Origin of the sequence: Panacibacter ginsenosidivorans (assembly GCF_007971225.1) — a bacterium.
Taxonomy (GTDB): Bacteria; Bacteroidota; Bacteroidia; order Chitinophagales; family Chitinophagaceae; genus Panacibacter; species Panacibacter ginsenosidivorans.
This window is the reverse complement of the sequence record NZ_CP042435.1, coordinates 4,734,090-4,791,760: the sequence shown is the minus strand read 5'-3', so window position 1 is coordinate 4,791,760 and position 57,671 is coordinate 4,734,090. Positions and strand designations below refer to the sequence as shown.

Below are 57,671 nucleotides of genomic sequence, written 5' to 3'. Positions count from 1 at the left end.
CAAGTACATACTCATGCCGATGGCATCTGCCTCGGGGTGAAATTGAGAGCCAATAAAATATTCATTGAAACGCATGGCCATGATTGCCCTTTCGTAAGGAACATGAGGCCTTTCTTTTTCGATGGCAAGAATATGCGCACCAATTGATTTTATATGATTGTGGTTGGGTTCTACAACCTGGTAATCGCGGCTATCAACGGCATAGAAGGGATCGCGGAGGCCATCAAAAACAGGTTCATTTTTTCCTTCATGCAGCATGTGAACAGGAAACACACCAAAAGAAGTTGATTTACGTTTGCCTAAATTGGCTACTTTATAATAGCGGCATGCCAACTGGAAGCTATGGCAAATAAAGAAAGCATGTTTCTTTGGATAGTTGGCAATGTCATTGTTCCAGTGCTCAAGTCTTTCTATCCAGTTGCAAAAAGCATTGTCCCACTCCATGCCTTCGCTTTCCATTGGAGAGCCGGGACCACCACTTGAGATATAAATATCATAAGAAAGATCAGGAATCTCCTTTTTGAGTCTAACTTCAAATTCATCATATTCCACGTCGTATTGATTGCTTTCGCTCCATTGATTAATGATCTCACGTATGCAGCGCATCCCCTGGTTGGGATGACCCTCATTCATATCAAGTATGGCAATACGTACTTTCATAGCTGTTCTCATGCCCGGCAAAAATAAATTATTTTCAAAAGCCTGCGTACACACATTATCAACAACTTAAGCCTGTTGTTGTTTGTTTTCAGGCGATTTTAATAGTAATGTTAACATTAATGCGCTTATCTCGAAATAAGGTATGCGCATTACAAGCCAATCCATCAACAGGAATATCAGAAATAATAATGCCAGTAACCTGTCGTATTTTTTTGTAAAGAACCCAATAATGAAGCAGGCTTCGAGTAGAGTAGCCGACAAATAGAAAGAATAAGATAAATACTGGTGTTGTATAAGATAGAGGTAAAAACTGGTTAACCAGTAGCCTGGTGAATTAGTAAGCAACTGGTTGTGCTGGTACAATAAAATACCGCTCATTTCAGAAACGTCAAAGATGCCACCTTGTACAAATTTCCATATTGCGGCAGACGCAAAAAAGAATAAAAGAAAATAACGTAGTCCATCAAATAGCAGTATGAAGGTTTTTTCTTTTTTTGGAATAAATACTATAGGAAATAACAGCCAGCCAATATAACTCTCAATCGAATTTATTGGATACAGTGTATAGCATTGTATATAACACCAGTTTATCAGCAGCATAATAATTGCAACAACGCTTGCTGCATTATTTTTATACCGGTAAATAATTAAATAGATTAGCGGCATGCTGTAAAAAAGAAGGTCTGCCAATATCCAGCCTGGTGGATTATTGATCAACCATTGATGCAAGCCTGTTTGCATAAACAACCAGGTAAATACATCCTGCCTGGTGTAGAAAAAAGAAGGTTCTGACTGGTAAAGAAAAAGATCATTGCTCCATTTATACAACATCAGTACATAAAAGATGATGCAGTAATATAGAATAACCTTGTATTTAAAATTATTTCGCAATAAGTTTAGTTGTTTGCTTTTTGAAATGTGTCATCAATAAAATTGTAATCACTGATAATAACTTCCACTTTATTTATTTTTTTGTCCAGTAAGTTTTGCAGGTGCAGCTGGTACCATTGATCAAATTCTTCTTTTGTAATGCTATTGTTGAATTTTGTAGCATCTGCAAAAGGTAAAAAACGTTGAATTTCGTTTTGATAGATTGCATTATTCCATCCCTGTTGAAAACGGAATTGTATAACAGGCTGCATAATATTGTCCCACTCCTGTGGCGAAAAATCTTTTGCAGCAAGTCTTTCACCATCCACAAACACTTCTGGAATATTGTAATGCGCTTCAGGTTTTATTACCGATGAGTACATGCCATAATGATAGAAAGGCGAGAACACCACACCTCTTTTATAATTAATAAATAATTGCCCTGCGATAAAGACTATTATCACAATGAACCAAAATTTATTATGCTGATATAATTTTTTGAGGTACATAAAAAATGTCACGCCTTGCGGCGTGACATAGATACGATTTTTTATTTTACCGCAGAGGCGCTAAGACGCAGAGAAATAAAAACGAATCTTTTCGTCTCTTTGTGTTTGCGGTTAGAGATAACTCAGGTTTGTTTTTGGCGAAAGCTCCTGCAACGTTTCGTACATTAACAGTATAGTATTTTCAATATCACTTTTATGAAGCATTTCCACCGGTGTATGCATATAACGCAAAGGAATTGAAATTAATACAGAAGGGCAACCATCATTTGCATAAGCAAAACTGTCTGTGTCTGTTCCGGTGCTGCGACTTACCGTACGCATCTGCACATTTATTTTTTTCTTCTCTGCCACACCTTCTACCAGCTTTAATAATTTATTGTGCACCGCCGGGCCATAAGCCAGTGAAGGGCCTTTACCACATGCAATATCACCTTCCACCACTTTGTTGATCATCGGTGTTTGTGTATCGTGTGTAACATCTGTAATAATAGCCACATCTGGTTTTATACGACGTGCGATCATTTCAGCGCCACGCAAACCAATTTCTTCCTGCACAGCATTAACTATATACAAACCAAAAGGTAATTTCTTTTTGTGCTCTTTTAAAAGCCTTGCTACTTCAGCTATCATAAAACCGCCGATACGGTTATCAAATGCACGACCGATATAATAATCATGTGCCAGTTCTTCAAAACCTTCTTCATTAGTAACGACTGCCCCAACATGAATACCCAATGCTTCCACTTCTTTTTTGTTTCGGGCACCGCAATCAAGAAAAAGGTTATCAACCCTTGGTTGCGGTTCTTTTTGATCCGGGTTGCCATGACGCGTATGAATAGCAGGCCATCCAAATACTGCTTTAACGGGCCCCTTTTTTCCATGTATCCATACACGTTTTGCAGGTGCCACCTGGTGATCTACGCCACCATTGCGTTTCAGGTAGATCAATCCCTGATCATTGATGTAATTTACAAACCAGCTTATTTCATCCGCATGCGCTTCTATTACTACTTTAAAAGATTCGGTTGGGTTTATTACACCAACCGCCGTTCCATACGGATCTGTAAAATGTGTATCAACAAATGGTTTTATGTATTCGAGCCAAACTTTTTGTCCGCCGCTTTCAAAACCAACCGGTGATGCAGTGTTAATATAATTCTTCAAAAATGCGAATGATGTATCTGTAATAACAGATTTATGTTTTGCTTTCTTTTCTTTTGCCTTTGCCATGATCTCAATGTTATAAGTGAATATTTATTTTTTGTTAGCCGGCTTTTGTAATACTATTGATCGCCTGTTGTGTCACTCACTTGTACGTTTAGCTCAATAGTGAGCTAAGTAAAAAATATTTTGACTTTTGCCTTTTTAGTTTTGAATTATATTCTTCAGTATAAGTGTGCGACGCAAGAGGCGATGCCACCTGCATTACAGCCGGGAACAAAAGTATCTATTTCAAACTATTTAAGCATCAAAGATGCAGTAATGCCACATAATGCTTTTACGAGCATCAATCCATCAATCACTACAAGATAATACAGTATTGATTTGCGGCGTTGCATGCTCCATGCTACCAGTACCAGTAATATAAACGGAACACTGTTTATAATAATACGCAACAAAGGAAACTGCAGCAGCGTAGCAAAGATGATAAGCGATATCAATCCCAGAATAGTAAGTGGTATAATGACATAAAAAATAGTTTTACGTAAACCAAAACGTACTACAAAAGTCTTTAGCCGTTTGTTGTGGTCAGTTGCATAATCTTTGATATCAAAAAGAATTGCCAGCAGGCTTATAAACATAAAATTTTTTATAAGGAACCATGCATTAAATGCACTGAAATAATATATGGTATCCTGCTCTACTTCATGCCACAACACCGGCATATAAGTTACCGCAGTTGCCCACACAAAACCAATGGCAAAAGGCTTGAACCATCCTGTTTTCCGGAGATTAAATGTTGATTGAATACCAACCGGTATACCATAATATGCCAATGCCGCAAAGCCAGATACTGCAGGCAATAACATTTGAGTAACGCCTATATTTTGCAGCCCATGAAAATGGTAGATCAATAAATAAACGGCCAAAGCTGCGCAGCAGACCAGCCATAACAGTTGTGTGCGCCTTACAAGAAAATAATTTGCAGCATACCATTTACTGCGTTTATTGTTTATGGCCGTAGTGCCCTCCTGTATATACGCGTAAGTATAAAACAGTACTGTTCCAAAATAAAGTAAGAGATAAAAATATATTGAGTTGAATGGAAGTTCCTGTTGCAGGCTGGCCTCTGCTGCAAGTGCTACTGTGCAGCAGCCATAAAAATAATTACCATAGAAAATAAAATTAGCAAGGCGTTTCAGCAACAGTTATCTTTTAATTATTATAAGAGGCGGCGAAGATATAGTATCACTTGTATTACCGGCTTTATCAGAAAGCGCAAACCTGTAAATACATGTATCAGCAGCAGTACCACAGGTGGGCTCGCCAATATCCGGAAAGGTAAAATCAGGTGCATGTGAATAACTGATCACGATCTTTCCTTCTGCATTTTTAACTTCAGGAACGTTTGAAGGCAATGGATAAAACGCTCTTAGTGTATCGGTGTTACAATTAACAGATCGCCTTTCTACATAAATGGTATCCTGTATATCACCTTCTTTGTCTGTATATTTCAGCGTTATTTCAAGCTGCCCTGGTGCAGGAACAATATCTGTACTAAAACTTTCAAAAGTTAATTGTGGTTTTGTTGTAAACTGATCTTTATTACAGGCCGCCATTAAAATGGTTAGTATGCTTACTATCAATATTTTTGCTCTCATTATTTTTCTTTCTAATCAAATTTAGAGAATTAAGGTCAACACATGATGCAGCGCAGTGCAATTGTTAACAATATTTTTGATGAAAGCATCTCTTTTGAACAAAAAGCGCGGCAGGTTTTACAATACCAGTTTGAAACTAATAATGTATATCAGGAATGGTGCAGACTAATGCATGCTGATATTTCAAACATACAGTCTTCTGCTGCAATTCCATTCTTGCCCATATCATTTTTTAAAACGCATCAGGTAACAAGTACAGCATTTGAACCACAGTATATTTTTGAAAGCAGTGGCACTACCACTACGATCAACAGCAGGCATTATGTAAAAGATGCTGATTTATATAGAAAGAGTTTTATGCATTGTTTCGAAATGTTTTATGGAGATATAAAAGAATGGTGCATTATTGGATTATTGCCTGCTTACCTGGAAAGGAAAAATTCTTCTCTTGTTGTAATGGTTGATGCATTAATAAAAGAAAGTAACCATGCACAAAGCGGTTTTTATTTATACGAATTTGAGCAGGTAAAATCATTACTTACTTCGCTTGAGCAACGGCAACAAAAAACATTACTGATAGGCGTAACCTTTGCCCTGCTTGATTTCGCCGAACAATTTGCTTTACCATTACAGCATACAGTCATCATGGAAACCGGTGGCATGAAAGGCAGAAGAAAAGAACTTACACGGCAGGAAGTACATGTTAAATTGATGAAAAGTTTTGGTGTGAATGCAGTACATTCAGAATACGGAATGACTGAACTGTTAAGTCAGGCTTATTCAAAAAGTAATGGGCGTTTTTATTGCCCGCCCTGGATGAAAGTATTGGCAAGAGACGAGGAAGATCCATTGATTGTTAAAGAACCGGGCAGAGGTGTACTCAACATCATTGATCTTGCCAATATAGATAGCTGCAGTTTCATTGCTACTGACGATGCAGGCATTGTATATGAAGATGGCAGTTTTGAAGTGCTGGGCCGTATAGACAACAGCGATATACGGGGCTGCAGTTTACTAGTGGTACCCTAAATTGGTTTTTGTACAATCGTTCTATAATTTATATTTGCAGCCCTGAATGCCCGGGTGGCGAAATTGGTAGACGCACTGTGTTCAGGTCGCAGCGTTCGCAAGGATGTGCTGGTTCGAATCCAGTCCCGGGCACAGATAATTTTTTAAAAGCCTTGATAGTATTGACTTTCAGGGCTTTTTTGTTTTTTTGGGACAGTACAGGGGACAGTTTGTTCTGAAGTTTGCAGATAATTGATTTCTTATTAGATGGGCCTGCTAAGACGCGAGTAAGAGTATCTCTTGTATTAATTTCCTTTTAGAATTTATTGCACATAAACATATTTGCATATATTCTTTTATCTTTATTTCAACTAACTCTTAATCCATATGAAAACAATTGTACTTAACCGCTTATCAGTACTATATTTTCTGTTACTTTCTCAATATTGTTTTTCACAAGCCGGCGCACTTGATAGTAGCTTTGGTGTAAATGGTAAAGTAAGCACCGATTTTGCTGAAACATCTGGTTTTGTATATGGTACAAGTGCAGGGTTACAAAGTGATGGCAAAATAGTAATGGCAGGATACCTTTATCACAATTCTTTCAGTGTAGACTTTATGGTTAGTCGTTTTTTGACTAATGGTCATCCCGATTCAACATTCGGTCTAAATGGAAAAGTCAATACTCTCTTTGGATTTGGCATAACGCGGGCATTTGCTACAAAAGTTGCTGTGCAGCCAGATGGAAAAATACTCGCTGGAGGATATTACAGTACCGTTACGCCACCCTTCGCATCATTGACAGCAGTAGCATTGGGTCAAGTACAGGTAGTTTACATTGCCCTGGCAAGATATTTAAGTAACGGAACCATTGATTCAACATTTGGTGTAAGTGGCAAAGTTGTTACTGTGTTGTATAATGAGTTCATTCCTTTTGGAGGAACAAATGCAATGTCCTTACAATCTGATGGCAGTATTTTGGTGGGTGGAAACATTAATGGTTTTTATCTCGTGAAATACAAACCAAACGGGATAATAGATTCAACATTTGCTGTCAATGGCAAGTTGCTTCGTACCGGTGATTCATTAAACGTAAGAGATATAAAAATTTTGTCTGACGGAAAAATATTACTGGCTCAAAGTGGTGCGCCTTCTTATTCTTCACAGGACTTTAGTGTAGCAAAGCTAAACACAAACGGGAGCTATGACAGTAGCTTCGGTAATAACGGCCAAACGATTATTGATTTCTACGGCGGTTCTGATACAATTTATTCAATTGCTCTTACACCAAATGGAGGTATAATAGCCGCAGGCACAGCAACAAACCCACTTACAAATAAAGGTGAAATTGCGGTAGCAAAATTTACTGCAAATGGTTCTCCAGACTTATCCTTTGGAACAAATGGTAAAGTTACCTTGTTGCCATTTGGCACTGCTGCATCAGTAAGAAAGGTGTTGCTGCAAAGTGATGGTAAAATTATATTGTCAGGTATGGCTAATGATACTTTAGTACAGGTGGTTCGGCTTAATGCTAATGGTTCACTCGATAATTCTTTTGGCAACAATGGCAGCAACAGATTAAGCTTTGGGACTAATACAGTTGTTTATGATGCTGTCTTGCAGCAAGATGAAAAATTAATTACTGCGGGTCAACCCAATTTTAGTCTTGCCCGTTTTAAAAAGGACGAATTAGTAACTGTTGCGCTTAAAAAATCAATCTCCGTATTAGAGGGTAATACTGGCACTACATCACCTGCGCAATTCAAAGTAATCTTAAATAAGCTATCTCCAGTAGATGTATTTGTAAATTATACGACAAAGAACCTCAACGCTCTTGCCGGTTCAGATTACACTGCTACTGCAGGAACCCTTAGAATAAAGGCTGGAAAGCCTGCCGGGAATATCATTGTATCAATTATTGGCGACAATACAAGAGAAGCCAATGAAAGATTTGCTTTAGTACTAAGCAACCCTGTTAATGCTGTCCTTGGTACACTTGACAGCGCAGTGTGTGTAATAAAAAATGATGATCCATCCTTTGCATTTACTAACTCCACAACACAGGAAGATATTAGCGTTGATAACATGTCTGTAAAGATTTATCCAAACCCTGTAAAAGATGTATTGAATATACAGGGACTAAGCACACTTGATAAAACACAAATTTCTATTCTTGATATAAATGGTCATGTATTAGCTGCGAAGAGCATTAATACTTCTTCCTTTGTTTGGAATATAAAATCTCTTGCACCAGGTACTTATTATTTGCATATTGAAAATAGAATGAAACAAACAGCACTCAAATTTGTCAAGCAATAAAGCATTTTATATGAAGAAATACTTTTTAGCAATGGTGTCGTTTATGTTTGTAGTTGTTTCGGGCATAGCGCAACCCGGAACGTTAGACGTGACATTTGGTAACGCCGGAAAAGTAATCACAAACCTGAACGGCGATGATTACGGTTCTGCCGTAACAGTTCAGCCAGATAGCAAAATTTTGATAGGAGGCACTTCTAATTCTAATTTTGCTTTGATAAGATATAATTCTGATGGCTCTCTGGATGCCCATTTTGGAATTAATGGTACGGTCTTCACAAGCTTCGATACGGCCAATAGTACCAGCGGTGCCAGAGTTATCTCATTGCAGGAAGATGGTAAAATCTTATTGGTAGGTGCTACCACTGGAAACTCAGGTCGTCAGTTGGCCATAGCAAGGTATAAAACAAATGGGTCTTTGGACAGCAGCTTTGGAGTTAACGGCAAAGTAGTATCTAATTTTAGTAGCGGTTGGACTGGAACAGGTATAGCAATTCAATCAGACCAAAAAATATTAATTACGGCATATGTGACACATTTGGGGGCCTATATAAACTCATTCGCATTGCTTCGCTATAATTCCACTGGCATTTTAGATAGCACATTTGGCATAAATGGAATCGGTGAAATGATACTTGATCATGATATTCCGGTTTACGATGTTGGCATACAGTCTGATGGAAAAATAGTAGTTGCAGGCTTTAACCAATTCGAAAGTTCACAGCATCAAGTACGGGATTCTATAATGCTAATTCGTTATAAAGACAATGGACTTCGTGATAGTTCTTTTGGTGATAATGGAATAGCATTAGCTTATGCCAACTCACCTTACCCGGCTGGCTTACAATTACGAGTTTTGGAAGACGACAAAATTGTTGTATCAGGTTTTTCAAAAGATGGTATAAATAACAGTTTCGCAATATTACGATTCAATGCCGCTGGTAGCCTTGATTCGACTTTTGGAGTAGATGGAATCAGAATCACTAAACTTAACACTTCTCAAGACAACAGTACGGATTTTGATAATGCCTATTGCTTAGCCATTCAAGATGATGGAAAAATTGTACAGGGTGGAACAACGAAAGGGTCTTCAAATATAGACTTTGCTCTCATCAGGTATCATGCAAATGGTAATATTGACAGCTCCTTTGGAACAAATGGTTTTGTCGTAACACCTGTAGGAACCAACGATGATTTTGCTTTCGCTACTGCTATACAGCCAGACAATAAGATTGTGCTTGGCGGATACTCTTATAACGGAACTGATAATGATTATTCTGTAGTACGATATAATTATGAAGCTATCGTTCCCATCAAGCTCTTATCGTTTAACGCTATAGTTAATGGTAAATCTGTTTTACTCAACTGGCAGACCGCATCAGAAATAAACAATGATCATTTTATTATTGAAAGAAGCGGTAGCGTTAATAACAACTTTAAAGAAATAGCAAAAGTTACCAGTAAAGGAAACTCTAATCAGGTTCAACAATATACCTTTGAAGATACCCATTCATTTGTAGGCAAGAATTACTATCGCTTGAAGCAGGTAGATAAAGATGGACATATAGATTATTCAAAAATAGTATTGGTGAACTTCGGCGACATCAATGTTAAAGTATATCCTAACCCTGCATCTGCAATTCTCAGTATAGAGGGATTAAAACAGGGAGAAAAAACAACTCTTACTATCCATAACGGCAATGGATTAATCGTTGCAAAAACAATCACGGATAGCTATAGCTATTCATGGAATATACGATCATTGCCAGCGGGTACATATTTCCTGAAAATCAAAAATGGTGAGAATGAAACGGTGCAACAATTTGTTAAACAATAGCTATGTTTTTATATTCAGCTTTTAGAACTAAGAAAGAGACAAAAGAATTATTTTATTTAAATTGTTACTATAACAACCAAAGCCGATTGCTATGCACATCATTAAAACTTGCACCGTCTTTACGATAGTTTTATTATCTATTTCAGCAAATGCGCAGTTTAAACAAATTGCGGAAAGTCCTGTATTTAAAGAACCCGAAGATGGGTACTGCAAACTAATCCAGATGAAAAACGGGAATGCGGCATACCTGCGCATTACTATCAAAGATGGAATAGATGTAAAAATCTATGATGAATCGCACAAACTAAAGGCGGAGCAGCATGTAAACCCGAAATATGGAAAATTAAAAGTTGGTTCAATAACAGCTGTTTTACCAATTGGAGATAATGTTGATTTATTTATAAGTGAAACAGATGATAAAGCACGCCTTCTTTACAGACTTGTTTTTGATGGTAACACCGGTGCTCTTAAAGAAGAAACTACAATAGCCAAAAATACTGACAAGTTGAGTTTAGCAATAAGTTATGCAAACGCATTAGGCGGTGTACCATCCCCTGACTTTAATATTCTAAAGGATCCAAATAGTGAAAACTATGTGCTTGCAATGATGAATTTTCCTGAAAAAGATGAGGATAGACGTCTGACAATTGTTTTTTATGATAGTAATAATAAAGAAATAAACAACATTGTTTATTCACCTAACGAAAAAGGCGACTTTTATTATGCTGGTATGACTTTTACAGAAAACAAAAAATTAAGTATAGTTGGCTATTTGAATGGTCAATTAGTAGTCGCGAGTTTTGAAGCTGATTCAAAAAATCCCAAAATTGACAACATAGATTTCACAAAAGATTTAAACCTATCTTCTTCATTGGTAAAGTATAATTCCGTAACAAAGAAATTAATTCTTCTTGGTACGGTAGAAATTGACCATAAGCACAATACGTACAGCACATTTATAGCTTTTATAGATCCTCTGCAACACAGCGTAATAAAGGAAGATGACCAATATCCCTCAAAAGTAAATGACAAAAGCACTGAACTTTTTGGCAAAAAAAATGGTTTTACAGGGATGCCTCAAAACTTCTATATTAATAATGATGGAAGTTTCTCTATAGTCTATGAGGAAGTAACAAACATATGGTCATCAGGTTCAAGCGGTGGGGGTTACAATACTGCTGTTTTAGGGAATATTGCAGTCGTTACGTATGACAAGGATGGTAAAGAAGTAAATCAATATTTTGTTCCCAAGAATCAAAAACTTACGAATATGGTTATTCCCTCTTTCTACTTGTCAAATAGGGAAGGCACAGGTCAAAAACTTTACGAAGGCAATCAGTATAAATCTTTCGCTTATTTAAGTGGTACAAATAGAAACTATATTTTGTTTAACGATGTCGATGAAAATGGAGAGTCTGTAAAGAAAGGCAAGCTTACTACAATTATAGGTGTTGGAGATTGTGATGCTTATTATTTTAATGCATCGGGCACAGATATAATGCCGGAACGCCAATATGTGTTTGGCCAACCAGAAAAAAGAGATCACAATCTTGCTTTGTTTTCTATTTCAGACTACAATAAAGAAACAAATACGTATGCAACCTTAAGACTTGCAAAAGGAAAAGATAAAGGTGTATCAATAGTTTGGCTGCAACCACAATAATGATTTCAATATTTTCGGCCACCGCAAAGTTACCCGCAGAATACCTAAGCTTGCGTATGAACAGTACTGCCGAAGGTGGGGAAGTTGAGAGAAAAAAGATTGTGTTTACTTTTCACAGCTTGGTTCTTGCTGCAGATACAAAACAATTCATTAGCTAAATTCTTATTCTGTTGCTTTTACGGCTCCCTAGCCCGCGGCAACGAAAAACACCTTGCCTTTTGTTTCTTTTGGGCAATGCCAAAAGAAAGCCTTGCCGGCGAGACTTAAACAAAACACTTAATACTCGCTGGCAGTTGCGTTAGGGATTGCAGTGGAAATCTTTTTTTGTGCGAAAAGACGCTGCAACAGTTTCAGGATCCTCCCGAGGTACGAGGGAAATCCTCAAACTGAATGAAGCAAAACCAGTCCCGGGCACCTGGAAACCATTGAAAATAATTTCAATGGTTTTTTTTATTTTATGAATCAGGGGTTCTGTAACTCCGATTATACTTTTCTTGCGTCGCACTCTTGTACGGCCGTATTGTATTTCGAGCAATACAACATGCCTTAATGAATATAAACCTGTATTGGCCAATAAGAGTGCCACCCAAAATCTGTAGCAATAAAAGCTTCTCCCGGAAACACTATTGCAGAAGCCGTATAAAATTTCTTCAGCACAAGTGTGCGACGCAACGAAAGATTAAAGTAGATTTAAAGCCCGTTACAAAATCTAATAAAAAGTAGCACAGGAAAATATTTGAATCATGGAAACTCTACAATTAAGAAGCCGCAACTGGTTTGGCCGTACAGGTAAAGATGGTTTTATTTATCGTGCATGGATGAAGAACCAGGGCATACCGGCAGATATGTTTGAAGGCAAACCTGTAATTGGCATCTGCAATACCTGGAGTGAGCTTACACCCTGTAATGCGCATTTCCGGGAACTTGCCGAAGCAGTAAAGAAAGGTGTGCTGGAAGCCGGTGGCTTTCCTGTTGAGTTTCCCGTAATGTCATTGGGTGAAACATTGGTTAAGCCTACTGCAATGCTTTACAGAAATTTGGTAAGCATGGATGTGGAAGAATCAATAAGAGCCAATCCTGTTGATGGTGTAGTGCTGTTATGTGGTTGCGATAAAACAACACCATCGCTGGTAATGGGTGCATGCAGTGTAAATATTCCAACACTTGTTATCTCCGGCGGACCAATGTTAAAAGGCCATTGGAAAGGAAAAGACATTGGCACATCGGATGTTTGGCGTTTTGATGTAGCCCATAAATTAGGGCAAATAACCCCACAGGAATTTGTGGAAGCCGAAGCTTGTATGGCACGCACACAAGGCCATTGCGCGGTAATGGGCACGGCATCAACAATGGCTACAATGGTAGAAGCATTAGGGCTTTCTTTGCCCAATAATGCATCTATACCGGCAGCGGATGCAAGACGTAAAGTGCTCTCTCAATTATCGGGAAGACGTATTGTGGAAATGGTAAAAGAAGATCTTACGCTGAGTAAAATTCTTACACGCAAAGCTTTTGAAAATGCCATTATGGTAAATGCAGCAATTGGCGGCTCTACCAATTTCGTCATTCATTTATTGGCCATCGCAGGCCGTATTGGTATCGAATTAAACATCGATGATTTTGATAAATATTCGCAAAACATTCCATTGCTTGCCAACATACAACCTTCCGGCGAAAATTATATGGAAGATCTGTATTACTCCGGTGGCTTGCCTGCTGTGATAAAAGAAATGAAAGCCATCATTCACAATGATGCCATTACAGCAAATGGAAAAACAATGGGTGAAAATTGTGCTGCCGCAGAAGTGTATGACCGTAATGTTATCAGCACAATGCAACAACCTTTTAAACCAGAATCAGGCATCGTTGTAGTAAAAGGAAATCTTGCGCCGAATGGTGCCGTTATAAAACCTTCCGCTGCAAGCCCTACGTTGTTGAAGCATTCAGGCAAAGCAGTTGTTTTCGAAAACATAGAAGATTATCATGCACGCATTGATGATCCTGCCCTGGACATTGAGGCAACCAGTATAATGGTACTAAAAAATGTCGGACCCAAAGGCTATCCGGGCATGGCTGAAGTTGGCAATATGGCGCTGCCTAAAAAATTACTGGAACAAGGTGTTACAGATATGGTACGCATATCTGATGGCAGAATGAGCGGCACAGGTTTCGGCACAGTGGTACTGCACGTATCGCCGGAAGCCGCTGTGGGAGGGCCTTTGGGACTTGTGCAGAATGGAGATGTCATCAGTCTTGACGCACACAACAGAACGCTTCAGTTAGAAGTTTCAGAAGAAGAACTTGCCGTACGCAGGGCCGCATGGAAACAAACCGAAAAGATGCATACGCGTGGTTATGTACACTTATATCAAACGCATGTGGAGCAGGCGCACCTTGGTGCTGATATGGATTTTCTAAAAGGTGGTTCAGGCAGTGAAGTTGCAAGGGATTCGCATTAAGAAGATGTGCAGATGAGTAAATGTGCGGATGTGAGAATTGATGAAATGAAAATTATTTTGAGAACTTTTTTGAGCCGGACTGTAGCACCATTATTTAGCTTTACTTGCGTCGCACTCTTGTACAAAGGAAATATTATTCAGCTTTTAGCAGCCGAAAATTTTAATCAGCACGGGACTAAAAAATGATAGAAGCATTAAAAAAAATATTACCTGAACATCGAATCAGAACAAGATATATTGATCTCATTTCTTTTGCTTCTGATGCAGGCTTTTATCATTTAATTCCTAAAGCAGTTGTACAACCTGTTAATGAAGAAGAGATCATTTTATTATTTAAATTTTCGAAAGAATATAATATTCCATTGGTGTTCCGCACAGGTGGCACAAGCCTTTCGGGTCAATCTATAACAGATGGCATTTTAGTTGACTTAAGCCAGCACTGGAATAAGATACAAATTGAAAACAATGGCAATTTAGTGCGTGTGCAGCCAGGCATAACCGGTGCAATGGTAAATGCTTATCTAAAAAAGTATAAAAGAAAAATTGGCCCTGATCCCTCCAGTATCAGCGCTGCAATGATGGGCGGTATTTTATCAAATAACTCAAGTGGTATGTGTTGCGGCGTAAAACTGAATTCATATCACACTACAAAATATATTCGTTTTATTTTACCTGATGGCAAAACATTCAGCACAGAAAATAAAGCAGACTATACCCGCTTTGAAAAAGAATGTAATGAATTATACAGGAGCCTTACAGCTATAAAAAAAGAAATAGCAGCTAACGAAATATTGTATGATAAGATTCGAAGAAAATATCAAACCAAAAATACTGTTGGTTATTCGTTAAATGCCTTTATTGATCATGAGCATGCTTTGGATATATTGGCTCATTTATTAATTGGTGCAGAAGGTACAATTGCTTTTATTGCAGAAGCAGTATTACAAACAGTTCCTGATTACCCACAGAAGTCAACAACGCTTTTGTACTTTCCCGATATTTATGCTGCATGCCAGGCTATTGTTCCGCTTACTAATGCAGGTGCGGCAATGGTTGAGTTAATGGATCGTGCTTCATTGCATGCTGTAGAACATTTACCTGGTATGCCGGCCATCGTAAAAACGCTGCCTGAAACAGCAGCAGCATTATTAATCGAATTCCAGGAAAATAATCCAGAAGAACTGGAAGAAAGGGTGAACAGCTTCTTATCTACTACGTCTTCACTTTCATTATTGAATACACCTGTATTTACCAATGATCCTGCAGCGCAGGATTTTTTATGGAAGGTTCGCAAAGGTCTATTTCCTGCTGTAGGAGCAGTGCGTGCAAACGGTACCACAGTGATACTGGAAGATGTAGCTTTCCCTGTTGAAAAATTAGGTGATGCTATTTTAGACTTGCAGGAACTATTCAAAAAATATCATTATTACAATGCCATCATTTTCGGCCATGCAAAAGATGGCAACATTCACTTTGTGGTTACACAATCTTTTATCACAACAGGTGAGATTGAAAGGTATGATCGATTTATGCGTGAAGTGATCACCTTAGTTGTAGAAAAATACGATGGCAGTTTAAAAGCAGAGCATGGAACAGGCCGCAATATGGCCCCTTTCGTAGAAACAGAGTGGGGCGGTGCTGCTTATGCAATCATGCAAAAGATAAAATTGGCAGTTGATCCGCAATTGTTATTGAATCCTGGTGTAATCATCAATGAGGATAAGAACACGCATATAAAAAATCTAAAGGAACTTCCTTCTGTTGAAGAAGAAGTAGATAAATGTATTGAATGTGGCTACTGCGAACACAAATGCCCAAGCCGTGATATTACTGCCACACCAAGAAGAAGGATTGTAATACGCAGGGCATTGAAGCAATTGCAGAATGCAGGAAATGATTCAAATTACAAATTGCTGTTAGCCCAATATCAATATGATGTTTTGGATACATGCGCTGTTGATGGCTTATGTGCTACGGCTTGCCCGGTTGATATTAATACCGGTGACCTGGTTAAACGATTAAGGAGAGAAAATCATTCCACCATTCAAAATAAGATTGCCTTATCGGTTGCAAGGCATTTTAAAACTATCGAATGGTCTGCACGTGCTGCATTTAAAACAGGCATTGGAATTAATAAACTGTTTGGTAAAAATGCAATGACCGGCATTACAAATGGAATAAAAAAAGTTTTTCCTGCTATGCCACTATGGTCAGGCCAAATTAGTTACCCTCCAGATCTTTCTGTTATCAAATCAAATAAGCAAATTGCTAATAAAGACTACAAAAATACAATAGTCTATTTCCCAAGTTGCATATCCAGAATGTTGGGTACTTATAAAAGAAAAGAAAAAAATATCTTGGAAACTTTTGTGAGTATTTGTAACAAAGCAAGTATTGATATGAAAGTTTTAGAATATGTTAGTGGCAGTTGTTGCAGCCAGATATTTTCTTCAAAGGGATTTAAAGATGCTTATTATTTTACAGCAAACAATATCATTGAAAAACTATGGAAAAGCAGCAATGAGGGTGCATTGCCAGTCGTAATTGATGTAAGCTCCTGTGCTTATACATTGCATAATATTCGACCTGTATTGACTGAAAAGAACAAAGTCAAATTTGACCGGATAACTATCCTTGACAGTGTTGATTTTCTACATGATATGGTATTACCAGCAGTTACAATAAAACAAAGGAAAAAAAATATTGTACTGCACCCCGTATGTTCTTTGGAGAAAATGAAAACAACGCAAAAATTTATTAAACTGGCGCAGTATTTTGCAACTGAAGTTACTGTTCCGAAGTACGCAGGCTGTTGTGGCATGGCAGGCGACCGTGGTTTTTTATTTCCTGAACTTACTGCTGCTGCAACAAACCTGGAAGCATTAGAAGTAAAGCAGGAAAAATATAATGGATATTATTCTTCTACCAAAACATGCGAGATGGCAATGTCTGAAGCGGTAAAAGAAAATTATGAATCTATTTTGTACCTCGTGGATGAAGCTTTGTAACTGAAAGAAATGATCAGGACACTAACTGGTGAAATTATTTTAAATGGTTTATCTATGAACCAGGGGTTTTGTAACTCCGTTTATGCTTTTGTTGCGTCGCACTCTTGTACGCTTTGTTCTTCGGCCGACATTGTTGCTGAACCCTGAAGTGAGTGACACAACGAAGCTTAATAGCAGTTCAATTGCCTGCACCGAAAAATACTAATTTCCTGCAATGATTAATTTACTGCGAGCGAAAGAAAGTTAATATGAAACAATTGATATTACCATTAATAACTTTATAGGTTACCTGGCAACTGTGCAGTTCTGTAATTCTTTTTACTATGGAGAGGCCAAGGCCAAAGCCTTTTTTTTGTTGCGCATTTTCGCCTCTGAAGAAAGGAAAGAACATTCTTTCCACTTCATCGGGCTGCATTACCGGGCCCCGATTTTCAAAATGAATAATTACTTTACCCGCTTCGGGCTGCATCGTTATATCTACCTTGCTGTCATCTGAATATTTAATCCCATTTTTCAACAGGTTTACGAATGCGGAGCGCAGCAATACTTCATTACCTTTAAGATACAGGTATGATTCATTAACATCGTCAGCGGAAAAATCAAAATTGATAGTTATCCCGGGAAACATTTTCTGCATAGAGGCGATTGAATCATACATCACTTCATCCAGTCTTACTTCGGGCCATCCTGCAGTGTAATTAATATTTTCATATTGTGATAACAACAGCAATGCGTTAGTAAGTTCTATCATGCCCTGCTGATCTTCTTTTAAAGATTCCAGTACTTTTTTTGCCTCCTGGGGAGCGAGTTCTCTCCGTAATGCAGACTCCGTTTGAGAAAGCATGGTAGCAAGTGGCGTGCGAAGATCATGAGATGCATGGTGGACAAAATTCTTTTGCATGGTAAATGCCCGCTCCAGCCTGTCGAGCATTCCGTTGAAATTTTTAGCTATGCGTACAATCTCGTTGTGTCTTGCATCTCCTTTTCCAACGCTTACACGTTGTTTTAGATTGTTCTCACTTACTTTACGCATTTGTATGCTAAGTGTTATTAGCGGCCTTGTAACGATCATAACGTACAGAAATGTAAAAATGCACAGAAGGATGATGCTGCCAATGGAAACATAGATCATGGTTAGCTTTAAAGAATGTAAACGGGCAAGACCAAACTTGTCGTAACCTGTAGCAATTACAAAACACTCATGATCGTATTGGTTAAAATAAAGACCTACACTTTGCGAGTCTCCATTCAGAAAGTACAACTCTTTTGAATCCTTTATATTAAAAAGGAGGTTTGTGTCAATGGTATATTTAAAATCACGGGGATTTGACGCTACTAAATGATAAGAACTATCGATAATAACAGAAGAAAATTCAGTAGGAGAACCAGGCAAATAATAAGTAAGTTTTGACATTACTTCTTTGTCGGTATCATTTATTCTATACTGATTTCTGTAGGTGTTATATGCGTGTGCCCAAAGACGGTTATCAAAATCTTTTTTTCTGTTTTGTGCGTAAAGCGTATAAATAATAAAGAAGGAGATAGCCAGGATTGCTGAAACAACCAGGGTAAGTGTAACAACAAACCTTAGCCGAACTCTCATGACAGCGGCGCCTCCCTAACATAATATCCAAAGCCCGGCTTGGTATGAATAAGTTTTGTTTCAAAAGGCTTATCGATCTTATTTCGTAGAAAACTAATGTAAACTTCAATTGTATTGGTACCAGTATCAAAACTTAGCTCCCATACTTTTTCCATAATCTCGGCCTTCGAAATTACTTTGCCTTTGTTTCTTGAGAGCAGCACCAGCAGAGAAAATTCCTTGGCTGTAAGATTTATATTTTTTTCTGCACGGGTAACCGTTTTTTTATTCATGTCTATTTCAAGATCCCCAACATTTATTTTATCGCTGAATTGAGCTGTATTTTCAGCTCTTTTCAGGAAAACTTTTATTCTTGCAAAGAGCTCGTCAAAGTGGAAGGGTTTTACGATATAATCATCAGCACCAAGGCTAAAAGCATCTACTTTATCCTGAATCTCACCCAATGCAGTAAGCATAATAATGGGCACTTTATTGTTTTGCTGTCTGAATTCTTTACATAAAGCCAGTCCGTTCTTATAGGGCAGGTTTATGTCAAGCAGTATCAAAGAATAGCTGTGCTGGTTAAAGAGTTTTTCAGCTATTGCCCCATCATAGGCCATGTCTGCCTGGTAGCCCTGGCGTGCCAGTTCCTCCTGGATCACCAATCCAAGTTTAGGTTCGTCTTCGGCAATGAGTATCCTGTACGTGTTTTCCATTATCTTCAAGTAAAATTCTGGTTACAAATTATGAAAAAATTAATTATTAGTATTTTTCTTCTGAATAATATAGCTGGCTTGGCACAACAATTTACTACAACTTTTGAAAAAACCAAAGGTTTACAAACTGTCACTTATTTCGGGTGCACTGATTACTATAACGCTCTTAAAGCCAAATTTAATACTATAGATATAAAAAAATTTGATACCACCGATGCAGGATACCCGTTGCAACTGGTTATTTTTAGTAACGACAGGAACTTTAATCCCGCAGAATGGCACCGCAAAAACAAAGTAGTTATACTGGTAAATAATGGCATTCATCCCGGTGAGCCAGACGGTGTCGATGCGAGCATGATGCTTATGCGTGACCTTGCTACAGGTAAGTTAAAAATTCCTGTAAACGTAGTGATAGCAGCCATTCCCATATACAACATTGGAGGCAGTCTTAATCGTAACAACTTCTCCAGGGTTAATCAAAATGGCCCGGAAAGCTATGGCTTTAGGGGCAACTCGCAGAACCTTGATCTTAACAGGGATTTCATAAAAGCCGACTCAAAAGATGCGCATGCATTTGAAGAAATATTTCAATGGCTTGACCCTGATATTTTTATAGATAATCATGTAAGTGACGGCGCCGATTACCAGCATACAATGACCATGCTTACCACACAGCACAATAAATTAGGTGGGGAAATTGGTTCTTTTTTGCATGAAACATTTGAACCAGCCTTGTTTAAAAGTATGGAAGCCAAGCAATGGCCCATGTGCCCGTATGTAAATTTTGAAGAGGGAAATGTTGAAACTGGCTGGGAAGCCTTCTACGATCCTCCAAGATATAGCAGCGGTTATGCTGCTCTTTTTCAAACAATAGCTTTTGTACCGGAAACGCATATGCTCAAGCCTTTTAAAGACCGTGTTATAAGTACGTATGCTTTTATGCAAACAGTAATAGAGCAGGCTGGTACATATGCTGCAGAGATTATCGCTAAGAGAAAAGCATCCATAGAAGCCGTTGAACAGCAAAAAAATTTTACCATAAGCTGGCAGGTTGATTCTTCAAAATATGATTTGATACCTTTTAAAGGTTATGAAGCAGCTTACAAGACAAGCGTTGTAACAGATATGCAACGATTGTATTATGACCATAATAAACCTTTTGAAAAGCAGGTTAAATTTTATAATACTTATAAACCAATGTTAACCATACAAAAGCCAAAAGCATATATTATTCCGCAGGGCTGGCAAAATGCTATTGATCTTTTAAAACTGAATGGCGTACGGTTTGATCGTATAAAAAAAGACACAGTAATTAATGTGTCTTATTATCACATTGATGATTATAAATCAGCTGCAAGGCCTTATGAAAAACATCATTTTAATTATAATGTAAAGGTTACGGAAATGCCCGGCAGCATTCGTTTTCTTAAAGGTGATTATATTATTTATACAGGCCAGCGTGCAGACAGGTACATTGTAGAAACTTTAGAACCACAGGCAGATGACAGTTATTTTCACTGGAATTTTTTTGATGCCATACTGCAACAAAAAGAAGGCTACAGTGATTACCGATGGGAAGATGTTGCAGCTGATTTTTTACAACAACATCCTGAATTGCGTACACAACTTGAAGAAAAGAAAAGAACAGATACTGCTTTTGCTGCATCATCAGCAGCGCAACTAAATTTCGTATATAAAAATTCTCCTTATTACGAACCTGAGCATTTACGTTATCCTGTGTACAGACTTATGCAGTAACGTTCATAATACATCACTGGTTGTATTGCAGTTCTATTTTTATGAACTAAGCTGCAAAGCTTTGTGCATCTATAGTTGCGTCGCACACTTGTACTGTTTAACATTATTGAACAGGTTTACACATTTAAATGTTTCAAAGTTCAAAGGCTTTTTGTTGCTTATCAAACTTGTAAACATGCAAACCTGCATACTGCTGAAACTATTTCTTTAGTACAAGAGTGCGACGCAACGAAAGCTTAATAATTATTCTTTGGACCGGCTCAAAAAAATTACTGTGCAGAAAAAAACTGCAACTCTTTATTAAAATCAAGAAAAGGATATTGTTGCTGCAATTGTGTTGTTTTCTCTAGATGAGTCAAAAGAAACTGTTTATGCTGATGCGATTGTGCATTAAACGGTTTATGATTAGATGCAATGACGATCTTTTTTATTTCTTCTGAAAGTTTTTTTGCGTTGTCATCAAAACAATATTCTGAAAATTTTTCCAGCACAAATTGCGTGGCCGCATAGTTAGGGTGTGCAAGGTCTATATCATAAAAACGATAATCACGCAATACATCTATTAACAACTCGTACGACGGGAAATAATAAAGTTTATCAAATTTATTTACAAGATGATGCACAGCTTCTATCAATCTTGCCTTGCTGCGGTTATTCTCCACAACTCCATCACGCAAATGACGAACAGGACTAATAGTGAAAATAATTTTCAGTGCCTTATTAAAATGAAAAAGCTGATGAATAGTGCCATCAAGGGCCGTAACAGTTTCTTCAATTGTACAAAGATGTTTGATGAACATCTGTGAAGGGGCTTTGTGACAGTTAGCCACATGCATTGATGTGTTCACAAGTTTATAACTGAACGAAGATCCTAATGTAATTATTAGCCAGTTGGCTTCCTTTATAAAATCATGTGCTGAAGTCTGTGATGCATTTATCAATCGCAGACATTCCGGTTTATCCGGGTTAGAAAATCTGCTGTGATGGTGCCAGCTATGCCAACTTTCATTAAGGTAAAAAAGATCATTTTCCGTATACTGTTTATTGTGTATGTACGAAACAAGACTGTTACAAACACTTAACGGATCAAACAAAATACCATTTGGATTTTGCAGCACATTAAATTTTACATCCATAAGATAATTACCGATATGCTCGGTAAAACAGGAGCCTGTGAGCAATAATTTATCTGTATAAGTTATTGGTGGTTGTAATTGTTTAATATTTATATCAGCTAATAACTTCATTATACAAATATTTTATTGGCAAGTTGTAAACAATACTGTAAGGCATCATTATTTAAACCGGCAAGTAAATGTTGCTGTTCAAAAAAAGAAATCATTAATTCTGTAGGCATATTACCTACAAGATCGTCCTGCGCCATAGGGCAACCACCAATGCCTTTTAAGGCTCCGTCAAATCTTTTGCAACCTGCATCAACTGCTGCCTGTAATTTATTGCAAATATTTAAGGGAGCAGAATGCAGGTGTACGCCAAATTCTATGTCTTTGTAAAGCGGGATCAAAACATTTAATGCTGCGCTTATTTGTTGTGGCGTGGCAACACCCACTGTATCTGCAAGAGAGATGATCTTTACATCAAGCTTTGCGATTTCAGCAGCCCAATGCGTTAAAATACTTTCGTTGTAAACATCACCGTATGGGTTTCCAAAGCCCATACTTAAATAAATAACCAGCTGCTTTTTATTTTTAATACAGAGGTTTTGTATCTCTTCTACCCTGCTGAAGCTTTCTTCAATAGTACTATTCGTATTGCGGAGTTGGAATGTTGGTGAAATAGAAAAAGGAAAGCCCAGATAATCAATTGCATCAAATAAAACAGCTTCTTCCGCACCACGCATATTAGCAACAATAGCGAGAAGCTTTGTTTTGCTGCTTCTCAATTGCAAACCGTTCAATACTTCTTTTGTGTCTGCCATTTGAGGAATAGCTTTTGGAGAAACAAAACTGCCAAAATCAATGGTATCAAAGCCAACATTGAGTAATGCATTTATATAAGCGACCTTTTGTTGCGTTGGAATAAAATGCAGCCAGCCTTGCATGGCATCCCGTGGACACTCAACCAGTTTTATATACTTTACATCCTGCATAGGGTTGTAAAAATAACATGCTTTGATGTGTTTAGATAAAATAGCACAGGAAAGTTTGAAATCCTTGAATTTAATAATGGTAAGATTTGCGTTTGCAACAATTACTAAGCTTATTCAATTTGCATTTTACCATATAAAAGGCTAAAAAAATTCTTTAATAATTGTTTTTCGCAAAACACATGGCTATACATGCAGTATTCAATTAGCTATCAGCTTTGCACGGTTCTACTTTTATACCATCAATCAATTCTGTCAGCTTAAAACTTACAATTATGAAGAAGATATTCAATTCCCGCACTATTATAGCATGCATCTTATTAATATTAGCCAGCTCAAAAGTAAACGCACAAAAAAATTACGCAAGTATAGAAACCGGTTATTTCTTCGGTGGACCCTCAAAACAAATTGCAAATGAGTTTAAAAAAAATGGTTTTGGAGATTTGAGTATTTTCAACCTGGAATTCTATGGTATTGTAATTGACAGCAAAACTTACTATCCAATGATTTCCAGCGGCAGCAATATAAAAGGTCGTATCAGGTATGGGCGGGAATTAACAAAAAATACAACACTTGAAATAAATGTAAGTCTTCTTCATAAAGGTGAAGTTAAAGGTTACGATAATGCGAATATTGAAGAAGACCATTACATAAACTTCAGCAGTCGGGTAACTGCCCTTTCTGCTACATATATACTTAATAATACAAAGAAAAACTCAGGTATTGGTATCGGCCCGGTAATGGCATTGTATAAACTTGATATAACCCAACGTTCATCATCTAATGATATATACAATTATACTTCAAATACCTCATCGATTAGCCATACACATATACAGCCAGGCCTTACAGTAACGGGTCTGTGGCGTTTCGTAAATAAGCCTGTATATTTTATGGATTTGAGATCCGATTTCATTATGTTTTCTCCCGTTAAGGCCAGCGCAGTTTCTGGTAAAGAGACCAACTTTGATTTTCCTTCTGTTAAAATAAATAATTTTTATAGCAGCATAACTGTTTCGGCAGGAATCAAATTTTAATAAACGAACTGGCAATACATTATAAGCCCGGCTTTTATTACCAATGAGACTTTCGTTGCGTCGCACTCTTGTACGTTTTGTTCATTGCTGAGCCAGGAAAAAAAGCACAAGTGAGTGACACAACAATGCTTAAAGTAATTCAAAATCTTAGTATAATACTTACAAAATAAGAAGCTAAAAAATCTATTTACCTCCACGCTGCTTCATTGTCTCATATAAAATAATCCCCGCCGCTACAGATACATTAAATGAATCAAACCCACCCTTCATAGGTATTGTGAAATGTTCGTCTGCAGCCTTGCTCATGTAAGGCTGTACGCCTTTCTCCTCGTTACCCATAATAATGCAGCAAGGGTCTGTAAGGTCTATCTCAAAGATTTTCTTTGCTGCTTTCATTTCACTCGTAAAAACTTTTATGCCATTAAGATGTAACGTATCAACAGCTTTTAGCAAACTGTTTACGCGACATATTTGTATACGCTCCAGTGCACCTGCGCTGCTCTTCATAGCGTCTTCATTCATTGCACCAACACCTTTGTCCGGAACAATGATTGCCTGCGCTCCACAGCAAACCGCGCTTCTTGCAATGGCGCCAATATTTCTTACATCAGTTATGCCATCCAGCATGATAAATAAAATAGTTTCACCTTTTTCATTTATCCAGTCTATCACCTGCTGCAGATCCTGGTAAACCACACTTGATTTATACGCTATAACACCCTGATGCTGCACATTGGTTAAACTATTCAGTTTTTCATTGGGAACATATTGTACCGGCACATTCAATTCTTTGGCAAGCTTTCTTATCTCCTGTATACTATCGCCCGATGCGTTTTTAAACATTATTATTTTATCAATGGTTTGTCCGTTTTTCAATGCCTCAGTTACAGGATTGCGACCGGCAATAATATTCTTCTTTGATTGAAACATAAGTATGCGAAAATATAAAGTCCCGCCGAATTGGCGGGACTTTATCTATCTTAACCTATAGAAAACAAATTAGTAAACAACGACCTTACCTGAATAAGTTACTTTGCCTGTACCATCGCTCACTTTTATAATATATACTCCACTACGTACAGAAGCCGGTAAAGTAATTTGTGTAATTGATTTTGCGCTTACATTGATAACTTTTGTAAGTACACTACCACCTGAAACAGTGCTAAGCTGAATGGTTTGTGTAGCTGTAGATACTTTATCAAAAGCAACCTGGAAACTTCTGGTGATAACAGGATTCGGATATACACTCACTGCACTATTGCCGGTAACATTCACAGCAGGATTAACCTTTGCATCTGAAACATCTTCATAAGCAAGATGCCCGCTGGCAAGGTCAGATGCGTTATATACATCATTGCCTTTTTTTGGAACCGCACTTGCCTGCAATGTAGAAAGATCAACACTATAATAGTTATCTGTTCTTGTAGCACTACTTACAACTACTTTGCCTTTATCATCAACAGCTGCACCATTGATTGTATAATCAGCAGGCATATTATCAATGGCCCCTATATAATCTGCAACCATAGTCTGCGGATTTATTTTAAATACGTTTTTTTTCATGCTGATAACATACAGATTACCCATTGCATCAGCGATCATATCGCCACCCCAGCTTGTACAAAGATTACGAATAGAAATATTTTCATTATCCTCGCCATCTTTTACAGAACCAAGATCAGAGATTGTTATTTTGCTGCCTGAAGTAAACCGTATAAGGTGGTTAGCATCATTGGTTAATGCATAACCATAGCCATCAGCGCCAAAACACATTCTTGTAATTACATCTGCTTCACTTTTTTCTTCAAATGATTTTAAAGCCGTATTACCAACATAATAAACTGCATTGGTTCCTTTGCTCAGATCAAAATATCTGAGCTCATTACTATGCATCGGTGTAAAGAATAAACGATTGGTTTTTGAATCATATGCTGTAGCTGCCACCAATGTTTCTGTTGGTGCTGTAGCTGCTCCGTTAACGCGTGTTCCACTCATAGCGTCCAGAATTGCAGGTTTATCTTTGGGAGAATAAATACTTCTCAGTTCTAAACCAGTTGATAGATCAATCTGCCTTACTGTTGACCAGGTGATGTCTCCTTTTGTAGATCCGGTAACGGCAAACGCGTTACTTTTCTGAGCTGTAGAATCGCCGGCGTAAGTAAGACAAAACGCACTAAGTAAGCTTGGGATTAGGTAAAACGTTCTCATAGTTTAATAGTTTTCAGGTGCAATGTAAAAGAATTAGCAGTGCTAATTTACACTATGTGGTAATAATTTCGAAATTTTTTCGTTTAAAGCCGCTTTTTGTAGACTTTTTAAGCTGTATCAGCAAAATATAATCTGGAACGAAAAATTGAATTCAGGCTCCCGATTTTGGATTCGATGGATTAATAGCAGAAAGATGGGGTGTGCGACTCAATGGGTGACTTCAAAAGCAGAAATGCCCGGCTAAAAAATCCTTCAATCACTACACTTACATTCGTTGGCAATTTTAAAGCTTTCCTGTAGGTTTGCTCTATGTCAAATTTATCCATCAGCCACCGCGGACAATTAATGCCTCCTTCGCCCATAAGAAAACTTGTTCCTTATGCAGAAGCGGCGAAAAAAAGAGGCATTAAAGTATATCATTTGAATATTGGCCAGCCTGATATTGAAACGCCTAAAGCGGTGCTGGATGCAGTGCGTCATTCTGAATTTAAAATACTTGAATACAGTCATAGCGCAGGAAATGAAAGCTACCGTCGCAAATTGGTAGATTATTATAAATCTGTTGGAATTACGGTTGATCATAATCAAATTATTATTACAACAGGAGGGTCAGAAGCTATCTTGTTTGGATTTATGGCATGCCTTGATCCCGGTGATGAAGTAATTATACCGGAACCTTTTTACGCCAACTATAACGGCTTTGCAGTAGCTGCAGGTGTAAATGTGGTGCCTATTACTTCATACATTGAAACAGGCTTTGCGCTTCCTCCAATTGCTGATGTGGAAAAAGCCATCACATCCAAAACAAAAGCAATTGTTATTTGCAATCCCAATAATCCTACTGGCTACTTGTATAGTGAACAGGAGCTGCAAACACTAAAAGAAATCATTCTTAAACATGATCTTTATCTTTTCTCTGACGAGGCATACAGAGAGTTTTGCTATGAAGGCAGGCATTTCAGTGCTATGCAGTTGGAAGGTGTAAATGATAATGTGGTAATGATGGACACCATTAGTAAACGCTACAGTTGCTGCGGTGGACGTATTGGTGCATTGGTTACACGTAACAAAGCACTGCTTGATGCAGTAATGAAATTTGCGCAGGCAAGACTTAGCCCTCCTGGTTTTGGACAAATTGCCGGCGAAGCTGCACTCGATCTTCCACCTGATTATTTTGATGACACAAAAGCTGAATATAAATCCCGTCGCGATCTTATTGTAAAACGACTGAATAAAATGCCGAATGTAGTTTGCCCCAATCCCGGCGGCGCATTTTATGCTATTGCAAAACTGCCGATTGATGATGCAGACAAATTCTGTCAATGGCTGCTCGAAGATTTTTCTTATCAAAATAAAACCGTAATGCTGGCACCTGCCACCGGTTTCTATGGCACGGCTGGTTTGGGAAAACAGGAAGTACGTCTTGCTTATGTACTAAACCTTGATGCCATTAATGCTGCTATGGATTGTTTGGAAAAAGCATTAGAAGTTTATCCCGGAAGAAAAGTTTAGCAAGGTTTTTTTTGAGCCATAGTTCCTGTTACCTATTGGCTTTTGTTGCGTCGCACTCTTGTACGGTTTATTTTTCAGTCGACAGTTTTACCGAACGTACAAGTGAGTGACACAACAGCTGATGATAGCAGTAATACAGCTCGTCTAAAAAACTACCACATTTTGTAAACAGGATGTTGCACACATCTGCCCCTGGTGCCATCAGGATTATTGCAAAGTGTATTGGTTGCTTTCTTAACAGTCTGTGTTTGTGCCTCATCAATAAGTGACTTCCATGATACGCCTGTAAACTCATGTGTTGGGCTTAGAAAATTCAGGAGCGATGTACGAAAATTGAAAGTAAAAAAACCCCCATAGCTGTTATTGCCTGCAGACATTTCTCCTTTTTTTGCAGCAGTCATCAAAATAGCTACAGGTGCAGTTGGTAGAAAAAGTTGTAAACAATTATTCAAACTCCAGCCAAGCGAAGAACTTCTTGTAAGCGCAACTTCACCACTTACGGCAGCAGGTGTTTCTGGCAATGTATTGCAGCAATCGCTCATTACAAGTGAAACCCTGGCCCCCTTCTGTTTTATAAGGTTGTAAACTTCTTCTATGTTAATAGAATTTTCATTCAAGCCCTGGAAAGATTTTGCTCTCAGTTCCATATATGGGTACTGGTATTGATCATTCTTACTGAACCCATGCCCCGAGTAATAAAAGATCACAATATCCTGTGGCGCAGGTTTGAGGGCTGTAACTGCATCCTGCACATTTTGTTTATTGTAATCGTTACCAAAAATAGTTTTCACATCCAGCTTTATACCCATGAATTCAGCAAGGTCTGTAAAGATTTTCAGGGTTCTGTCTTTATCAAGCATGCAGGTAGTACCAATATCGGGGTCGTTGGTGTTGGCCACTATTATTACATGCAGTGTAATTGCTTTTTCATCATTGGTCAATTGCCTTGTGGTTGTTTCAAAAAGACCTTTATAAAAAGGTTCGTCTTTAAAAAAATACTGAGATACAAAATCTTCTGTAAGGTCTTCTGCAGAAAGCAGCCTGACATCAGTAAAGTCGCCTTCACTAATACTGTCATTATCATCTACAGAGTAAACTTTTAGCGGATCGTAATAATCACCATCTTCCTTCTTTTCGAACACATAAATATCAGGGTCATACCCCTCGGTTGTATCACCTGAAATAATTACGGGATTTATTCCGGTGAAGTAAAGAAGGCTGCTATCTGTAACGCCGGTCTTACCATCTATATCGTAGCTCTCCTCCATATCCATATCAACCAGGTATTTTTCGCCTGTAGAAGGTTCGGCATAATTAACACGGATATATCCGGTACCATCATCATAGCGCACCATAAAAGCATTATAGTACTCCAGTCCTTTCTCTCCTTTAAATGTGTATTTGAATTCGTAGAGCGATTGTGCATGCAGGCTGCAGAAAGCTATACATGCAAAGAAAAAAATAAGATATATTTTACGGGGCATGGAAATAGTATTTTGTACAGCAGTTACACCCTAAATATACTTTTTAAATTGATGAAAAGAAATTTTGTTTAAAAAACAATAGTCTTAAAAAATGCTACAGCATCTTCTTACATTCAAATAATGCAGACATACAAGATTCCATTAACTGTAACAGAAGTTTCCGTGCAAATAGAGGAAAGAGACGGCAATAACATTGCCCCCCGCTAATAATCCCGTATATTATTGCGGCGCATTTACGCTAATTACAACAGATCTTAGTTAGGAGACTTAACCGGCCTTGTAGAAGCTGAATCTAATACAGTGGTATCTGCTGGCATAGCACCACTGCTGTCAACAGCCGGTGCAGCCTGCACGGTTGTTGAATCTGCAGCCGCCTTGTTGTCACTGCCACCAGAACAACTTGTAAATACAAATATGGAGACAACTAAAAAGAAAAGCACTGCACTAAATGTTGAAACGGATCTTTGATTAAGCATATAGCGTGGTTTATATTGTAATGTTACAAAATAATAGTTGTATAGAATTCATTTCATCTTTTTCTTTCTTAATTTGGCTTTAAAGCATGTTGCGATTGTTTGGTACTGGCTATAGTATCTCATAGCATCTTCGTTGCGTCGCAATCACTTTATCGGCATATCAATTGGCATCTTTTTAGAAGCGCTGTATAAATAAATAAACCACACATTGCCGCATACAGAATCTGCAGTATAAGTGAGTGACACAACAGGCGATGATAGCAGTAACACAGCTTACTTAAAAAGATTTCTTATTACTTTGTATAAGCATCAATTGTTATAATACTACCATCAGGCCTATACTTTAGTTCAGTTACTTTTATATTTCTGAGATGTGTTTTACCAGACAACTGTGTATCATGATAAAACAAATACCATTTGTTATTGAATTCAACAATTGACTGATGATTCGTCCAGCCCTGCACGGGATTTAGTACAACACCCTGATATGTAAACGGGCCATATGGACTGGCGCCGGTAGCGTAACAAATAAAGTGCGTGTCACCGGTTGAATAAGTAAAATAATATTTGCCATTGTATTTGTATATCCATGATGCTTCGAAGAATCTCTTGTCGTGATCTTTTGCCTGCAATGGTTTACCATCTTTATCCAATATAACAACGTCTTTTACTTTCTCATCAAAATGAAGCATGTCTTTGCTTAAGCGGGCAACTTTTGCTGTTAGAGCAGGCATATCACCCGAAGGTTCATCTTTAGCTGTTGAATCATATTTGCCTGTTTGCCATCTTTGCAATTGTCCGCCCCATATACCGCCGAAGTACATGTAAAAATTTCCGTCATCATCTTTAAAAACTGCAGGGTCAATGCTAAAACTCCCTTCTATAGGTTTGGGTTCTGCTTTAAATGGGCCGGCGGGGTTTGTGCTTGTTGCAACACCTATCCGGAAAATATCTGTTTTATCTTTTACAGGAAAATACAAATAATATTTTCCGTTGCTATAAGCTGCATCAGGCGCCCAGAGCTGCCGTCCGGCCCATGGAATATCTTTTATATCAAGTGCCACACCGTGATCTGTTATTTTTCCATTGATGCTGTCTAAAGAAAGTATGTGATAGTCGCGCATAGCAAAATGATCGCCTTTATCATTCTCGGGAATGCCGGCATCAATATCATGCGAAGGATAAATATAAATTTTACCATCAAATACATGTGCTGAAGGATCGGCTGTATAAATATCACTGATAAGTGGTTGTGATATTGGTTTGAGCTTATTCGCGTCGGTGTCTTTGTTAACTGATATAGTATCTTCTTTTTCAATATTTGAATTGCTGCTGTTGTCACAGGCATTTAAAATAATTGAAGTTAGTAATGCAATAAATAAAATGTGTTGAAAACGCAGGCTGTTCATTTTTCTCATAGCAGGTATTTCATCCAAAAATAATAAGAGTATTCAATAAATTTTTATTACATATTATATAACCGGGGATTTCTCTGCCCATAAAAACCCAAAGCCTGTTAAAACAGACTGACCCATACTTCTATCTCAACTTTAAAACATACACTGTTTAGATGAATAATTACATGACGTTAATCATAAAACATCTGTTGCAACATCATCTTTTCCCTTTTAGGGTCACAGTAGCTTTACTCCGCAACAATACAAAATCAAATGAAAAAAAGAAACCGTATCCCTTCTGCTAACACTGCTGCAATAAATATCTGCATAATCCTTATTACAATTGTTTTATTGTTCATAAACAATAATGCAACTGCACAAAGTTCAAAATGGATTGCCCCCAAGGACGCAGATAATGTAAAAAATCCTGTAACTGCAAATGCAGCCTCTCTTAAGGAAGGAAAAACGCTCTATACTTCGTATTGTGTTCCCTGCCATGGAGAGAAAGGTAAAGGTGATGGAGTTGCCGCTGCTGCATTATCTGTAAAGCCTGCTGATCATTCTTCAGCATATGTACAAAATCAGACAGACGGTGCATTATTCTGGGAATTGTCAGAAGGTCATAATCCAATGCCATCTTATAAAACTGCTTTTAACGAAGCACAAAGATGGGAGTTGATCAACTACATCAGGACACTTGCAAAAACTCAAAAAAAATAATGCGATGAAAAAGAAAATCTTAATCATAATCAGTTTGTTTGCAGGCATAGCTTTACATGCACAAACAAATAAATCTGCGGGCAGCAATAAATTTTTAGTAACAGGCAATGCGGAAGCAAAATATACTGCAACGCAGGGAGAGTCTGGCTTTGGCGATGTGAACTTCAAACCAATTTTTCTCTGGAAAATATCCGATAAACTTTTTGTAGAAGCTGAAGTTGAAATAGAAACAGGCGATGGCGCCGCAGATCTTGGTCTTGAATATGCGAACATGTGCTACATCGTAAACCCATATCTTATTTTACATGCAGGCCGTTTTCTTCCAAAATTTGGCGCCTACCGTGGTAAAATGGGAGAAGCTTTTATCAATAAATTTTCCAACGATCCAACAGGCTTTGGCGATGGTGGTATAGGAACCATGAATGAAACAGGTGTTGGCGCAGAAGGTGCATTACCCTTTGGTGATATAAAAGTGAACTATGATTTTTATATTTCAAACGGGCCTCAGTTACTTACCGATCCTGAAAATTCCGGCCAGTTTGAATATGAAGCATACACTACAAACAACTCATCAACTGCTGTTGGCGGCCGCGTTTCTATTTTGCCCCTTGCAAATTCAAGCCTGGAAATTGGTTATTCCTTTCTTGATAAATCAAAAACAGGCGAAGCAGGTTCTGGCTATGAAAATACGGGCGTTAAAATGGAAGCGGTTGATGTAAATTACTTTCACAATATCCCCGGCATTAAAAGCACCATCAGGTTTGTGGGTGAATTAAAACATCAGAAAGTTGACGATGCCACTTACACAAAAGATGATGAAACCACTTACACATTTACCAATGCGCCTACATCCTATTATGCAAGTGCAAGTATCAGGCCTTCACTTGTTGATAATAAGTTTTTGAGAAACCTGGAACTCGCAGGCCGTTATTCGTTCTTTAATCGTCCAAATGATGCGCCGTGGGGTGGCAGTAACATCACGCAGTATGAATTAGCACTTGATTACTGGGTGCATTGGAATAGCCTTGTAAAATTCTGTTACCTCAAACAGAAAGACAATCCTTCGGTATTTGATGCACAGGTAGTATTTGGTTTCTAATCTTAAAATAAAATTTATGAAAAAGTCAATCATCATATCATTCATCATATTTATAACTGCAATATTCAGCATTGCAATGAGCAGTTGCTCTGTATCAAAAAAAGTTGCGGATAAATCAGGTGCACAATTATGGGCAGAAAATTGTAACCGCTGTCATAATGCACCTGGCCCCGGTGAATTTAATAACGACAACTGGGAAATCGTGGGCATGCATATGCAGGTACGTGCAAACCTTACGCAAACCGATATAACAAAAGTTATCGATTTTCTAAAGAGTGCAAACAACTGATTTATGTGCCAGGCATTGCAATAATATCAGCTTATGTTGCGTCGCACTCTTGTATGGTTAGATCCCTGCTGAACTCTTAATACAACACTCTTATAATTCTATAAGAGCCGGGCATCATTAATTATAATGATACCCGGCTCTTTTTTGTTTATACTTACCTGTTAAGCCGCACAAAAAAACAAATTGTACAAGTGTGCGACGCAACTAAAGCTTAATAGCAGTAATAGAGTTTGGTTCAAAATATAAATACTCCAGGTCATTTATTTGATCATACAAATTCATGCTTTGTTTCTTCATTAAAATCATTACATTAGTATTGTCAGTTGCTATATACCCCAACCATTGAGCTCCAATCATCCTCCAATAACTATTAAAAGTTTGTGTGTAATAAGAAAAGAAATTAACCAATACAGAAACCATTTTCATATGAGCATCAATAAAATTATCATCCGGGGTAAAGAAGCCGCGCAACCCGCTGGCAGTAATTCGCGTGGAGTAAATTTTAATATTCCGGTTGAAACATCATTAGAACATATTGCAACTTATGAGCTTAGTGGCACTACAAGGGATGATGTACCTATGCACACAATTGACCTTAACGACAAGTTGCTGGAATTTAGATTTGATGATGGTACCACATGGATGTGCGATGCTGCAACATTACATGAATTGTATCCCGAAGCAGAAAACCTGCAGCGGGATGGCGGAGGATTTGTAATACCGGCTACTTTAAATAATGTTTCAACCGAAAGAGGGATTATTGGAACTATAGTTGCAAAATTTATCAGCATATTCACTAAAAAAGCAATTAATAAAGGCATAGGAGGACTGGCAGGCAAGCTGGAAGAAAAACATCTTACAGAAAAAAAAGACGACCAGATAATTTCAAGAGAAGGCCTTAATTTTTTAAAAAGAGATTTTTCATTTCAAAAAGTTGATGAGAAAAGCAAATTTGATACAGACAGACCATTCTTTCTTTTTATACACGGTACCAATTCAGACACAAAAGGAGCCTATGGTGATCTGCAGGAGGCAGATGTATGGAATTATATTCATGACAGCTACAAAGAAAATGTACTGGCATTTGAACACCGCACATTAACACAAAGTCCCTTGCAGAATGCAGTTGATCTTTCAAAAAAATTACCCGGTGGCGCCGAACTGCATATCATAAGCCATTCGAGAGGCGGCCTTATTGGAGATATACTTTGCCGTTATAGCAGGGATGAAAAAGACAGAACTACTGGATTTTCGGGCGCCAATATAGAACTTCTTACAAAAGAAAAAAGAGACAGCGACATTGAATGTATAAAAGCACTCAATGAAATTTATAGCAAGAAAAAAATAAAAGTAAAAAAGTTTATCAGGGTTGCTTGTCCTGCAGCGGGTACTAAGCTTGCATCTAAAAGAATGGACCAGATATTCAATGTGCTATATAATTTGCTTGGTCGCGAAGCAAATGAAATTGCAGTCATACTAAAAGAACTGATAGCTGAAACCTTACAAACAAAAGAGAATATAAAGGTGTTGCCAGGTATAGAAGCCATGGGGCCTGAATCTCCTTTTATAAAAGTTTTAAATGATCGTGCCGGAGATATTGAAATAGACGGAAGTTCGCTTGCCATCATTTCAGGTAATGGTAAACTTAGCTTAAGTTTCAGAGGTCTTTTTATAATTCTGGGGAAGCTTTTTTACATGCAGCGGAATGATCTGGTGGTTAATACAGACTCTATGTACCTCGGTGCAAAACGTAAAGATGATGTACAGTATTTTTTTGATGAAGGAAAAACAGTTGATCACATAACCTATTTTAAAAACAACAAAACCCGAGATGCAATATTACTGGCTTTAAAAACACCTGATGGCAAAGGCATTCCGGGTTTTACAACAAAAAATCAGTTTGATATTCCCGCAAGTGACAGAGGTATTTTGCCTTCGATAGAGCACGGAGCACTGGTAACAAAAGATAAAATTCCAACAGGCGAAAAACCCATAGCGATATTACTGCCAGGCATTATGGGCTCTAATCTTTCTCTGAAAGACGATAAAATCTGGCTTGCTTATTTGCATACGATCAAAGGTGGCCTTAGATATCTTGCATACACCTCTGACTCAAATATCACTGCTACATCATTAATAGAAACATCTTATGGCAGACTTGCAAATAATCTTTCCCAAACTTATGAAGTGATCATTTATCCTTTTGACTGGCGCAAACCTCTAAAAGAATGTGCGGCTGATTTTAATGACACGATTATTAAACTGCTAAAACTCAGGCAGCCTATAAAAATCATTGGTCATTCTATGGGCGGTGTACTGGTTCGTGATTTTATTATATACCATAATGAAACATGGCTACAACTCAACGCCTCAAAAGATTTCAGGTTATTGTTTCTCGGCTCACCATTAGGTGGTTCATACAGAATACCTGCTGTTTTATTTGGTAATGATGCCATTATTAATTCATTAAACCTGCTAGACAGGGTGCACACAAAAAAAGAACTCATCAACATATTCGTAAACTTTCCGGGTATATTGAGTTTGCTGCCTTTAACAACCGGTACAAACGAACGCGAAGAAAATATAGACTTTGCAGATGTTGCCACCTGGGAAAAAATGAGAGATTCGCTGGATGATAGCGCTTGGCCCATCCCCACAAAAGCAGATCTTGCTGATTTTAGAGACTACAGGGAAGCTATTAACAGCAAAAAAGAGCAGATAGATTATTCCAATATGGTGTATATAGCAGGAAAAGATAAATATACCCCATGTGATTATTTTAACGACAACCTTCTTCCCGGCAGAGAACTGGTATTTCTTTACACAGGAGAAGGGGATCAAAGTGTAACATGGAAAAGTGGAATTCCACAAAAGATGATTGATGCAAAAGCAGTGTATTATGTAAATGCAACACATGGTGCCCTTGCCAATGAGCCCACTATATTTCCTGGAATACTGGAAATATTGGAGAAAGGGCATACTTCTTTACTCAACAAAACACAACCCTCCATAAGGGGCGAGGAGAAATTATTCCGCATGCCTGATTTGTACAATTTCGACCTCTCCGAAAGAGGCATCGAAAATGCTGTATTCGGCATAACGGAAAGCAATGAGCAGTTGGTTAGTCAAATACCATTATCAATTTCAGTAAGTCATGGCGATCTGGCTTACGCTACGTTTCCTGTGCTGGCCGGGCATTTTCTCAACGATGGTATTTTATATGCAGAAAAGGTAATTGATAAAGCTATGAATGGTACACTTACAGCAAGGCATACATTAGGTATATACCCGGGAGCGATTGGCACCAGTGCCGCATTAGCTGGTACCACAAAAGAGAGTGATTTCCCCGGGACGATAATTGTTGGCCTTGGCGAGCCTGGAACACTTACAGCATTTCTACTTTCTCAAACAGTGGAGCAGGCCATATCAAAATATTTGCTTGATATAAAAAATCAGCCGGATACAGATAAAGAGATCGGTATATCTGCATTGATCATTGGTTGTGGTTATGGTGGCCTTACTGTGGAAAGTTCGATTAAAGCAATTATTGAGGGTGTAAATAATGCTAATGATAAAGTTGCAGAGCTTTACAAAAATAATATAAGGACAGTTCAATATATTGAATTCATTGAACTGTATGAGGATAAAGCCTTAAACTGTATGTATGCATTAAGAAAAATAGAAAGCAAGGAAAACAACAATTATAATATCCGGATCGGGAATAAAAAGTTCAAAATCCTGTTCGGCTCAAAAAAAAGAATGCCTGCAGATTTTATGGAAGAATGGTGGCGCAGGTTTACTATCAAATCCAAAACCATAAAAGAAGGCTCAAATGAAATATCATCTCTTGTATTCAACGTATCAACAGGCGATGCAAGAGAAGAAGAAAAAGAATTATTTAGCAGCACACCCCTTATTGATCTTTTTATAGAGCAGATATCAACACAGAATTCATGGACGCCCTGTTATGCAAAAACATTGTTTGAGCTTATGATACCAAATGATTTTAAAGATCAGCTAAAGAAAAAAGGTAGCATTAGCTGGATACTAGAAAAAGAAACAGCCGCATACCCATGGGAACTATTACAGGATAACAGCACAAATGCTAAACCGCTTTGTGTAAATGCAGGAATGATAAGACAGCTATCAACAAAAGAATACCGTTCCAATATTAATCGTGTAACAAATGATAAAGCTTTAATAGTAGCCGACCCTATACTCGATGGCTTTATAACACAACTTAACGGAGCAAAGACTGAAGGAGAACTTGTAGATGTTGTATTGGAAAAAAATGGCTACGACAAAAAAACACTTATTAACAAAAATGCTGCAGAAATAGCAGAGGCTCTTTTTTGTAATGAATATAAGATCGTTCATCTTGCAGGCCATGGTCTTTATAATCCTGATACGCCTGGAAAATCAGGAATGGTAATAGGCAAAGAAATTTTCCTTACACCATTCGATATTGAACAAATGGAAACGGTACCCGAACTCGTGTTCATAAATTGCTGCCATCTTGGAAAAATAGAACCCGGGCAGGAAAAATTTTTCTCTAATAAATATAAACTGGCTGCAAACCTTGGCACACAACTTATACAAATGGGCGTAAAAGCAGTGATAGCAGCAGGGTGGGCTGTAAATGATGATGCAGCACATGAATTTGCAGAAGCATTTTACGCACGCATGTTCTCGGGCTGCAATTTTGGCGATGCCGTAAAAGAAGCACGAGCTATTATATATGAAAGGTACCACAACACTAACAATACATGGGGCGCTTATCAATGCTACGGCGATCCATTTTACAGGCTAATAAACCGCACTTCTTCAAATACTAATACGGGCAAGCAATATGTAATGGCAGAAGAAGTAGAAATAGACCTTAATAACTTAAAAAACGATCTTGATACAAAGAATTACACTTGCAAAGGCGCGCTTGATGAACTTAAAAAAATAAAAGAAGCTAAAGATATTGCAGAGATCAATGATACAGATACTTCACAGATAGAAGCAATGATATACTATGAATTGGGCGAATATAGCAAAGCAGTTGATGCGTTTACTGATCTAAAAGATAAAGAGAAAGCGACTTTCACCGTAGCTGCCCTGGAAATATATTGCAATGTAAGGTGCAAAAAATATGTTGAGGATTTTAAAGCAGGTGGAGATATACAGGCATTGATAAATAAAATTGATACGGTTATTTCAGAATTAAAAATGTTGCTTAATATTAAATCTACTGCAGAAAGGAATAATCTTTTGGGAAGCTCTTACAAAAGAAAAGGTCTTCTACAAGCTAATGTTGAAGATAAAAAAAACAGCTACAAACAGGCAGAACTTTTTTATTATGAAGCGTATAAAAATAACAACGATAAAAAATATGCTTTCAAAAACTGGGCTGCTTTAAAATGGCTGCTGGCTCTTTCAGATGAACAAAAAGAAGACAAACAAGGCTTATCTTACAATGAAAAATTAATTCAGGACTGGACAAAAGAATTAGAACAAAACAAAACGGCATTAAAACAACTTTATCTCAATATGGATTATTGGGAGCTTATTGAAGATGCTACGATAGATCTTACTTTTCTTTTGATTGATCCCGACAAAGCTAAAGACGATGCTAACTGGAAAAAGCTGGAAAATAAATATAAAAACATCTGGAAAAAACAGGGCTCCAGGGGAAAGAAAAAAGCTGAAATAGAAACCCTGGAAATACTCGCAGACGTCGCAGCACTCAGTACAAATGATCAGGGGGTGCTTTTAAAAAACAAACTCGCCGAATTAAAAGAAAACCTGGAAATAGAAATTGCAGATCAATAAGTGCATTTGCTTTTATTTACCCAACAATAGTTTTTCATGGCATCAACTGTTGCGTCGCACACTTGTACTTAAGGGTCGTGAATAGTGTTCATCAATCGTCAATAAAAACTTTACCCGATTTACGATTGACGAATAAAGTTTCGAACGTACAAGTGAGTGACACAACGATGTTCAATAGATATTTTGGGGCTTGTTAAAAAATATTTTCAACTATATCTGTCATTTCTCCATGGATAGGCAGTATTGGAGTAACCTCTCTCTTCCCAGAATCCTAATTTATTTTTTGTCAAAAATTCTATCCTGCTTATCCACTTCGACCCTTTCCAGGCATACAACTGTGGTGTTATCATGCGCACAGGGCCACCATGTTCTTTTGGTAATGGTTTATCTTCTACGGTGTGCACCAATAATACATCTGGTTTCAACGCTTCTTCCAGCGAAACATTGGTGGTGTAATCATCGTAACCATAGCACATAATATGCGTAGCCGTTTCTTTTGGTTGCACCAATGCCGCAAGATCAAGCAACCGAACGCCGTTCCAATTGATATTTAATTTTGACCATGTAGTAACACAATGAAAATCAGAAGTGTCATTTGTTTGAGGCAAAGCCATAAAGTCTTCCCATGTTAATGTGGTTGGGTGTTCTACTGCACCATCAATAATCAGTCGCCATTCTTTTAAAGAAATATCAGGTTCAATACCAAGATCAAGTACGGGCCATTTATGTGTGATGGTTTGCCCAACAGGCAACACAGGCATACCATGCCGGTTAACATCGCCTTTGCCCATTGGTTTATTATCTGCAACAGAAGGTGTTTGTTTTATTTTTTCTTCAAAACGGGCTTTCAGTTTCATGCGTGCCTCAACGATGCGTTGTAATTTATCGGGTGCTTCCATAATGTTGAATAAGCATTTAAGTAAGAAGAAAAATATCTATCCTGCATTAAAACAGAGCAAGCTGCTGAGAATGTTTATTGTTTTTATTTTTTGGTACAGCATTGTTAATTGAACCCTTTACTTCATATACCTGTGTTTCTTCATAACGGCTTGCAACAATAATTTTTGTAGCACCTGCATGCGGCGCAAATAAATTTTCTACTATTTCGGGTTTGTTATTATTTTTTGAAAGATGCGATAAAATCAGGTGACTCATAAAAGATGGCCTGTGTGTAAGAAACAAATTAAGGGCCTGCGTATTGGATAAATGCCCGTTGCCACCACTAATGCGCTTCTTTAAATGATACGGATAACTGCCTGTTGCCAGCATTGTTTCATCATAATTTGATTCGAGAAATGCAGCATGACATTGTTTAAAATGATGAATTACCTGTTCGCATGTAATCCCAATATCTGTAATCACAGCAACTTTTACCGCATTACTTTCTACAACAAAACTATGCGGGTCATCGGCATCATGAAATTTTGTAAAAGCTTTGACCGAAAGATTTCCAACCATTGTAGGTTTATTTGCACTAAAAGGAACGATCAAATGCTTTGCAATACTCAGCCTGCAGTGTCGTAACGTTTCTGCTGTAATATAAACCGGTAATTTATGTTTATTTGAAATGGTGCTGATGCCATTGATATGATCGGTATGCTCATGCGATACAAAAACGGCTTTTACTTTTTCGATCATTAACCCAAGGCGCTTCATACGCTTCTCAGTTTCCCTGCACGATATGCCTGCATCAATTAATACAGCTTCATTATCGTTACCTACATAGTAACAATTTCCATTACTGCCTGAATTTAATGATGCAATAAACAATGACATAGTGTAAAAATATAAATGCTGCTTGAAAATTTATCAGTACAAGTGTGCGACGCAACAGGCGATGCAATAATATGTAAAGCCCGGTTCAAAAAAATTAAAAATCATCACTATCCCTGTATGCTTTTATCAAAGCCATTTCACCTTCCTTGCCTTTGCCGGTCATACCATGTTCCATGCCAAGAATGCCTTTGTAATCTTTGCTGTGTATATGTTTAAAGATGTTATGGTAATTCATTTCGCCGGAGTAAGGTTCATTGCGGCCGGGGTTATCTCCTATTTGTAAATAACCGATCTCATCCCATGCAGCATCAATATTGTTAATGATATTACCTTCATTGCGCTGCATATGATACATGTCAAAAAGAAATTTGCAGGAAGGACTATTCACGGCCTTGCACACCATTACCGTTTGATCTGTGTGACGCAGAAAGAGATCGGGATTATCACTTAATGCTTCCAGCACCATTACAAGCCCATGTGGCTCTAATATTTCAGCGCCTTTACGTAAGGCAGTAATTACATTAGCAGTTTGATAATCTAATGGTAAACTTCTTTCGTAATTACCGGGTACAACAGTCATCCATTTGGCATTGCAACGTTTGGCAACTTCTACTGCTTCTTTACAGTCTTTGATCATCTTATCTGTCCACTCCTGTTTGCCAGTTGTAAGTGAGGTGCGCCAGTGCCAGTTATCAGAAGTAATAACAAATACACCCATACTCATGCCGAGCTTAGCAAGCTTATCGCCTATCTTTTTTTGCTCATCAACACTGCGGCTCATCATTCCATTGTCTTCAATAGCACGAAAACCCATATCGTAACCAAACTGTATCTGGTCCAGAAAATTAGCGCCGGCATTATTTTCAAATGTTCCGTCGTGAAAAGCATAATTAAGTTTAAAGGGTTTCTCTGCATAAGGCGCTCTATCTTTAGCGCTTAAGTGTGATGCTGTGAAAAGACCTGCACCGGCCATTACAGATTGCTGCATAAATTTTCTGCGTAGCATAGGCAAACATTTTTGCGTTAAGATAAGCAGTTCCAATCAATGACCGTTATGCAATTAATGTTTTTTGTAGTTGGTAAAAATTACGATTTACCTCATGCGGAAGAATGAAGGTTCTTATAAATCATTTTCATGGCCCGGGCTTTGGCACTGTGCTGAAACGTCTGTTGCGTCGCACTCTTGTACGCCTTATTCAATATTCATCATAACAAAAAAAGTATTAGTGAATAATTTATACATGCTATAAATAGAAATACTAACACATGTTTCTACCAATCATTGTGCATAACTATTTCTTCATCAGATTTCTTTTGCACAAAGGGCTATACGGCATTGTTTTTGCTAATATTTCCGATTAAATCTCACCCCCGTCCTTTAAATTCCGTTAGCCTAACCAGTGGATCAAACACTAGGTATCTTTAAAATTTATCAGCGGGTATCAAACCTGTATTGCATCACTTACGATGCAAGATTTTATAATCCCCCCGTAAATCAAAGCTATTTACGGTGTATAATAATGTAGTAAAAGCATAGCGCCCATACTTGCTGTATAGTGTAATAACCTATAGCAGGCAGTATGGTGGTTACGCATTAATACACTATAACCTATAATGTAAATGAAAAGAACTATACACACCTTGCTGGTATTTCTTTGGATAGCTGCAGTGGTAAGCTGTAAAAAGGAAGCAGCACCAGCAATTAATGAAAATACCATCGCAAGTACTTTATCTTCAGATGATGTTGTAGCTTCCACCAGGTTTGGTGTTTTAGCAAATAGTGTGGAAGGAGATGATAGAATTACCGTAGCGCAGGAACTTGGCGTTAGCTATGTAAGAGATGCTGTTATTCTTCAATATTATAATGGTAAAGCTCCAATGCTGGATAAATACCAATCCAATGGATTCAAAATATTACTTAATCTTAATTATAGCGCGCAAAAGCCCGCAGCCTTTCCAACCGATATGGTAAACTACCGGATTTTAGTAGATAGCGTTTTAAATAAGTATACACCTGAAGTAGCCGTAATAGAAAATGAACCTGCTAATGACGGCTATTACAGCAGCCCGATAGAAGATTACTTCACGGAATTAAGCAATGCTATTACGGTTTGCCATGCACATAGCGTAAAAGTAGCAGATGGGGCACTGCATACCGGAATGGTTTGCATACTTGTTTACCAGGACTATGTCAGCCGTGGCCTTCAGGCAAAAGCAGATGATTTTGCAAGCAGGGCATTAAACAATAACTATCTGAGAACAGCACAGGGCAAAGGGAGTGCAGACATGAATGCAAAATTAGACAAGTGCAAAAAAATGATTGCAGCTTACAAAAAAATGGACCTTGACTATGTAAATATTCACTGGTATGAGCCATTGAATGAAAATAATGATCCTGCAATTTCGGCGCCAGGCGTTGCAAAAGAAGTGGCTGCTTTTCTTATAAAATCAACGGGAAAGCAAGTTCTTACTAATGAATTTGGACAAACTAACCAGCTACCAACATTAGTTGCCAGCCAGGTAAATGAATTCAAACTCGCACACCTTGCTTATGCTATAGATTTTTCCGGTACCAGCGGCGGTGGCATTGGTTCATTGCCCTTAACTGATGGCACAGTTTTATTGCCTAATGGTATTGCATACAGAGATGCTGTGTCGCAATAAAATCGATTAATGATAAACCACTATAAAAAACACTTCTCTAGATGAAGTGTTTTTCTTTTAACCCAATAAAGATTATACGAATATTTCTATTGCTGGTAAAATGTACCAAATTGTTTTGTACCAATAAATTATATGGATATTTTCTTTTACTAATGAACTAAATTTTGATTGCGTTCACTCTATTATACGGATACTGAAAGTAATGAAGTATCAATTATGTTTTCATTTCTGCATTTTGTTCAAGAAGTGTTTTTAATAACCAAAGCTTCAATTGCACAAAAAACAACAGAACCTTGAAGAGTGCGACGCAACAGGTGTTTCCAATGGTTATGTAGCTGAGCTCAAAAAAAATTATGTATCAATTACATTGCTCTAAATTATATAAGCACTGTTATAATTTTAATCCGTATTAAAAATTAGTTTAAACTTATATAACGTTTTTTTAAATGACTTTTACAGACATTCTTTTACCTGATTTATCTTTTGAAAAATATCTTACGGCACCGTTTTTGCAAATTATTTCTTAGCTACGGACCCCCGTCCTTTAAATGCTTATATAGTCAGCGCCTATAAAATCCACCACGGTAAATCTTAAAAACATTTTACTAAAGCTTATTGAAAGGTAAGCCAGTTAGAATGTGCAGTTAAACAAACCCCCGTAAATCATATAATATTTACGGTTTATTAATGTGTTGAACAAGCATGTAGTTATATGCTGCTGTAATTGTTATGCCTGAAATATAGGATTACAAATGCAGATAACTAAGTGTAATTATTAATAAAACCAATATTAAAATGAAAAAGACAGTATCCTTTATCCTGGTACTTGGTTGTATCAGTGGAGTAATGAGTTGCAAGAAAGAAACTACAACTAAACAAACTGGAGATGTTAGTGCTTCACTAACTGCAACAGACGCCAGCCAGCTTGTGTCAGACTCATCAAAATTTGGCGTATTGGTAGCAGATCCAACCATTAGCACAGACGGCAAGATCACCATCTCAAATGAATTAGGTGTTGGGTGTGTAAGAACCTCGATTTGCCTGGATTCCTACACGGGAAGATCTGTCATAATAGAGGATTATCAGAATGCAGGCCTCAAGGTATTACTTAACCTCAACAACAAAAGCGCAAGTGGCGGTGCAAATCCTTTTCCTACCGATATGGTTAAGTACAAGGCATCACTTGAAAATGTACTTGACAAGTATAAACCTGAAGTAGCCGTAATTGAAAATGAGCCAGCCAATGATGGCTATTATACAGGCCCCATTGAAAATTACTTTACTGAATTGCGCACTGCCATTGATGTTTGTAAGGCACGTGGCATAAAAGTATCTGATGGTGCCCTGCATATTGGCATGGTACTTATTTGTGTATACCAGGATTATGTGAGCCAGGGCCAACAGGCTAAAGCTGATGACTTTGCAACCAGGTCTGGAATGAGCAGTAGCTATATAAATACAGCAAAAGGTAAAGGCAGCAGCACGCTTAATGCAAAATTAGACAAATGCAAAAAGATGATCGCAGCATACCAAACAATGGCACTTGATTATGTAAATTTCCACTGGTATGAGCCAATGGGTTTGAATGCAAGTAAAAGTACTGCTGCTACTTCTGCACCGGGTGTTGCAAAAGAAGTAGCAGATTATTTACGAAAAGCTACAGGCAAAAATGTACTTACCAATGAGTTTGGCCAGACCATTACTACTGCTTCACTTGTTGCAAGCCAGGTAGATGAATTTAGAAAAGCAGGACTTAGTTATGCTATAGATTACTCCGGCACAGGTGGCGGTAACATGCAGCCGCAAGCTTTACAGAAAGGAACCACACTGCAGCCAAATGGTGTATCTTATCGCAATCAGGTAGCGCAATAATAGTTAGCAATAAATATCAATCAATGAAAAGCACTTCACATAAGAAGTGCTTTTTTTATTCGGCTGTTTACACATAATATTTGATAAAATATATTCATCAGATGATATTAAAATTAACCGCTGTTACCTTTGAATAAATATATAAGCACTGTTATATTTTTTGGATCTGTGGAAACATCTGCTTATATAACAAATTTTAAATGACTTATACAGACATTCTTTTGCCCGATGTATCTTCCTAAAATCCCTTTACGGCATTGTTTTTGCAAATTTCTTGCGTCTTCAAACCCCCGTCCTTTAAATGCTTAACAGCAAAAATCTATTAAGTACATATAACCTGTATTAAAATGACGCTGTTTTAAAATTACTGTATTGGTAATATTCAGATCAAAAATGAACCCCCGTAAATGCTGCACATATTTACGGTTTATTTAATGGCTTAAAAAAAGTCGCTCATGCAAAAATTGCAGGGTAACAGAAATTACCCCTGTATATTCTTGCAAACAGTTGCTATTTATTTATTAAACCGATAATGTAGAAATGAAAAAAACAGTATCCTTTTTGCTGGTGCTTGGTTGTATCAGCGCAGCAGTTAGTTGTAAAAAAGAAATTACAGCAAACCAAAACACAGATGTTAATGGAGTTCTATCCGTGTCAGAAGAAAGCCAGCTTGTTACAGCACAAACAAAATTTGGGGTAATGGTGGCCGATCCTAAAGCCGACACAGATGATAAGATCACTATTTCAAATGAATTAGGTGTTTCTTATGTCAGAAATTCAATCATCCTGGATGGTTACAATGGAAGATCACCTGTTTTAGAAGATTTCAGTAATGCAGGAGTTAAAGTTTTGCTCAACCTGAATAATAAAAGTTCCAGCAGTGGGGCTCACCCTTTTCCCACAGATATGGTTAAGTATAAAAAATCTCTTGCGAATGTACTTGACAGTTATCATCCCGAGGTGGCTGTAATTGAAAATGAACCTGCCAATGAAGGCTACTATACAGGGCCAATTGAAAACTACTTTACAGAACTGCGCGCAGCCATCGATGTATGTAAAGCCCGTGGTATAAAAGTATCAGACGGTGCATTACATATAGGCATGGTGCTTATTTGTGTGTACCAGGATTATGTAAGCCAGGGCCAGCAGAAAAAAGCTGATGATTTTGCAAGCAGGTCGGGAATGAGCAGCAGTTATATAAAAACAGCTAAGGGCAACGGTAGTGCAGATCTTAATGCAAAACTTACCAAATGCAAAAAGATGATCGCAGCATACAAAAACATGGCACTGGATTATGTAAACTTTCATTGGTATGAACCTATGGGCGACAATGCAAGCAAGAACACATCTACTTCTGCTAAAGGTGTAGCAAAAGAAGTAGCAGATTATCTTAGAAAAGCTACGGGCAAAAATGTGCTTACCAATGAATTTGGCCAGACCAATAAAACCTCTTCACTTATTGCAAGCCAGGTTAACGAATTCAGGCTGGCAGGGTTAAGTTATGCAATAGATTATTCCAACGCAGGCAGCGGAGGCGGAGGAATCGGAGGCGTTGCACTGCACCAGGGAATAACTTTGCAGCCGAATGGTATTGCTTACCGCAACGCAATTGCCCAATAAAAAATATGTTTACCAATTTTACAAAAGCACTTCAGTTTTGAAGTGCTTTATTATTTTTTGTACCAGGCACCACAAATTATAGCAACACCTGTTGCGTCGCACACTTGTGCAATTGAGCTTTGAGCGGCGGGCTATGAGTTTCTTGCTTATGGCCCGCAGCTAATAGCTTCCAGCTTTTCTACAGTACAAAAGTGCGACGCAACAAAAGTTTAATTATTGATCAATAGCCGGCTCAAAAAAATTATCCGACAAAAAAATGGTATTAAATTTCATGCAGGTTTTTAATGTTCCAGTTTGTAGCTTTATAGAATGAAAAACATATTTAGCATCAGCTTTAATAAAGCAACGATCAGTGTAGAAACAATGGGAAAAAATAATGGTAACACTGAATATCTTGTACATATGCCAGATGGAGACATGCATTTGCGACACACCGAAGATGATGAAGGGGCTGGCCGCTGGATAGACACACAAACAGATCATGAAACTGAACTATCATCAGAAGTTGGGCAACTGATTGAATTGCATAATGTGCAACATACAGGTGATTAATGGCAAACCACAGTTATTGTCGTTTTTAAACATTATTAGCTTTTAATGCCTAACCTGCTGCAACTGCATTAAAATTTCCTGCAGTTTTTTTGGATCATTCATGTAAGGCGAAAGATCAAATAGTTCAACTTTCCTGAATTCCACCGGATGACTTTCACTTTGTAAGGAAATATATCCTTCACTTATCAATGCGCCATCTTTAAACCCTTTTTTTTGCACCCATTTATCTCTTCCATCATACTGCGGTTTTGTGTACATTAACACTGTATCAGATCCTACTATATGCTTAATGATAGAATCGCCTAAAACCAGTGCCTGCGCTACTACCCATTGATCTCCATGAAATGTTTTGGAAGTGGAGTTTACACAATGCGGTGTAAAAAATTTTCCATCTAAAATAACATTGGTTCCTGGCGTGCAAAGATTGCAGGTAGAACGTTCATCTTTTCCATTGCCACCTAGTAGCTGCATCTCTAATGAAATGGGGAAGTCCTGTTCTACCATCATACTTTTTGGATCCTGGCAATGAAGCATAGCACCACTGTTGCGGTATGCCCAGTCAGGCCCGTCTTTTATCTGGTCGCCGGTAAAGCGGTATTCAATATACAAGAGGTAAGCAGAAAATTTTTGCTTATAAAATATATGACCAAACTGTTCTTTAAATTGATTGTTGTATTGATCGTAACTAACTTTCATCACGCCATTTTCCACGCGGAAAGTGTTTCCATAATTTTCATTCAACGGGTGATCTTTTATTTTAATGATCCAGTCGCTAAGATCTTTCCCGTTGAACATTTTTATCCAACCTTTTTGTGCGTTCAATGTTGTGGTGAGACCACAAAAAATAAGAACGGAAATAACAGCTATCTTTTTCATGCTGTAAGTTTAAATTAAATATGAATCAAGATAAGATAACCTATCATCATGATAACCCAAATAGATAACACTATCTTTAAAATTCATTTGAATGGAATACAAAAGTACAAATTATGAAACGCAGTACATTTATAAAACATACAGGGTTAATTGCAGCAGGATTAGCACTCACAAAAAACATAACCGCATCACCTGCACAAACAACCAACAAACTTCCGAAATGGAAAGGTTTCAATTTACTCGATTTCTTTTCGCCAAAACCCGCTGATGACAAGCTTTTTACACAGGAGGAGCATTTTAAATGGATGCATGATTGGGGTTTTGATTTTGTGCGTATTCCTATTGCTTATCCTTCCTATCTCACATTCGATAGAAGCCGCAACATTATGCCGGAAGAAATATATCATATCAATGATGCTGCTGTTGATAAAATAGACAGCCTCGTCGCAATGGCACACAAATACAATATGCATGTAAGTCTTAACCTGCACCGTGCGCCAGGCTATTGTATTAATGCAGGTTTTTATGAACCATATAATCTATGGAAAGATGATGCGGCACAACAGGCATTTTATTTTCACTGGAACATGTGGGCAAAGCGTTACAAAAATGTATCATCACAAAAAATAAGTTTCGACCTGGTGAATGAACCCAGCATGCGTGAAGACATGAATGATCAGCATTCCAAATCAAGTGCTGTGCCCGGAGATATTTATCGCAAAGTTGCCAAAGCAGCAGCGGAAGCTATTCGCAAAGAAAATCCAAATCATCTTGTTATTGCAGACGGCAACAATGTGGGTAATAGTGTTATCACAGAAATTACTGATCTTGATATTGCACAAAGTTGCCGTGGTTATAATCCCGGGCTTATCTCGCATTACAAAGCGCCATGGGCAAATAAAGATCCTGAGCATATGCCCGAACCAAAATGGCCGGGGCAGGTTGGTGATAAATATTTAAGTCGCGAAATGCTGGAGAAATATTACCAGCCATGGGTCGATCTTACCAAAAGTGGTGTGGGTGTGCATTGCGGCGAATGTGGTTGCTGGAACAAAACACCACACGATGTTTTTCTTGCATGGTTCAGTGATGTACTGGACATACTTTCATCCAACAAAATTGGTTTTGCCGTTTGGAATTTTATTGGCGATTTTGGCGTGCTCGATTCTAAACGTACAGATGTTGATTATGTTGATTGGTATGGTCATCAACTGGATAAAAAATTTCTTGATCTTATGATGAAAGCTTAGAGAATTTATGTAGCCAGCTGCATTGCTGCTATTGAGCTTTTGTTGTGTCACTCACTTGTACTTCCTGTTCTCTACTAAGCACATATTCGCTGCTATCTCCATGTAAATGTTTGTTGGCAGCATGTAATTATCGTGAATTATCTTGCAGCAATTTTCAAATAGCTTCCATGTGAATAATACTATTCACTAAATAACTATCGTAAATGAAGCGTAGCCTTATTGATCCTTTTATTATCGCATTGCTTACAGTGGTTGGCATTGCATATTTTCTTCCATATCCCGGTACTAAAGGAAGCCCGTTTCATTTAGATGAGATCGCGGACATTGGTGTATCTGTTATCTTTCTTTTATATGGCTTACAATTAGGCCCTGAAAAATTAAGAGCAGGATTAACCAATACAAGATTACATCTCGTCATACATACGAGTACGTTTATCCTTTTTCCTCTTATCATTATTCTACTGAAACCGCTTTTTAGTACAGATTTCCTGCAACAGGTATGGTTGCCTTTTTTCTTTTTGGCAGCTTTGCCTTCTACTGTTTCATCATCGGTTGTTATGGTTTCTGTTGCTCAGGGCAATATACCTGCGGCCATATTCAATGCAAGTATTTCCAGTTTACTGGGTGTTTTTATTACACCCATTTGGATGAGCCTTTTTTTAGAGCAACAATCCGGCAGTATTGATCTTAGTCATGTAATTGGAAAATTATTATTACAGGTATTGCTGCCTGTGGTAATTGGCTTATTGCTGCATAAAAAATTTGGCAGGTTTGCAGAAGCTAATAAGAAAAGACTAAAGCTTTTTGATCAGTCTGTTATTTTATTGATTGTGTATTGCTCTTTCTGTGAATCTTTTTACGAAGGTGTATTTAAAGGTTTTGAACCGATTTATCTTTTGGCTTTACTGGTAATGGTAACAGCATTATTGTTTATAGTTTACGGCATTATAACACTTACAACAAAAGCATTGCAATTTAATAGAGAAGACAAGATCACTGCTACATTCTGCGGTTCAAAAAAATCTTTGGTGCATGGTTCGGTAATGTCGAAAGTATTATTTGCCAATGCTGCAAATTCAGGACTGGTGTTGCTTCCGCTGATGTTGTTTCATGCGGTGCAATTGTTTATCATCAGTATTATTGCGGGAAGAATGCACAGAAAAAAAACTTATGAAACGATAAGTACTCCTTAGCGTTCATGAACTCTTTGGATACCATTGTTAATTCCTGACCTGATCATTTTTCCATACCCATTATCCGGCAAATGAATTGAATAAGATAAAGCAGTTTCGTAATTTTTCTTTGCATTGTCAAAGTCTTTTAAATCTTCATAACACTTTGCAATATTTAAATAGAGTGAAGGGTAATGTGCTTCCATACTCCCATCATCAATTTTCAACGCAAATGACAACGCTGTTTTATCCCACTCTAATTTATCTTCTGTTGTTGACTGGTGCCGTGCAACATAATGTGCGGCGGTAAATTTTTCAAAGTCATTGGATGCTTCATTCCATGCCTGCAGAAACAAAGCTTTCGCTTCATCAGGTTTTTGCGCTGCTTCCATTTCCATTCCTTTGGCACAGAGTTGAATTACCTTATTGTTTGGATCAAACTGCATGGTGTGTTTTTGGGATAAATGTTACGCTATATGGATCAAGCTTGTTTGATTAATTCTCGAAGAAGGTTTTCAAACCGGCATAAACTTTCACTTGTTTCAAATTCCTTTACTCCAACCATAATTGCCCGTTGAATGACCAAGCATAAAATTTTGCCTTCTATAAAGCACAGTCGAACAATCCCTTCTGAAGTCCTAGCATTGGCTTTGTACATTAGTGCCTTCAGACTTTCCACATCATTGTATTCAGCTAAATAGATATAGAGTCTTTGAAGGTCAGCTTTTGGGTGGTATTCTGTTTTGAGGTTTGCTTTCAAAGAAACACACCCGGTAGAGTTGAAAAGAAGACCTTCCATCTGTTTGTCCCCTTCAGCGCTTACCCAATATGGCGAAATATTTCCCTCCAAGGTTATTTCTTTTTTCCAGTATTTATCTTTTGCAAGAACATCTTCGAAATCAAACAAAATGTTTATTAGATTTTTTTCTGGATTATAACGTGCAGTGTTTGTTCGAATAAAGCTTATACCGTGGCTGGTTTGAATAGCCGTATAACCAAAGGCCTCAGTCGTTTTACTGCCAGTGGGTCTTTGCTGAAACTGTTCAATCAATTGTTTAGTCTTTCCTTGAGCAAGTTGTTTTGCTTTATCAAATAACATTGTCTCGTTCAAATTCAGTTGATGAATGCCAAAGAAGAGAAAACTTAATGCTACCAACACGTCTCTATAATCACATCGTTCGGCTTCGATCATAGCAATGGCAATAACGCCATTTTGAATGTCAGTTGCATCTTGGCTTCGAACACCAAAAAGTATCGTTCGACGAATGAATTCCAACAAGGTGTAAATATTGTCTTGGTTGATAGAAGTTCGGAGTTCCTCCTTCCTGCTCTCATCAGCTAGTTCAAATTCCCCAGTTAGCGCTACAAGTATGTTATCAAGTTCGTTCCGAATCGGATTGATTAAGGATTGTTCATCAGGCCACTTCGAATAATCAAAATCGGGCAGTGGAGAAGGCGAGTAATTACCTTTCTCTATTCGCTGCTTTTCTCGTTGTGTTGCCTCGGCCAACTCTTTTCCAAGAACAACCGTGTTACTTTTCTTTTTGTTCCAATTCCAAAACTTAAATGTCATAATTATAAAAGTGATAGTAAAGTGAGAATGAATCGCTACGCAATTTGTAGTACATAAATTCGTCGACAATGCTTGTATTCACAAAATAAATCTATAAAGAATTATCAATATCAACTTATTTCATAAATCAAATTACTCGTACCCTCTCCTGCTCATTATCACTCCAAACGTACAAGAGTGCGACGCAAGAAAAGCTTTATAGCAGCACTGTAGCCGGGCCCAAAAAATCACAAACATGAATCTCTCAACAGCTTCATATAAGCTACACCTTTCTCACGGGCAAACTTAATATTGCGTTCGGGTATATCTTCGGGATCTGCATAATGATCAAGCGCTGTCTCTACACTTTCTTCACGAAGAATATGCAACATGGGATAAATGGAACGGTTGGTATAATTGGCGGCATCATCTGTTGCAGCATCCTGGAAACTATATTGCGGATGAAAACTGGCCGCCTGGTAAATGCCTTCATAATCCTGGCGTTCGAGCAATGTTTCTGCCAGTGAAACGAGATCGAGATAATCTTCAAAATTCTCAAACGCATTTGGATAAATAATAAAACTTGTTTCTGTTGCTGCATCATTATCCATGCGTACACATTCCTGTATAAAAGTATGCAGGCAGGTGGCTATATCATTACTCTCTTCAACAATATAATTAACACTGTTTCGCTTTACTTCTCTTGCAGCAAAGGGGCAAAAATTACAACCGATCACCACATCAGTGATCCACTTTTTCGTCTGCGCTATTACCTGTTCGGTTGTATGCATATTATTTGTACCGGCATTTTGATTTGTCTGCTTTTATATAATAAGATTTATAGTTGAGTGCATTTTTATCCATGCAACCTTCGAGGTTTAGCAATTCAACTTTTCTAAACATGATAGGATGACTTTCTGCCTGCAATGCAATATAGCCCGATGAAAGCGGCATTCCCTTTTTTTGTATCCACTGTGCAGAGTCTGCACCAAAACCACCGAAAGTAAAATTGAAAGCACTGTTCACAAAATCACCTGCTATTACAGGTTTCTCATACGTTAAAACAGTGTCTCCGTTTATAATGTGGTGAATAACCGAATCTCCATATACATCAGCTTCTGCAGTTACCCATGCATCTTCATCATAGTAAGGTGAGTTTGAATCAATGCAATGCGCATTATCTGGCTTGCCATTTATACTAACCATTGTACCCGGCGTGCAAAGATTGCCGGTATGCACTTTGGTAGCAGAATCATTTGCCAGCAATTGCAGCTCCAGCGATACAGGAAACGTTTGCTCTTTACCAACTGATGCAGCAGATTGTGAATGCAACATCACACCGCTGTTGAGATATGCATAACTGGGGCCGCCGGTAAGTTGTTTGCCATAGAATTGATATTCCACCCGTATTTTATAATAAGAGAAAGGTGTTTTGTAATATACGTGCCCAAACTCTTTCGTAAATTTTTCCCACTTGCTGTAATCAACAACGATCATACTATCTTTCACATAAATGTTGTTGTTGAAATTTTCATTCAGGTCGTGACCGGCAATTTTTATATCCCAGCCCGTAAGGTCCTTTTTATTAAATAAAGGCTCCCATTCTTCTTTTGATACAACAGGTTTGACTGTCTGGCATGCAGCGAAGAAAAATACAACAGCTAAAGCAGCAAAGCAATATTTATACATAAGACTTATTTAGAGTAATGAAAATAGTGAATAAAAATTATTATCGTTGAATTGCTTATGTACCGGGCTGCAGAATATGCATGAAGCTTTCGTTGCGTCGCACTCTTCATCTGAAGGTAATTCTATGCAACAATATGATAGCGGTCAGGCGGCTCAAAGCCGTCAGACCGCTACCCAACCTTCATACGTCTGTGCGTACTGCAGGTCATGAGTAATTGTACAGTTTCTATATGCAGTATTTACACGTGGTACAAATTGTAAAAAAATGAAGCGAATGGAATAAACCACATCCAACAAAAAGCATTAGCTTCATTGCATTAATTAATCTTACGATATACAGTATGAAAAAAATAATCGCTATTCTGCTTGTAAGCACTGTACTTTTCTCTTTTACTATCATTCATGACCAGCAAAACAAATGGATCTCTTTATTTGATGGCAAGTCTATCAGCAACTGGAAAGTTGGTGAGAATGCTTCCACCTTTTCTGTAGATAGTGGAATGATCATCGTGCATGGACCTACCGCACATTTATTTTATAATGGCGATGTAATGCAGCATAACTTCAAAAACTTTGAGTTGAAGGTTGATGTAATGACAACACCCGGTTCTAATTCCGGTATTTATTTTCATACTGCTTACCAGGAAAGCAGTTGGCCAAAAAAAGGATATGAAGTGCAGGTAAATAATTCGCACACAGACTGGCGCAGAACAGGAAGCCTTTATGGCATACAGGATGTAAAAGAGGTATATGTAAAAGACAATGAATGGTACACTGAATATGTAAAAGTAGAAGGCAAAAGAGTGATCATAAAGATCAATGACAAAACAGTGGTCGATTATACCGAACCAGATAATGTAAAACGTGAACCAGGAGATGAACAACGCGTAATATCAAGCGGCACATTTGCATTGCAGGGCCATGATCCCAATAGTAAAGTGTATTTTAAAAATATTATGGTAAAACCATTGGCTGATTAATTTTTCCTAATTCTCACTTGTAATGAAAGGGGAATATGTGGAATAAATTCCATTTATTTTCTTTTTCAACAGTATGGCAAATTGTTTTACTATTTATAAACTGCCTGATTTTTTTTCAGTATCAATTTGTTCGCCGCACCATTGCAGTAATTCGTCTTCTAATTTGTTCTTATCATTTTGATCCATTTCCCACCTGTTCATCAGGTTATTGCGCAACAGGAAAAATGTTTGCAATCCAAGATCGGGATGCAGTAATACTATCAGCCACCTGTTGGTTACATCATATTCCTTCGTTTCTATGATAACTTCCGGATGAAAAGTGGCGTATAGCTTCCTGTCTCCATCCAAATATTCCCTTGTAAAAATTCCTTCCGCGTAACTTATCATATCATTCCTTTTTAGATAAAGCCAGAAAAATTATACCAATTATCGGTCGGCCCGGTAATTGTAACATTTCAATGTTATCAAACATTATGATCATGAAAAACACTGATGCTCAAAAAAAGAATACCGGTAAAGAAAATCCTGTAAGAGAAGGAAAACCAAACTCCATTGCAGACAATAAAACGCAACAGGATAAAAAGCAATACCCATACCCGAGTGAAAAAGATAAACAGTATAAAGATCAGCCTGAGTTTATCGACCCCGGCAGTAACAGTTCTGAGAGTGATTAGTAAAACGTATTTTATGCTGAATATTTAATTAGCAGCACAAGTGTGCGACGCAACGATGCTGCATAAAGTATTGCAGCCCGGCTCCAAAAAAAATTACTGTAAAAATTGTGTTAAACGCAAGCCTTGTATAATTCCATTTCACCTTTTACTGGCTGATACGGTTTATCTTGCGCCCCAAATAATCCTCATCCAAAAACCTGCTGCAAACAATATGAGAAGATACCTGTTAGCAATTATTACAACTTTTGTTTTTTTTCCATTACTGTTCTCCTGCCATCAAAAGAAAGAAAAGCACGCAGAAGAAACGTATGATTTCAAAGGCAAAACAATGACCAATATTGTGTTTGCAGAAAATACAGATCACAATGGACAGAAAGAAAATATAGACCTTGATCTTTACCTTCCAAAATCTGCCGGCGATGGTAAAAAATATCCGCTTACAGTTTTTATACATGGCGGTGGTTTTCGTGTAGGCGAGAAAGAAGATGGTAAAGTTTTTTGCGAAATGCTGGCTGATAAAGGTTTTGCCGTTGCTTCCATTAATTACCGCACCGGTTGGGATAAAGGAAAAGATCCCTGCAGTGAAGATACCAGTGCTGTAAAAGTTGCTGTTTACCGTGCACTTCAGGATACACATGCAGCATTGCGTTTTCTGGCAGCTAATGCAAACAAATATGCTGCAGATACTAATTGGGTATTTATCAGCGGTTCCAGTGCGGGTGGCATTTTATCACTCGCTACAAATTATTATCCACAGGATTCTGCAAATATTTTCTTTGGCAATATGGTAGACTCCTTGGGTCTGCTTAATAATTACGGAAACAACTTAACCACCAATTGCAATATCAAAGGCATTGCTGCCATGTGGGGCGGATTAAACAGTCCTTTTCTTGTTACAAAAAATAATGCGCTTCCAACCATATTTTTTCATGGCGAAAAAGATAATGTGGTTCCTTATGATGTAAGTTATTTTTATAACTGCCCTAATTTTTATCAATGTTATGGTGCTAAACCTTTGTATAACCGCCTTGTTTCTTTAGGTGTTCCTGCAGAAGCTTATATAGATCCCAATGGCGGTCATGGTGTTTATACTGCAAAGTTCCGTGCAAATGCTACCGCAGATTTCTTTAATGGCTTAATGACTAAAAAAGTGCAGACAGGTTTTCATACAGAAACATCTGATCTGATTGCAGTAAAATAGATATCGGTTATTCCTGTAACCACTTATTCATTTATTATTTTAAAATAGCGCAGTAATTAACTAATGATTACTGCGCTATTTTTTTGTTACCGTCAGTAGTTTTTCATAGCATCTTCGTTGCGTCGCATTACTTTCATCTGCCGTGCAAATGGCACCCGTGGTTTTATTATCGAAATTGCTAAGAAGCTTTCAGGTCTTATAAGATTTAAAAATCATTGAATACAATTTTACGTAACTTGAAAATAAAAATGGCAAACCCACATCACCGCGCCAAACACAAGCAATACCTGCATAATAAACACGCAGCAGCACAACAACATTTGCATCATGAGCGTACAACGATGGCGACAAGAAAAAAGACAGCAGTTATACTTGCCATAGTTGGCGGTGTTATGGGTTTTATTGTTGCTTATTTAGCAAACAATGAAAACTTTGTGGT

General features: G+C 37.8%; 47 protein-coding genes and 1 tRNA gene (2 of these 48 cut by a window edge). 24 read left to right on the top strand and 24 right to left on the bottom strand.

What is annotated here, in order from left to right; translation table 11 throughout:
• From FRZ67_RS20355 to FRZ67_RS20330, 6 genes are all read right to left on the bottom strand, one after another.
• On the bottom strand, nucleotides 1-672 hold the 5' portion of the coding sequence (locus tag FRZ67_RS20355) for a type 1 glutamine amidotransferase (RefSeq protein WP_147192415.1). 162 nt of this gene lie to the left of the window's left edge; only the first 672 of its 834 coding nucleotides appear in the window; its start codon is at nucleotides 670-672; its stop codon lies off the left edge, out of view.
• A gap of 54 nt (nucleotides 673-726) precedes the next feature.
• Nucleotides 727-1,551: a hypothetical protein gene (locus tag FRZ67_RS20350; protein ID WP_147192414.1), complete on the bottom strand. Its 825-nt coding sequence runs from the start codon at nucleotides 1,549-1,551 to the stop codon at nucleotides 727-729.
• Nucleotides 1,552-1,556: 5 nt separating this feature from the next.
• A complete protein-coding gene (locus FRZ67_RS20345) occupies nucleotides 1,557-1,994 on the bottom strand; it encodes a hypothetical protein (protein ID WP_147192413.1) in 438 nt (145 codons plus the stop codon).
• A 156-nt stretch (nucleotides 1,995-2,150) separates the two neighbouring features.
• Nucleotides 2,151-3,269 carry a M42 family metallopeptidase gene (locus FRZ67_RS20340; RefSeq protein ID WP_147192412.1) on the bottom strand — a complete coding sequence of 373 codons (1,119 nt, stop codon included), beginning with the start codon at nucleotides 3,267-3,269 and terminating at the stop codon, nucleotides 2,151-2,153.
• Between the two features lie 227 nt (nucleotides 3,270-3,496).
• Nucleotides 3,497-4,405, bottom strand: coding sequence for a UbiA prenyltransferase family protein (locus FRZ67_RS20335; protein ID WP_147192411.1), 909 nt, complete (start codon nucleotides 4,403-4,405; stop codon nucleotides 3,497-3,499).
• A 3-nt stretch (nucleotides 4,406-4,408) separates the two neighbouring features.
• Entirely contained in the window at nucleotides 4,409-4,861 is a 453-nt protein-coding gene (locus FRZ67_RS20330; RefSeq protein WP_147192410.1) for a hypothetical protein, read from the bottom strand.
• A gap of 42 nt (nucleotides 4,862-4,903) precedes the next feature.
• Here FRZ67_RS20330 and FRZ67_RS20325 point away from each other — a divergent pair, with 42 nt between their 5' ends.
• The 7 genes from FRZ67_RS20325 (at nucleotide 4,904) to FRZ67_RS20295 (ending at nucleotide 17,152) form a co-directional block, all read left to right on the top strand.
• Nucleotides 4,904-5,890: a LuxE/PaaK family acyltransferase gene (locus FRZ67_RS20325; protein WP_225975417.1), complete on the top strand. Its 987-nt coding sequence runs from the start codon at nucleotides 4,904-4,906 to the stop codon at nucleotides 5,888-5,890.
• 48 nt (nucleotides 5,891-5,938) lie between these two features.
• A tRNA-Leu gene (locus FRZ67_RS20320) sits at nucleotides 5,939-6,022 on the top strand.
• Nucleotides 6,023-6,256: 234 nt separating this feature from the next.
• The gene (locus FRZ67_RS20315) at nucleotides 6,257-8,188 is read left to right on the top strand and encodes a T9SS type A sorting domain-containing protein (protein WP_147192409.1); all 1,932 of its coding nucleotides are present in this window, start codon (nucleotides 6,257-6,259) and stop codon (nucleotides 8,186-8,188) included.
• 31 nt (nucleotides 8,189-8,219) lie between these two features.
• Nucleotides 8,220-10,022 carry a T9SS type A sorting domain-containing protein gene (locus FRZ67_RS20310; protein WP_158638418.1) on the top strand — a complete coding sequence of 601 codons (1,803 nt, stop codon included), beginning with the start codon at nucleotides 8,220-8,222 and terminating at the stop codon, nucleotides 10,020-10,022.
• 91 nt (nucleotides 10,023-10,113) lie between these two features.
• On the top strand, nucleotides 10,114-11,685 hold the full coding sequence (locus FRZ67_RS20305) for a hypothetical protein (protein WP_147192407.1): 1,572 nt from the start codon (nucleotides 10,114-10,116) through the stop codon (nucleotides 11,683-11,685).
• A 743-nt stretch (nucleotides 11,686-12,428) separates the two neighbouring features.
• Nucleotides 12,429-14,144, top strand: a complete 1,716-nt coding sequence (locus tag FRZ67_RS20300; protein WP_147192406.1) for an IlvD/Edd family dehydratase — start codon at nucleotides 12,429-12,431, stop codon at nucleotides 14,142-14,144.
• 182 nt (nucleotides 14,145-14,326) lie between these two features.
• The gene (locus FRZ67_RS20295; protein WP_147192405.1) at nucleotides 14,327-17,152 is read left to right on the top strand and encodes an FAD-binding and (Fe-S)-binding domain-containing protein; all 2,826 of its coding nucleotides are present in this window, start codon (nucleotides 14,327-14,329) and stop codon (nucleotides 17,150-17,152) included.
• A 223-nt stretch (nucleotides 17,153-17,375) separates the two neighbouring features.
• On the opposite strand, the gene FRZ67_RS20290 is transcribed toward FRZ67_RS20295, so the two are convergent.
• Together FRZ67_RS20290 and FRZ67_RS20285 are read right to left on the bottom strand one after the other, a co-directional pair.
• Nucleotides 17,376-18,755, bottom strand: coding sequence for a HAMP domain-containing sensor histidine kinase (locus tag FRZ67_RS20290; protein WP_147192404.1), 1,380 nt, complete (start codon nucleotides 18,753-18,755; stop codon nucleotides 17,376-17,378).
• Nucleotides 18,752-19,450: a response regulator transcription factor gene (locus FRZ67_RS20285; RefSeq protein ID WP_147192403.1), complete on the bottom strand. Its 699-nt coding sequence runs from the start codon at nucleotides 19,448-19,450 to the stop codon at nucleotides 18,752-18,754. The genes FRZ67_RS20290 and FRZ67_RS20285 overlap by 4 nt, the downstream gene beginning before the upstream one ends.
• A gap of 30 nt (nucleotides 19,451-19,480) precedes the next feature.
• Here FRZ67_RS20285 and FRZ67_RS20280 point away from each other — a divergent pair, with 30 nt between their 5' ends.
• Nucleotides 19,481-21,208, top strand: a complete 1,728-nt coding sequence (locus tag FRZ67_RS20280) for a M14 family metallopeptidase (RefSeq protein ID WP_147192402.1) — start codon at nucleotides 19,481-19,483, stop codon at nucleotides 21,206-21,208.
• 269 nt (nucleotides 21,209-21,477) lie between these two features.
• Here the strand turns inward: FRZ67_RS20280 and FRZ67_RS20275 are convergent, their stop codons facing one another.
• Nucleotides 21,478-22,455 carry a GSCFA domain-containing protein gene (locus tag FRZ67_RS20275; RefSeq protein ID WP_147192401.1) on the bottom strand — a complete coding sequence of 326 codons (978 nt, stop codon included), beginning with the start codon at nucleotides 22,453-22,455 and terminating at the stop codon, nucleotides 21,478-21,480.
• Nucleotides 22,455-23,318 carry a hydroxymethylglutaryl-CoA lyase gene (locus FRZ67_RS20270; protein WP_147192400.1) on the bottom strand — a complete coding sequence of 288 codons (864 nt, stop codon included), beginning with the start codon at nucleotides 23,316-23,318 and terminating at the stop codon, nucleotides 22,455-22,457. Before FRZ67_RS20270 ends, FRZ67_RS20275 begins: the two co-directional genes overlap by 1 nt.
• Before the next feature lie 272 nt (nucleotides 23,319-23,590).
• Between FRZ67_RS20270 and FRZ67_RS20265 the strand changes: the two genes are divergently transcribed.
• Nucleotides 23,591-24,352, top strand: coding sequence for a hypothetical protein (locus FRZ67_RS20265; RefSeq protein WP_147192399.1), 762 nt, complete (start codon nucleotides 23,591-23,593; stop codon nucleotides 24,350-24,352).
• A gap of 183 nt (nucleotides 24,353-24,535) precedes the next feature.
• On the opposite strand, the gene rlmB is transcribed toward FRZ67_RS20265, so the two are convergent.
• Together rlmB and FRZ67_RS20255 are read right to left on the bottom strand one after the other, a co-directional pair.
• On the bottom strand, nucleotides 24,536-25,282 hold the full coding sequence (rlmB, locus tag FRZ67_RS20260; protein ID WP_147192398.1) for a 23S rRNA (guanosine(2251)-2'-O)-methyltransferase RlmB: 747 nt from the start codon (nucleotides 25,280-25,282) through the stop codon (nucleotides 24,536-24,538).
• Between the two features lie 69 nt (nucleotides 25,283-25,351).
• On the bottom strand, nucleotides 25,352-26,560 hold the full coding sequence (locus tag FRZ67_RS20255) for a T9SS type A sorting domain-containing protein (RefSeq protein ID WP_147192397.1): 1,209 nt from the start codon (nucleotides 26,558-26,560) through the stop codon (nucleotides 25,352-25,354).
• Nucleotides 26,561-26,869: 309 nt separating this feature from the next.
• On the opposite strand from FRZ67_RS20255, the gene FRZ67_RS20250 reads away from it, so the two are divergent.
• The gene (locus FRZ67_RS20250) at nucleotides 26,870-28,072 is read left to right on the top strand and encodes a pyridoxal phosphate-dependent aminotransferase (protein WP_147192396.1); all 1,203 of its coding nucleotides are present in this window, start codon (nucleotides 26,870-26,872) and stop codon (nucleotides 28,070-28,072) included.
• A 152-nt stretch (nucleotides 28,073-28,224) separates the two neighbouring features.
• Here FRZ67_RS20250 and FRZ67_RS20245 read toward each other — a convergent pair whose 3' ends face one another.
• The 3 genes from FRZ67_RS20245 to FRZ67_RS20235 all read right to left on the bottom strand — a co-directional run bounded on the left by FRZ67_RS20245 (nucleotide 28,225) and on the right by FRZ67_RS20235 (nucleotide 31,450).
• Nucleotides 28,225-29,556, bottom strand: coding sequence for a caspase family protein (locus FRZ67_RS20245; protein WP_147192395.1), 1,332 nt, complete (start codon nucleotides 29,554-29,556; stop codon nucleotides 28,225-28,227).
• A gap of 254 nt (nucleotides 29,557-29,810) precedes the next feature.
• Nucleotides 29,811-30,032: a hypothetical protein gene (locus tag FRZ67_RS20240; RefSeq protein ID WP_147192394.1), complete on the bottom strand. Its 222-nt coding sequence runs from the start codon at nucleotides 30,030-30,032 to the stop codon at nucleotides 29,811-29,813.
• 293 nt (nucleotides 30,033-30,325) lie between these two features.
• Nucleotides 30,326-31,450, bottom strand: coding sequence for a glycoside hydrolase family 43 protein (locus FRZ67_RS20235; RefSeq protein WP_147192393.1), 1,125 nt, complete (start codon nucleotides 31,448-31,450; stop codon nucleotides 30,326-30,328).
• Between the two features lie 252 nt (nucleotides 31,451-31,702).
• On the opposite strand from FRZ67_RS20235, the gene FRZ67_RS20230 reads away from it, so the two are divergent.
• The 4 genes from FRZ67_RS20230 to FRZ67_RS20215 all read left to right on the top strand — a co-directional run bounded on the left by FRZ67_RS20230 (nucleotide 31,703) and on the right by FRZ67_RS20215 (nucleotide 39,354).
• Entirely contained in the window at nucleotides 31,703-32,149 is a 447-nt protein-coding gene (locus FRZ67_RS20230) for a c-type cytochrome (RefSeq protein ID WP_147192392.1), read from the top strand.
• A 4-nt stretch (nucleotides 32,150-32,153) separates the two neighbouring features.
• Complete coding sequence (locus tag FRZ67_RS20225; RefSeq protein ID WP_147192391.1) at nucleotides 32,154-33,248, top strand: hypothetical protein; 1,095 nt, start codon at nucleotides 32,154-32,156, stop codon at nucleotides 33,246-33,248.
• 16 nt (nucleotides 33,249-33,264) lie between these two features.
• Nucleotides 33,265-33,537 carry a c-type cytochrome gene (locus FRZ67_RS20220; protein ID WP_147192390.1) on the top strand — a complete coding sequence of 91 codons (273 nt, stop codon included), beginning with the start codon at nucleotides 33,265-33,267 and terminating at the stop codon, nucleotides 33,535-33,537.
• A gap of 426 nt (nucleotides 33,538-33,963) precedes the next feature.
• The gene (locus FRZ67_RS20215) at nucleotides 33,964-39,354 is read left to right on the top strand and encodes a DUF7379 domain-containing protein (protein ID WP_147192389.1); all 5,391 of its coding nucleotides are present in this window, start codon (nucleotides 33,964-33,966) and stop codon (nucleotides 39,352-39,354) included.
• Nucleotides 39,355-39,560: 206 nt separating this feature from the next.
• On the opposite strand, the gene FRZ67_RS20210 is transcribed toward FRZ67_RS20215, so the two are convergent.
• The 3 genes from FRZ67_RS20210 to FRZ67_RS20200 all read right to left on the bottom strand — a co-directional run bounded on the left by FRZ67_RS20210 (nucleotide 39,561) and on the right by FRZ67_RS20200 (nucleotide 42,136).
• Nucleotides 39,561-40,253 (bottom strand): sulfite oxidase-like oxidoreductase, encoded by a 693-nt coding sequence (locus FRZ67_RS20210; RefSeq protein ID WP_147192388.1) that lies wholly within the window; start codon nucleotides 40,251-40,253, stop codon nucleotides 39,561-39,563.
• Between the two features lie 46 nt (nucleotides 40,254-40,299).
• Complete coding sequence (locus tag FRZ67_RS20205) at nucleotides 40,300-41,130, bottom strand: MBL fold metallo-hydrolase (protein WP_147192387.1); 831 nt, start codon at nucleotides 41,128-41,130, stop codon at nucleotides 40,300-40,302.
• A gap of 94 nt (nucleotides 41,131-41,224) precedes the next feature.
• Nucleotides 41,225-42,136, bottom strand: a complete 912-nt coding sequence (locus tag FRZ67_RS20200; protein ID WP_147192386.1) for a hydroxypyruvate isomerase family protein — start codon at nucleotides 42,134-42,136, stop codon at nucleotides 41,225-41,227.
• Between the two features lie 614 nt (nucleotides 42,137-42,750).
• Here FRZ67_RS20200 and FRZ67_RS20195 point away from each other — a divergent pair.
• The 4 genes from FRZ67_RS20195 (at nucleotide 42,751) to FRZ67_RS20180 (ending at nucleotide 47,838) form a co-directional block, all read left to right on the top strand.
• Nucleotides 42,751-43,794, top strand: a complete 1,044-nt coding sequence (locus FRZ67_RS20195) for a hypothetical protein (RefSeq protein ID WP_147192385.1) — start codon at nucleotides 42,751-42,753, stop codon at nucleotides 43,792-43,794.
• Nucleotides 43,795-44,589: 795 nt separating this feature from the next.
• Nucleotides 44,590-45,666: a hypothetical protein gene (locus tag FRZ67_RS20190; RefSeq protein ID WP_147192384.1), complete on the top strand. Its 1,077-nt coding sequence runs from the start codon at nucleotides 44,590-44,592 to the stop codon at nucleotides 45,664-45,666.
• 540 nt (nucleotides 45,667-46,206) lie between these two features.
• Complete coding sequence (locus FRZ67_RS20185; protein ID WP_147192383.1) at nucleotides 46,207-47,286, top strand: hypothetical protein; 1,080 nt, start codon at nucleotides 46,207-46,209, stop codon at nucleotides 47,284-47,286.
• 309 nt (nucleotides 47,287-47,595) lie between these two features.
• Entirely contained in the window at nucleotides 47,596-47,838 is a 243-nt protein-coding gene (locus FRZ67_RS20180) for a hypothetical protein (protein WP_147192382.1), read from the top strand.
• A 42-nt stretch (nucleotides 47,839-47,880) separates the two neighbouring features.
• On the opposite strand, the gene FRZ67_RS20175 is transcribed toward FRZ67_RS20180, so the two are convergent.
• Nucleotides 47,881-48,714 (bottom strand): 3-keto-disaccharide hydrolase, encoded by an 834-nt coding sequence (locus FRZ67_RS20175; RefSeq protein ID WP_147192381.1) that lies wholly within the window; start codon nucleotides 48,712-48,714, stop codon nucleotides 47,881-47,883.
• A gap of 113 nt (nucleotides 48,715-48,827) precedes the next feature.
• Between FRZ67_RS20175 and FRZ67_RS20170 the strand changes: the two genes are divergently transcribed.
• Both FRZ67_RS20170 and FRZ67_RS20165 read left to right on the top strand, forming a co-directional pair.
• Nucleotides 48,828-49,964: a glycoside hydrolase family 5 protein gene (locus FRZ67_RS20170; RefSeq protein ID WP_147192380.1), complete on the top strand. Its 1,137-nt coding sequence runs from the start codon at nucleotides 48,828-48,830 to the stop codon at nucleotides 49,962-49,964.
• Nucleotides 49,965-50,167: 203 nt separating this feature from the next.
• Nucleotides 50,168-51,157 (top strand): bile acid:sodium symporter family protein, encoded by a 990-nt coding sequence (locus FRZ67_RS20165; protein ID WP_147192379.1) that lies wholly within the window; start codon nucleotides 50,168-50,170, stop codon nucleotides 51,155-51,157.
• Here FRZ67_RS20165 and FRZ67_RS20160 read toward each other — a convergent pair.
• From FRZ67_RS20160 to FRZ67_RS20145, 4 genes are all read right to left on the bottom strand, one after another.
• Nucleotides 51,154-51,582 (bottom strand): tetratricopeptide repeat protein, encoded by a 429-nt coding sequence (locus tag FRZ67_RS20160; protein WP_147192378.1) that lies wholly within the window; start codon nucleotides 51,580-51,582, stop codon nucleotides 51,154-51,156. The genes FRZ67_RS20165 and FRZ67_RS20160 overlap by 4 nt on opposite strands.
• A 35-nt stretch (nucleotides 51,583-51,617) precedes the next feature.
• Nucleotides 51,618-52,709, bottom strand: coding sequence for a hypothetical protein (locus FRZ67_RS20155; protein ID WP_147192377.1), 1,092 nt, complete (start codon nucleotides 52,707-52,709; stop codon nucleotides 51,618-51,620).
• A 227-nt stretch (nucleotides 52,710-52,936) separates the two neighbouring features.
• On the bottom strand, nucleotides 52,937-53,479 hold the full coding sequence (locus FRZ67_RS20150) for a DUF1415 domain-containing protein (protein ID WP_147192376.1): 543 nt from the start codon (nucleotides 53,477-53,479) through the stop codon (nucleotides 52,937-52,939).
• Nucleotide 53,480: 1 nt separating this feature from the next.
• Nucleotides 53,481-54,377, bottom strand: coding sequence for a 3-keto-disaccharide hydrolase (locus tag FRZ67_RS20145; protein ID WP_147192375.1), 897 nt, complete (start codon nucleotides 54,375-54,377; stop codon nucleotides 53,481-53,483).
• Between the two features lie 341 nt (nucleotides 54,378-54,718).
• Between FRZ67_RS20145 and FRZ67_RS20140 the strand changes: the two genes are divergently transcribed.
• Nucleotides 54,719-55,357 (top strand): 3-keto-disaccharide hydrolase, encoded by a 639-nt coding sequence (locus FRZ67_RS20140; protein ID WP_147192374.1) that lies wholly within the window; start codon nucleotides 54,719-54,721, stop codon nucleotides 55,355-55,357.
• A 93-nt stretch (nucleotides 55,358-55,450) separates the two neighbouring features.
• Here FRZ67_RS20140 and FRZ67_RS20135 read toward each other — a convergent pair whose 3' ends face one another.
• Nucleotides 55,451-55,744 (bottom strand): hypothetical protein, encoded by a 294-nt coding sequence (locus tag FRZ67_RS20135; RefSeq protein WP_147192373.1) that lies wholly within the window; start codon nucleotides 55,742-55,744, stop codon nucleotides 55,451-55,453.
• A gap of 92 nt (nucleotides 55,745-55,836) precedes the next feature.
• Here FRZ67_RS20135 and FRZ67_RS20130 point away from each other — a divergent pair, with 92 nt between their 5' ends.
• From FRZ67_RS20130 to FRZ67_RS20120, 3 genes are all read left to right on the top strand, one after another.
• Nucleotides 55,837-56,031 carry a hypothetical protein gene (locus FRZ67_RS20130; protein ID WP_147192372.1) on the top strand — a complete coding sequence of 65 codons (195 nt, stop codon included), beginning with the start codon at nucleotides 55,837-55,839 and terminating at the stop codon, nucleotides 56,029-56,031.
• Between the two features lie 211 nt (nucleotides 56,032-56,242).
• On the top strand, nucleotides 56,243-57,232 hold the full coding sequence (locus tag FRZ67_RS20125) for an alpha/beta hydrolase (protein WP_158638417.1): 990 nt from the start codon (nucleotides 56,243-56,245) through the stop codon (nucleotides 57,230-57,232).
• A 248-nt stretch (nucleotides 57,233-57,480) separates the two neighbouring features.
• A protein-coding gene (locus tag FRZ67_RS20120; protein WP_147192370.1) for a hypothetical protein crosses the window boundary here: on the top strand, nucleotides 57,481-57,671 show its 5' portion. Its footprint extends 85 nt past the window's final position; the window shows 191 of its 276 coding nt (coding positions 1-191); it begins with the start codon at nucleotides 57,481-57,483; the stop codon falls past the right edge of the window.

Coding starts and splice junctions, on each gene's coding strand:
- FRZ67_RS20340 (WP_147192412.1), bottom strand. CDS start 3,269: ATGGCAAAGGCAAAAGAAAAGAAAGCAAAACATAAATCTGTTATTACA.
- FRZ67_RS20330 (WP_147192410.1), bottom strand. CDS start 4,861: ATGAGAGCAAAAATATTGATAGTAAGCATACTAACCATTTTAATGGCG.
- FRZ67_RS20325 (WP_225975417.1), top strand. CDS start 4,904: ATGATGCAGCGCAGTGCAATTGTTAACAATATTTTTGATGAAAGCATC.
- FRZ67_RS20315 (WP_147192409.1), top strand. CDS start 6,257: ATGAAAACAATTGTACTTAACCGCTTATCAGTACTATATTTTCTGTTA.
- FRZ67_RS20310 (WP_158638418.1), top strand. CDS start 8,220: ATGGTGTCGTTTATGTTTGTAGTTGTTTCGGGCATAGCGCAACCCGGA.
- FRZ67_RS20305 (WP_147192407.1), top strand. CDS start 10,114: ATGCACATCATTAAAACTTGCACCGTCTTTACGATAGTTTTATTATCT.
- FRZ67_RS20300 (WP_147192406.1), top strand. CDS start 12,429: ATGGAAACTCTACAATTAAGAAGCCGCAACTGGTTTGGCCGTACAGGT.
- FRZ67_RS20295 (WP_147192405.1), top strand. CDS start 14,327: ATGATAGAAGCATTAAAAAAAATATTACCTGAACATCGAATCAGAACA.
- FRZ67_RS20290 (WP_147192404.1), bottom strand. CDS start 18,755: ATGAGAGTTCGGCTAAGGTTTGTTGTTACACTTACCCTGGTTGTTTCA.
- FRZ67_RS20285 (WP_147192403.1), bottom strand. CDS start 19,450: ATGGAAAACACGTACAGGATACTCATTGCCGAAGACGAACCTAAACTT.
- FRZ67_RS20280 (WP_147192402.1), top strand. CDS start 19,481: ATGAAAAAATTAATTATTAGTATTTTTCTTCTGAATAATATAGCTGGC.
- FRZ67_RS20275 (WP_147192401.1), bottom strand. CDS start 22,455: ATGAAGTTATTAGCTGATATAAATATTAAACAATTACAACCACCAATA.
- FRZ67_RS20270 (WP_147192400.1), bottom strand. CDS start 23,318: ATGCAGGATGTAAAGTATATAAAACTGGTTGAGTGTCCACGGGATGCC.
- FRZ67_RS20265 (WP_147192399.1), top strand. CDS start 23,591: ATGAAGAAGATATTCAATTCCCGCACTATTATAGCATGCATCTTATTA.
- rlmB (WP_147192398.1), bottom strand. CDS start 25,282: ATGTTTCAATCAAAGAAGAATATTATTGCCGGTCGCAATCCTGTAACT.
- FRZ67_RS20255 (WP_147192397.1), bottom strand. CDS start 26,560: ATGAGAACGTTTTACCTAATCCCAAGCTTACTTAGTGCGTTTTGTCTT.
- FRZ67_RS20250 (WP_147192396.1), top strand. CDS start 26,870: ATGTCAAATTTATCCATCAGCCACCGCGGACAATTAATGCCTCCTTCG.
- FRZ67_RS20245 (WP_147192395.1), bottom strand. CDS start 29,556: ATGCCCCGTAAAATATATCTTATTTTTTTCTTTGCATGTATAGCTTTC.
- FRZ67_RS20240 (WP_147192394.1), bottom strand. CDS start 30,032: ATGCTTAATCAAAGATCCGTTTCAACATTTAGTGCAGTGCTTTTCTTT.
- FRZ67_RS20235 (WP_147192393.1), bottom strand. CDS start 31,450: ATGAGAAAAATGAACAGCCTGCGTTTTCAACACATTTTATTTATTGCA.
- FRZ67_RS20230 (WP_147192392.1), top strand. CDS start 31,703: ATGAAAAAAAGAAACCGTATCCCTTCTGCTAACACTGCTGCAATAAAT.
- FRZ67_RS20225 (WP_147192391.1), top strand. CDS start 32,154: ATGAAAAAGAAAATCTTAATCATAATCAGTTTGTTTGCAGGCATAGCT.
- FRZ67_RS20220 (WP_147192390.1), top strand. CDS start 33,265: ATGAAAAAGTCAATCATCATATCATTCATCATATTTATAACTGCAATA.
- FRZ67_RS20215 (WP_147192389.1), top strand. CDS start 33,964: ATGAGCATCAATAAAATTATCATCCGGGGTAAAGAAGCCGCGCAACCC.
- FRZ67_RS20210 (WP_147192388.1), bottom strand. CDS start 40,253: ATGGAAGCACCCGATAAATTACAACGCATCGTTGAGGCACGCATGAAA.
- FRZ67_RS20205 (WP_147192387.1), bottom strand. CDS start 41,130: ATGTCATTGTTTATTGCATCATTAAATTCAGGCAGTAATGGAAATTGT.
- FRZ67_RS20200 (WP_147192386.1), bottom strand. CDS start 42,136: ATGCTACGCAGAAAATTTATGCAGCAATCTGTAATGGCCGGTGCAGGT.
- FRZ67_RS20195 (WP_147192385.1), top strand. CDS start 42,751: ATGAAAAGAACTATACACACCTTGCTGGTATTTCTTTGGATAGCTGCA.
- FRZ67_RS20190 (WP_147192384.1), top strand. CDS start 44,590: ATGAAAAAGACAGTATCCTTTATCCTGGTACTTGGTTGTATCAGTGGA.
- FRZ67_RS20185 (WP_147192383.1), top strand. CDS start 46,207: ATGAAAAAAACAGTATCCTTTTTGCTGGTGCTTGGTTGTATCAGCGCA.
- FRZ67_RS20180 (WP_147192382.1), top strand. CDS start 47,596: ATGAAAAACATATTTAGCATCAGCTTTAATAAAGCAACGATCAGTGTA.
- FRZ67_RS20175 (WP_147192381.1), bottom strand. CDS start 48,714: ATGAAAAAGATAGCTGTTATTTCCGTTCTTATTTTTTGTGGTCTCACC.
- FRZ67_RS20170 (WP_147192380.1), top strand. CDS start 48,828: ATGAAACGCAGTACATTTATAAAACATACAGGGTTAATTGCAGCAGGA.
- FRZ67_RS20165 (WP_147192379.1), top strand. CDS start 50,168: ATGAAGCGTAGCCTTATTGATCCTTTTATTATCGCATTGCTTACAGTG.
- FRZ67_RS20160 (WP_147192378.1), bottom strand. CDS start 51,582: ATGCAGTTTGATCCAAACAATAAGGTAATTCAACTCTGTGCCAAAGGA.
- FRZ67_RS20155 (WP_147192377.1), bottom strand. CDS start 52,709: ATGACATTTAAGTTTTGGAATTGGAACAAAAAGAAAAGTAACACGGTT.
- FRZ67_RS20150 (WP_147192376.1), bottom strand. CDS start 53,479: ATGCATACAACCGAACAGGTAATAGCGCAGACGAAAAAGTGGATCACT.
- FRZ67_RS20145 (WP_147192375.1), bottom strand. CDS start 54,377: ATGTATAAATATTGCTTTGCTGCTTTAGCTGTTGTATTTTTCTTCGCT.
- FRZ67_RS20140 (WP_147192374.1), top strand. CDS start 54,719: ATGAAAAAAATAATCGCTATTCTGCTTGTAAGCACTGTACTTTTCTCT.
- FRZ67_RS20135 (WP_147192373.1), bottom strand. CDS start 55,744: ATGATAAGTTACGCGGAAGGAATTTTTACAAGGGAATATTTGGATGGA.
- FRZ67_RS20130 (WP_147192372.1), top strand. CDS start 55,837: ATGAAAAACACTGATGCTCAAAAAAAGAATACCGGTAAAGAAAATCCT.
- FRZ67_RS20125 (WP_158638417.1), top strand. CDS start 56,243: ATGAGAAGATACCTGTTAGCAATTATTACAACTTTTGTTTTTTTTCCA.